Here is a 55,449-nt window from a genome sequence, read left to right as displayed (position 1 = left end):
CTCGTTCCGAGGTAGGCCCGGATCACGTCTTCGTTGTTGCGTACTTCGTCAGGGGTGCCGTCGCCGATTTTTTTGCCGTAGTCGAGCACGACCACGCGGTCGGAGATGTCCATCACCACGCCCATGTCATGCTCGATCAGGACCACGGTGGTGCCGAATTCGTCGTTGACGTCGAGCACAAAGCGGCACATGTCCTGTTTTTCCTCGACGTTCATGCCGGCCATGGGCTCGTCGAGCAACAGCACCTGCGGCTCCATGGCCAGGGCGCGGCCCAGGTCCACGCGTTTTTGCAGGCCGTAGGGCAGCTGGCCGACGGGCGTCTTGCGGTAGGCCTGGATTTCCAGGAAGTCGATGATTTTTTCGACCGCCTCGCGGTGTTTGATTTCTTCTTTTTCGGCCGGGCCTATGCGCAGGGCCTGCAGCAGCAGATTGCTTTTGATCTTGAGGTTGCGGCCCGACATGATGTTGTCGAGCACGCTCATGCCCTTGAACAGCGCCAGGTTCTGGAAGGTGCGCGCCACGCCCATCACGGCCACCTGGTGGCTGTTCATGTGCTTGAAGGTCTGGCCGCGAAAGGTGATGGAGCCCTGCTGCGGCGCATAGACGCCGTTGATGCAGTTGAGCATGGAGCTTTTGCCGGCGCCGTTGGGGCCGATGATGGCGCGTATCTCGTGCTCCTTCACATTGAAGGAGATGTCCGACAGGGCCTTGACCCCGCCGAAGTTCAGGGTGATGTTTTTGACGTCGAGAATGACGTCGCCGATTTTCTTAGCCAAGGCAAGGTCCTTTCACCGCAGAGGCGCGGGGAATTCCGTATTGCTCCTTCCCCCGCTGGGGGAAGGTTGGGATGGGGGCCGGCAGCGATCGATTCCCAGCCTCGTGTTGACTCGAAGGACCGGGGAGCCCCCATCCCTGCCTTCCCCCAGCGGGGGAAGGAGCAAAACCTTGGCGGGCTATGAGTTGGTCGTGCCATCTCTGCCGCCTTAGCACCCTCCCCCGCTGGGGGAGGGTGGGGGTGGGGGCCGGTCGGCCTTCAAATGTGCGCGGCGAAATGTCAGGCGCCGATGACCCCCATCCCCGCCTTCCCCCAGCGGGGGAAGGAGTGAGCACGCCAAAGTGCGAATTCATGCTGCGGCCTTCACAGGTGCAAAGGTCTGGGTGTCACTGATCTTGAGCGTCGCGCTCACGCTGCCGCTGCGGCCGTCTTCAAACTTCACGACGGTCTCAATGAACTGCTCGGCCTTGCCGCCGTAGAGCGCATCGATCAAGGGCTGGTATTTGTCGGCGATAAAACCGCGCCTGACCTTGTTGGTGCGTGTGAGTTCGCCGTCGTCGGCGTCCAGCTCCTTGTGCAGCACCAGGAAGCGGCTGATCTGCGAGCCGGCCAGCAGGGCGTCGACGCTGAGGTCGGCGTTGACTTTCTCGACGCATTCCTTGATGAGCTGGTAGACCTCGGGTTTTTGCGCCAGGTCGGTGTAGCCGGCATAGGGCAGGTTGCGGCGCTCGGCCCAGTTGCCCACGGCGTCGAAGTCGATGTTGATCATCACGCAGACTTTCTCGCGGCCGTCGCCGTAGGCCACGGCTTCCTTGATGTGGGGGAAGAACTTGAGCTTGTTCTCCACATACTTGGGCGCGAACATGGCGCCGTCGTTGGCGCCGCCCTTGATGCGGCCCACGTCTTTCACGCGGTCGATGATCTTGAGGTGGCCGCTGGCGTCGATAAAGCCGGCGTCGCTGGTGTGGTACCAGCCGTCGGCGTTCAGCACCTCGGCGGTGGCGGTGGGGTTTTTGTAGTATTCCTTGAGCAGGCCGGCGGACTTGACCAGGATTTCCCCGTTGTCGGCCACCTTGATCTGCACGCCGCTGATGGGCACGCCTACCGTGTCGGCGCGCGCTTCGTTGTCCGGCTGCAGGCACACAAACACGGCGGTTTCCGTCGAGCCGTACAGCTGCTTGAGGTTGATGCCGATGGAGCGGTAGAAGGTGAAGAGATCGGGGCCTATGGCCTCGCCGGCGGTATAGGCCACGCGCACGCGCGAAAAACCCAGCGTGTTGCGCAGCGGGCCGTAGACCAGCACGCTGCCCAGCGCATACAGCAGCCTGTCCATGCCGCCCACGGGTTTGCCGTCCATCAGCGCCGGGCCGGCGCGTTTGGCCACGCCCATGAAGTAGCGGAACATGCCGCGCTTGATGCGGCCGGCGTCTTCCATGCGGATCATCACGGTGGTCAGCAGGCTTTCGAAGATGCGCGGTGGCGCGAAGTAATAGGTCGGGCCGACTTCTTTCAGGTCGATCGTGACCGTGCTCGCGCTTTCGGGGCAGTTGACCACATAGCCGCAGGCCAGCCACTGTGCGTAGCTGAAGATGTTCTGGCCGACCCAGGCCGGCGGCAGGTAGGCCAGCACTTCCTCGCCGGAGGTGAGTTTGTCGAAATCGGCGCCGGCCTTGGCGCGGTCCAGCAGGGTGTTGTGCGTGTGGACCACGCCTTTGGGGTTGCCCGTGGTGCCCGAGGTGAAGAACATCGCGGCCACGTCGTCGGGGCGTGCTTTTTCGACCTCGGCCTTGAAGAAACCCGGCTGCGCATTGGCCACACCGCGGCCTGTTTCCAGCAGCGCGTCGAGCGACTGCAGGCCGGCTTCGGCATAGTTGCGCAGGCCGCGCGGGTCGTCATAAACAATGTGGGCCAGTTGCGGGCATTGGCCGCGTATCTCGAGCAGCTTGTCGACCTGCTCCTGGTCTTCCACCAGCGCCAGGCGCACGTCGGCGTTGTTGATCGGGAAAATGCATTCGGCGCCCACCGCGTCCTGGTACAGCGGAATGGGGATGGCGCCCAGCGCCTGCGCGGCCAGCATGGTGGCGTACAGGCGCGGCCGGTTGGCGCCGATGATCACCATGTGCTCGCCGCGCTGCAGGCCCAGCTGGTGCAGGCCGCAGGCGATGTGCGCCACCAGCTGCGCCATGCCGGACCAGCTGTGCGCCTGCCAGATGCCGTACTCTTTCTCGCGCATGGCGGCGTCGCCGGGGCGCTCGGCCGCGTGTTTGAGCAGCAATCGTGGGAACGTGGTCTGCATTCGCTTCTTGTCTCCGTTCTGTGCGGTTTTTTCGGGAACACCGCTGGTATGGAACGAATAGTAGGACCGGCTTTGACGCTATGGTGTCATTGCGACGACAATTTCCGGGTAAGTCCTACTGGGGTGTCCCCGGGGGGCGGCCGGTTTATCGGATAAAGCGCCCGTCGCGCGAAACCATGGTCAGTTCGACGAAGCGCGAGGCGTTGCGGGCCGAGTCGCTGAAGCTCACTTCAAAGCCGCCCAGGTCGTAGCGCTTGAGGTTCCAGGTGTTGTCGATGAAGGCGGCGCGCGTCGGGTTCTTGCCGGCGCGGCGCAAGGCTTCGGCAAACACGCGGGCATTGATATAGCCCTCCAGCGCCAGGTGCGAAGGCTCCAGCGTGACGCCGGCCGCCTTCCAGGCCTGCTGGAATTCACGCACCATGGGCACCACGGTATTGCCCGGCAGCGGCACCACCTGCGAGACCGCGATGCCGGTGGCGTCGTCGCCCATGGCCTTGAGCGTGGCGGCCGCGCCCATGATGGACAACGCATACAGCGACAGCCCCTTGCGCTGCGCGCGTATCGCCTTCACGAAGTCGATGGTCGGCTTGCCGGCCAGGCCCACCAGCACGGCCTCGGGGTTGGACGCCGCGATTTTTTCGGCCGCGGGGGCTGCGTCGGCGGCGTTGTTTTCCRCGGTGACCGTCGCGGTCGCCTCCAGCTTGTGCTTGGCCATGGAGCGCTGGGTGGCGTCGAAGACCTCTTTGCCGAAGGAGTTGTTCTGGTAGACGATGGCGATGCGCTTGATGCCGATGGTCGCCAGGTGCTGCACCAGCTGCTCGGCTTCGTCGGCATAGCTGGCGCGTATGTTGAAGACGTTGCGCGCATTGGCCGGCCGCGCCGACAGCGCGCCCGAGAACGGCGCAAAGAAGGGCATGCCCGACTCGATCACCTGCGGCAGCATGGCCTCGATCATGGGCGTGCCCATGCAGTTGAAGAGCGCGAAGTTGCTTTTGTCGTCGATGAAGCCCTTGACGTTGCCCAGCGCGCGCTTGACGTCATAGCCGTCGTCGGCCACCACCAGCTCTATGGGCCGGCCGTTCACGCCGCCTTTGGCGTTGATGCCGGCAAAGCAGGCCTTGGCGCCCTGGTGCATGGCCTGGCCCAGCTCGCCCAGCGGCCCGCTCAGCGCGATGGATTGCGCGATGCGCACCGGGCCGCTGTCTTGCGCATGCGCGGGCCCATACAGGGCGGCGGGCACGGCGGCGAGCGCGCCCAGCATGCGGCGGCGCGTCAGGCCGGCGCGGGCGCCGGTGAGTGATGAATCGGTTTTCGGGAAGCTGGAATCGGTGTTCATGGGGCTTGTCTCCTGGTCGTTATGGGCTTGTTATGTGTTTGCGATGCGCGCGTGACGGCGCTTGCCGGCCTGTCTCCGCGGGGCAGATGCTATGCTTTGGAAGCGCGGCCAACTGTCTGTGCGACGACAATCCAAGGGTTGCGCCCGCCCGGACTTTCCCTGATCCGCCACCCCCGTTTCTTGCTTGAACATTGCGAGCATGGCCACCGAGTCAGCCCTTCACCAGCGCCGCAGGACGCCCACGCCGGACGAACTGCGCGGCATTCCCTGGCTGCCTTTGCTGCTGCCGGAGGAGCGCGCACGCGCGGTGGCGGTGCTGCAGGTCGGTGATGCTTCACCGGGCGACTATGTGTGCCGTGTCGGCAAGCCGGTGACCTACTGGTTCGGCGTGGTGGAGGGCCTGCTCAAGATGAGCAGCGACAACGCCCAGGGCATGACCATGACCTTCGCCGGCCTGCCGCCCGGCGGCTGGTTCGGCGAAGGCACGGCGCTCAAGCGCGAGCCCTACCGCTACAACATCCAGGCGCTGCGCAAGAGCGTGGTGGCGGGCTTGCCGATCGACACCTTTCACTGGCTGCTGGACCACTCCATCGGCTTTAACCGCTTTGTGATGAACCAGCTCAACGAGCGGCTGGGCCAGTTCATCGCGGCGCGCGAGATCGACCGTATGAACAACCCCGACATCCGCGTGGCGCGCAGCCTGGCCGCGCTGTTCAACCCCGTCCTGTATCCGGGCGTGGGCCAGATGCTGCGCATCACGCAGCAGGAGATGGCCTACCTGGTCGGCCTGTCGCGCCAGCGCGTGAACGAGGCGCTCAGCGCCCTGCAGGCGCAAGGCTTTATCCGCATCGAATACGGCGGCCTGCGCGTGCTGGACCTGGAGGCGCTGCGCTCCAGCGTGTTTGCGGGCAAGGACGAGGCCCCCGCCCCGCGCGCGAAGGCCTAGCCGCCAAGACCGGCGATAGCCTGGCGCAGGTTGTCCCGTGCGCGGGCTTCCAGCGCGGCCTGGAAATGCGGCGTGCTGTAGATGGAGGGCCGATCGAGGAAGGCGCGCAGAATCTCGCCGCGCTTCTGGCGAAACTGGGCTTCAGGCACAAAAGCGTATTCCTCGCGTATCTGCTCTTCGTATTCGGCAAAGCGCTGCGGCAAGGCGCCGAGTATGGACAGGTCGATGTCCACCAGCAGCTGGGCATCGGGCGTCACCGGCAGCGCGCTGTGGCAGGTGGCCATGATCAGGTCGTCGACCCGCTGCACGGCGGCCGGTGCCGCGCCATGGCTTTGCAAAATGGTGCGCATCCAGTCGGCGCTCTGGCGCTCGTTGTCATGGCGCTGGGTATCGTAAATCCCGTCATGGAACCAGAGCGCGATTTCAACTTCCCCCCGCTGTTCGGCCAGGTGGCCGCTAGCGTCGAAATGCGCGAGGCATTCCGCAAGGTGCTGCAGCGTGTGGTACTTGCGGTGCGGCTCTGAATAGCGCGCCAGCAGCTGGTCAAACACGGCGCTGGTGATGGTTCGCGGCACGAGCGCGCTGGTGCAGCGCCGCCAGGAGCGGGACAGCAGGGCCAGGGATTCAGGGCTGGGGCTTGTCATCAGTAGAGGGTGGATTTTTGCCGCGCGGGCAGTTCGCGGTCATACTTTTCGCCGTCGATGGCCGCCGCCGTCAGCGCCTGCAGCATGGCGCCGGGTGTGGGCACATCGGGCCGGGCTGGCGGCACGGCCTGCCAGAGTTTGGAGCGCTGCAGGGCCCGTGCGCACTGGAAGAACACCGACTCGACGCTGATCACCAGCACGCAGTGCGGCGGCTTTCCCTCCATGGCAAAGCGCTGCAGCATCTCGGGCGCGACGCTGATGCGGGCGGTGCCGCACACGCGCAATGTCTCGCCGACGCCGGGAACGAAAAAAATCAGCGCCACACGCGGGTCGGTCAACAGGTTACGCAGGCTGTCGATGCGGTTGTTGCCGCGGCGCTCCGGCAGCAGCAGGGTTTTGTCGTCCTGGATGGCCACAAAGCCCGGCGGGTCGCCGCGCGGCGAGGCATCGAGCCCGCCCGGCCCTGATGTTGCCAGCACCGCGAAGGGCGAGGCCTTGATCAGGTCCTGGTAGGCCGGGTGCAGGTAGTCCACCTCCTTTTTGAAGGAGGCTTCACCGACGGTGCCGAACAGCGCTTCGAGCTGCGGCAGGCTGGTGATGGTGTGCGGGTCTATTTCGGCGTTCATGAGCGTGACTGTATTCCATATGGTCGAGCGGATTCAGAACCCCGGATATTTACGCTTTCTTTATACCGGCCCCCTGTCTTTCATCCCCGTTTTTACACGCCGAATCGGACACTTTCTCCATCGTTATTGCTGGAGAAGATCATGGATCTTGCGTTTATGGTTGGCGCCGCCGCCCTGTGGGGTGTGATGGTCCTGCTGGTCTGGGGCTTTGAGAAGCTCGAAAAACCCGAAGGGGGCCGTTCATGATTCCCCTCGAAGTCTTGTACGGCTTTGGYGGCGTCTGCGCCATCGTGCTGCTGACCTACCTCGTGTATGCGCTGATCTGCGCCGAGGAGTTTTGATGAACGCCTCAAGCTGGAGCCTGCTGGCTCTCTTTTTGGCTGTACTGCTGGTCACCGCCTGGCCGCTGGGCTTGTGGCTGGCGCGCATTTATTCTGGCCAGCTTCCCGGCTGGATGCACAAGCTCGAAGCGCCGTTGTACCGGCTGGCCGGCACCTCGGCCGACACGAGCATGAAATGGTCGCAGTACGCGCTGGCCTTGCTGGCCTTTAATGCGCTGGGTGTGGTCGCCGTTTATGCCTTGCAGCGCCTGCAGCTGTGGCTGCCGCTGAACCCGGCCGGCATGGCGGCCATCTCGCCCGATTCGGCGTTTAACACCGCCATCAGCTTTGTCTCCAACACCAACTGGCAGGGCTATGCCGGTGAATCGACCATGAGCTACCTCACGCAGATGCTGGTGCTGGCGGTGCAGAACTTTTTCTCGGCCGCCACCGGCATTGCCGTGGTGTTCGCGCTGTTCCGCGGTTTTGCCGCGCGGGCTACCGGTGCCATCGGCAATTTCTGGGTGGACATCACGCGGGTCACGGCCTGGCTGCTGCTGCCGCTGTCGCTGGTGTTTGCGATTTTCCTGGTGGGCCAGGGCGTGATCCAGAACTTTGACGCTTACAAGGACGTCAGCACGCTCGAAGCCACCAGTTACCAGCAGCCCAAAAACGGCGCTGACGGCCAGGCCCTGAAAGACGACAAGGGCAATGCCGTCATGGAAGACGCCAAGACCGACAAGCAAACCCTGGCCATGGGCCCGGTCGCCTCGCAGGAGGCCATCAAGATGCTGGGCACCAATGGCGGCGGTTTCTTCAATGCCAACTCGGCCCATCCGTATGAGAACCCGACGGCGCTGAGCAACTTCTTCCAGATGCTGTCCATCTTTCTGATTCCCGCGGCGCTGTGCTTTGCCTTTGGCCGCGCGGTGGGCGACACACGCCAGGGCTGGGCCGTGCTGGCCGCGATGACCTTGATCTTTGTGGTGGCCGTGGTGGCCATCACGCCCGCCGAGCAGGCCGGCAACCCGCTGCTGCCGCCCCTGGGCGTGGACCAAACCGCCAGCGCGCTGCAGGCCGGCGGCAATATGGAAGGCAAGGAAACCCGCTTCGGCATCAATGCCTCCAGCCTGTTCGCGGTCATCACCACGGCGGCGTCGTGCGGCGCGGTCAATGCCATGCACGACTCCTTCACGCCGCTGGGCGGCATGGTGCCCATGGTGATGATGCAGCTGGGCGAGGTGGTGTTCGGCGGCGTAGGCACCGGGCTTTACGGCATGCTGATTTTTGCCATCCTCGCGGTGTTTATCGCCGGCCTCATGATTGGCCGCACGCCCGAGTACCTGGGCAAGAAGATCGAGTCGCACGAGATGAAGCTGACTTCCATCGTCATCCTGGTCACGCCCATCCTGGTGCTGGCCGGCACGGCGGTGGCGGTGCTGGCCGGCGCGGGCAAGGCCGGCATTGCCAATCCGGGCGCGCATGGTTTTTCGGAAATCCTTTATGCGCTGACATCAGCAGGCAACAACAACGGCAGCGCCTTCGCGGGCCTGTCGGCCAACACGCCGTTCTACAACACGCTGCTGGGCATTGTCATGTGGCTGGGCCGCTTCGGCGTCATCGTGCCGGTGCTGGCGATTGCCGGTGCGCTGGCCGCCAAGAAACGCCTGCCGGTCACGGCCGGCACCATGCCCACGCACGGCCCGCTGTTTGTGCTGCTGCTGATTGGCACGGTGCTGCTGGTGGGCCTGCTCAATTACGTGCCGGCCCTGGCGCTGGGCCCGGTGGTCGAGCATTTGATGCTCTGGCCCGCCCATTGAACCGCCGCGAAAGAGAAATCGATATGAACACCCAAAAACCTTTTGTGCTGCTGGACCCGGCCTTGCTCAAGCCCGCCATCGCGGCTTCGTTCACCAAGCTGAGCCCGCGCGTGCAATGGCGTAACCCGGTGATGTTAGTTGTCTACATCGGCAGCATCTTCACCACCTTGCTGGGCCTGCAGGCCTTGCAGGGCCAGGGCGAGGCGCCGGCGGGCTTTATCTTTGCCGTGGCGATCTGGCTGTGGTTCACCGTGCTGTTCGCCAACTTCGCGGAAGCATTGGCCGAAGGCCGCAGCAAGGCGCAGGCCGCCTCGCTGCGCAGCCTCAAGAAAAGCACCTGGGCCAAGAAGTTCAAGGAAAGCAACAGCAAGGTCTTCCACGGCACGGCCTGGCTGCCCGAGCAGGCCGAGAACCTGCGCAAGGGCGCGGTGGTGCTGGTCGAAGCCGGCGACATGGTTCCGCTGGACGGTGAAGTCATCGAAGGTGTGGCCTCGGTCGATGAAAGCGCCATCACCGGCGAATCGGCGCCGGTGGTGCGCGAGTCGGGCGGCGACTTCTCGGCCGTGACCGGCGGCACGCGGGTGCTGTCCGACTGGCTGGTGGTGCGCATTGTGGTGAACCCCGGCGAGTCCTTCCTGGACCGCATGATCAGCATGGTCGAGGGTGCCAAACGCCACAAGACGCCCAATGAGATCGCGCTGACGATTCTGCTGGTGGCGCTGACCATTGTTTTCCTGGTGGTCACGGTCACGCTGCTGCCTTACTCGGTGTTCAGTGTGCAGGCCGCGGGCGCGGGCACGGTGGTCAGCATCACGGCGCTGGTGGCCCTGCTGGTCTGTTTGATCCCGACCACGATTGGCGGCCTGCTGTCGGCCGTGGGTGTGGCCGGCATGAGCCGCATGATGCAGGCCAATGTGATTGCCACCTCGGGCCGCGCGGTGGAAGCCGCCGGCGACGTGGACGTGCTGCTGCTGGACAAGACCGGCACCATCACCCACGGCAACCGCCAGGCTTCTTCCTTTCTGCCGGCGCCCGGCATGACCGGCGCAAAACTGGCCACCGCCGCGATGCAGGCCTCCATGGCCGATGAAACGCCCGAGGGCCGCAGCATTGTGGCTTTGGCTCAGCGCATGGGCGCCAGCGAGCCGCTTGTGGGAGAGAGCCACGAGGTTCCCTTCACCGCGCAGACACGTATGAGCGGCATGGACCAGTTGCGCCCCGACGGCAGCACACGCCAGCTGCGCAAGGGCGCGGTCGACGCGATACGCAAACATGTGGAGGCGCTGGGCGGCAGCGTGCCGGCCGAGGTGATGCGCGCGTCGGATGAGGTCTCGCGCCGCGGCAGCACGCCGCTGGCGGTGGCCGACGGTGCCATGGTGCTGGGCATTGTGGAGCTCAAGGACATCGTCAAGGCCGGCATCAAGGAGCGTTTCGGCGAGCTGCGCCGCATGGGCATCAAGACGGTGATGATCACCGGCGACAACAAGCTCACGGCGGCCGCGATTGCCGCCGAGGCGGGTGTCGACGACTTCCTGGCCGAGGCCACGCCCGAAGACAAACTGAAATTGATACGCCAGTACCAGGCCGAGGGCCGCCTGGTGGCGATGACGGGCGACGGCACCAACGATGCGCCGGCCCTGGCCCAGGCCGACGTGGCGGTGGCCATGAACAGCGGCACCCAGGCCGCCAAAGAGGCCGGCAACATGGTGGACCTGGACTCCAACCCCACCAAGCTGCTGGAAATTGTGGAGACCGGCAAGGCCTTGCTGATGACGCGCGGCTCGCTGACGACGTTCTCCATCGCTAACGACGTGGCCAAGTACTTCGCCATCATCCCGGCGATTTTTGTGAGCACCTACCCGCAGCTGGCCGCGCTCAATGTGATGCGCCTGGGCAGCCCCTCGACGGCGATCCTGTCGGCGGTGATCTTCAACGCGCTGGTCATCATGTTTTTGATCCCGCTGGCGCTCAAGGGCGTGAAGTACCGCGCCGTGGGCGCCGCCACGCTGCTGCGCCGCAATCTGCTGATCTATGGCCTGGGCGGCCTGGTCGTGCCTTTTATCGGCATCAAGGCGATTGACCTCGTGTTGGTGGCCCTGAACCTCGCGAACTGATCCCAAGGAAACTCTATGTCAAACATTCTCAGACCCGCACTTGTGATGTTCACCGTGCTGACCCTGGCCACCGGTGTGGCTTATCCCCTGGTGGTGACCGGCGCTGCGCAGTCGCTGTTTCCGTCGCAGGCGGGAGGCAGCCTGGTTGTTCGCGACGGCAAGGCCGTCGGCTCCGCGCTGATCGGGCAAAACTTCAGCGATCCCAAAAACTTCTGGGGCAGGCCTTCGGCCACCGGCCCCATGCCTTACAACGCCGCGGCTTCCAGCGGCTCCAACCAGGGCCCGCTCAATCCCGCGCTGGTCGACGCCGTCAAGGGCCGCATTGAAGCACTCAAAGCGGCAGACCCCGGCAATACCGCACCCGTGCCGGTGGACCTGGTCACGGCCTCGGCCAGCGGGGTGGACCCGCACATCAGCCCGGCTGCGGCGCGCTACCAGACGGCCCGCGTGGCGAAGGCGCGCGGCTTGCCGCTCGAGAAGGTTCAGGCCCTGGTCGTGCAGCACACCGGGCAGCCCTTGCTGAGCTTTCTGGGCGAGGCCCAGGTCAACGTGCTGCAGCTCAATCTCGCTTTGGAGGCTCTTCGCTAAGAGACATCAACATGGCCTATGCCGCTTACTGTGATTCGTTTGGGTTAACGCCGTCCCTGTCCGTGCCGCGTCCGGGCGCGACGAGGTGGGTCGTGATGGATGTCACCGTGCACAGCCGTGATGCCCTGTGGGTGCGGCGCGCGCTGGTGAACTGCGTGGGCGCCGGCATTTTGCGCTGCATTCCCCAACTCGATAAGCACCAGGTGCGGCTGGAAATTCGCTTGCCTGCGCATAGCACGGCCGAGGTGATGGATTGTGTGATGGCCAGCGTGCCCGATGGCGTGATAGGCCCGCTGGTCTCCTGGCGCCGCCACCTGCAGCGGCATGGGCTCGGTCATGGACTCTGATCACCTGCGTGCCCTGTGCGCGCTCGTTGCTGTCATCGCGCCCCTGGCCCTGGCCTGGTGGATCGCCGGCCGCAGCGACAGCCGCAAATCCGGCCCGCCGCAAGAGGACGGTCCGGATGCACGGAAAGAGCGCCCCCGGTGTTACCCTTTGCGCAGAGACCTTTGAGACCCTTGAACACACCCTGACGGCATGGCCAGTTTTCCCGATTCCCGCCCTGACCCCGACGAACTTCTCGACCGCCTGCGTGGCGAGGAGGAAAAAGCGCGGCGCGGTCGTTTGCGTATTTACTTCGGCGCCAGCGCCGGCGTGGGCAAGACCTACGCCATGCTGAGCGCCGCGCAGCGCGAGCGCAAGGCCGGGCGCGACGTGCTGGTCGGCGTGGTGGAAACCCATGGCCGCAGCGAAACCGTGGAGCTGCTGGCCGGGCTGGCGCAACTGCCTTTGCGCGAGGTGGCCTACCGCGGGCGCACGCTGAAGGAATTCGACCTGGACGCGGCGCTGGCGCGCAAGCCGGCGGTGCTGCTGGTGGACGAGCTTGCGCACAGCAATGTGGAGGGCTCGCGCCATGCCAAGCGCTGGCAGGACGTGCACGAGCTGTTGGRGGCCGGCATCGACGTCTGGTCGGCCGTCAATGTGCAGCACCTGGAAAGCCTGAACGGAACGGTGGGCGCCATCACCGGCATACGCGTGCATGAAACCGTGCCGGACACGGTGCTGGACGGCGCCGATGAAATCATCCTCGTTGACGTCACGCCCGACGAGCTGATGGCGCGGCTCAAAGCCGGCAAGGTTTATATGCCGCAGCAGGCCGAGCGCGCGGCGCAGAATTTTTTCCGCAAGGGCAATTTGATCGCGCTGCGCGAGATTGCGCTCAGGCGAACGGCCGAGCATGTGGAAGACGACGTGCGCAGCTACCGCGTCGAGAAATCCATCACCCCGGTCTGGAACACCGAAGGCGCCATCCTCGCCTGCATAGGCCCGCGCGAAGGCGCCGAGCAGACGGTGCGCGCGGCGGCGCGCCTGGCCGGCCAGCTCAATGTGCGCTGGCATGCGGCCTATGTGGAAACGCCGCGCCTGCAGCTGCTGGAGGTCGCCAGCCGCGACCGCATCCTGGCCGTGATCCAGCTGGCCGAAGAGCTGGGCGCGGCCACGGCGGTGCTGACGGGCGGTGATGCCGCCGCCGCGCTGGTGGGCGAGGCGCAGCGGCTCAATTGCGCGACGCTGGTGGTGGGGCGGCCGCAGCTGCCGGGCTGGCGCGCCCTGTGGAGCGGCCCGAGCATGACGCGCCGGCTGGCCGTGCTGGCGCCCACGCTGGACATTGTGGAGGTGGGCCACGCCGACAGCGCGCGGCGGCTGGCGCGCGCGGTGCAGCGCTCGGCCGATGACGACGAGGCCGCGGCCTGGCGCGGCAAGCTGGCCGGTTATGGCTGGGCGGCGGCCGCCAGTGCGGTCATCACCGTTCTGGCCCACCCCTTGCTGAATTTTTTTGACCTGGCCAACATCGTCATGCTCTTCCTGCTGGGCACGGTGCTGGTGGCGCTGAAGTTCGGGCGCGGGCCGGCGGCGCTGGCCGCCTTCCTGAACGTTGCGGCCTTTGATTACTTCTTTGTCGCGCCGCGCCTGTCTTTTGCCGTCAGCGACGTGCAGTACCTGGTGACCTTCGGCGTGATGCTTGTGGTGGGCCTGCTGACCGGCCAGCTCACGGCGGGCCTGCGTTTCCAGGCGCGCATCGCGGCCAGCCGCGAGCGCCGGGCGCAGTCGCTGTTTGAGCTCACGCGCGACCTGTCGGCGGCCTTGCTGAGCGAGCAGGTCGTGGAACTCGGCGAGGCGGCCGCGCGGCGCAACTTCGGCGGGCAGGCGCTGGTGCTGGCGACCGACGGCCACGACCAGCTGCTGCCGCCTGAAACACCACCCGGGGATTTCGACGCCAGCGTGGCCGACTGGGTGTTTCGCAACGAACAGCCGGCCGGGCTGGCCACGGCCACGCTGTCGGCCCAGGCCTGGCACTACCTGCCGCTCAAGGCGCCCATGCGGGTGCGCGGTGTGCTGGCTGTCAAGCCGGCGCAGGCGCGCTGGCTGCTGATTCCCGAACAGGTGCAGCAGCTGGAAACGCTGGCGCGCCAGGTGGCGATCGCTTTGGAGCGTGTGCACTATGTGGACGTGGCCCAGCAGGCGGTGGTGCAGATGGAGTCGGAAAAACTGCGCAACATGCTGCTGGCCGCGATTTCGCACGATGTGCGCACGCCACTGACCGCGCTGACGGGCCTGGCCGATTCACTGCAGCGCATGGCGCCGCCGCTCAGCGATGAGCAGTCGCAGGCGGCGCGCGCCATTGCCGGCGAGGCGCGCCATCTGAGCGCGCTGGTCAACAACCTGCTGGACATGGCGCGGCTGCAAAGCGGCGCGGTCAATTTGCGCAGCGACTGGCAGTCGGTCGAGGAGATCGTCGGCTCGGCAATACGCCAGGCACAGCATGCGTTGGGCGGCCGGGCCGTTGTGACGGCGCTGCCGGCCGACCTGCCGCTGGTGGAGTTTGACGCGGTGCTGATGGAGCGCGTGCTGGTCAACCTGCTGGAGAACGCCGCCAAGTACGGCCAGCCGCCCATAGAGCTCAGCGCGGAGGCGACGGAGCAGGCGTTGCGCATCACGGTGCGGGACCACGGGCCCGGCCTGCCCGCAGCGCTCAAGGGCCGCGAGCATGAGCTGTTCGAAAAGTTCACGCGCGGCGAGGCCGAGTCGGCCACGCCGGGGGTGGGCCTGGGGCTGGCGATTTGCCAGGCGGTGGTGCAGGCGCACCGCGGGCAGATCACAGCAGGCAATGCTGCGGGCGGTGGTGCAGAATTCAGCATCACCCTGCCGCGGCGCCCGCCGCCCCAGGGCCTGCCCGAAACCGCCTGATCCCCTTTTTCTTTAGCCATGTCCCATCCCGCACCCGTCGCCGTCGTCATTGAAGACGAGCCGCAGATACGCCGTTTTGTGCGCGCGGCGCTGGAGGCCGAAGGCTGGCAGGTGTTTGAAGCCGACACCGCCCAGCGCGGGCTGACCGAGGCCGGCACGCGCAAGCCCGATTTGCTGGTGTTGGACCTGGGCCTGCCTGATGGCGACGGGCTGGACGTGATTCGCGACGTGCGCGGCTGGTCCAGCGTGCCCATCGTGGTGCTGTCGGCGCGCGTGGACGAGGCCGACAAGATCGCCGCGCTGGACGCCGGCGCCGACGACTACCTGACCAAGCCCTTTGGCGTGGGCGAGTTGCTGGCCCGGGTGCGCGCCAACCTGCGCCGCCCGCGCGGGGCCGGCGCCGACGGCACGCCCGAGGAGCCGCTGTTCAGCTTCGGCGAGGTGCAGGTGGACCGCCAGGCGCGCCTGGTGCGGCGCGCCGGCGTGGAAGTGCACCTGACGCCCATCGAATACCGCCTGCTCACGGTGCTGGTCGGCCACGCCGGCCGGGTGCTGACGCACCGGCAGCTGTTGCGCGAAGTCTGGGGCCCTTCGCATGCGGGGCAAAACCATTACTTGCGCATCTACATGGGCCATTTGCGCCAGAAGCTCGAGGCCGACCCGGCCCAGCCCAAGCACCTGCTGACGGAAACGGCGGTGGGTTACCGCCTCTGGGTGGGCTGATGGGCTGAGTGGGACAATAAGCGGCGATCCGGCCGCCCAGGCCGCCCCTTAAAGTACACAGCCCATGCAAGACCCCCTCAAACCCGGCGCCGGCCCCAAACCCGTGGGCGCCGCCGTTCGCATCCCCAAAGCCGCGGCGCCGGCCGTCGCGCCGGGCGCACCCGTCGCCACCGTGCGGCTGAACAAGCGCATGGCCGAACTGGGCCTGTGCTCGCGCCGCGAGGCGGACGACTGGATCGCGCGCGGCTGGGTGCGCGTGAACGGCGCGCCGGCCGTGATGGGCCAGCCCGTGGCCGTAGACGCGCGCATCGAGGTCGACCGCCAGGCCGAGCAGCAGCAGCGCCTGCAGGTCACCATCCTGATCAACAAGCCGGTCGGCTATGTCAGCGGCCAGGCCGAGGACGGCCATGAGCCGGCGGTGGTGCTGGTGCAGCCGCAAAACCGCTGGCGCGAATGCAACAGCCATATGCGCTGGGGCCATGAACAGCTGCGCGGCCTGGCGCCGGCCGGGCGGCTGGACATCGACTCCATAGGCCTGCTGGTGCTGACACAGGACGGCCGCGTGGCGCGACAGCTGATTGGCGAGGACTCCGAAATTGAAAAGGAGTACCTGGTGCGTGTCAGCTACAGGACTGAAAGAGGGGACGAGACCACCAATGTGCAGGCCCTGTTCCCGCCCGAAAAGCTGGCCCTGCTGAACCACGGCCTGAGCCTGGACGGCCAGGCGCTGCGCCCTGCCCAGGTTTCCTGGCAAAACCCCGAACAGCTGCGGTTTGTGCTCAAAGAAGGCAAAAAGCGCCAGATTCGCCGCATGTGCGAGCAGGTGGGCCTGTTCGTGACAGGTCTCAAGCGGGTGCGCATAGGCCGGGTCAACCTGGGGCATTTGCCGGTAGGGCAGTGGCGCTACCTGGCGCCCCACGAGCGCTTCTAGGCGCCGCTCACAAAACCCTCCTGGCGTTGTTGCGACGCCTTGCCGTGCCGGTTTCGATTCGACGGTGTGCGGCCCAGGGTAGTGCGCTGTCCTACTTGGACCTGCGCCAACAGACGGCAAGGTTTGCCCGGCAAGGGCCTAAAGTGGGTGACATGGCACTTATTACCTACCTGGTCGAGGACAACGAGATCGTCCTGGAAAACCTGATCGAGGCATTGCGGGAAATCACCTCGGTGGAAGTCACGGGCCACGGGGCCACTCAGGCTGAGGCCAGCCGGTGGCTGAGCACGCATGACGGAGAGTGGAACCTGGCGATCGTCGACCTTTTCCTCAAGGAGGGCAACGGCCTGGGCGTACTGGCGGGCTGCCGCAATCGCCAGCCCTACCAGAAAGTGGTGGTGCTGAGCAATTACGCCACCGCCGACGTACGCCAGCGCGCCGCCGACCTGGGCGCCGACGCGGTGTTCGACAAATCCAGTGAGCTTGAGGACCTGTTCGCCTACTGTAGGGAGCAGACCGACCGCGAGTCGCGGCCGGAAAACCGGCAAGCCCAGCGCGCGGCCGTGCAGCGTTTGCGCGCGGCGATGGACGCCCCGCCACGGCGCTGATCGCCGGGCCTGGCGCAGGGCGGCGCGCAGCAGTTCGTGGCGCGAGGCCAGCGGGCTGACGGCCTGCGCGCCGCGCGCTTTGCCGTCCATGCCCAGCGTGAACTCCACGCGGTCAATCTGCGTGAAACCCTCGGCGACGAGTTCGCCAAAGCGCCCCTGCGACAGGGGGCTTTGATGAATGTTCTGAAATTCGTTTCCCTTGCCGGCGCGTTGATTGCCGGGGCTTTGTTGTCCGGATGCGCGCAAATGGTGGCGCAGGCCCAGGCGCAGCAGCAGGCCATTGACGAGCGCGACTGCAATCCGGGCTCGCAGTGCTACAGCTCACTGACGCCCGAGCAAAAGGTCCGGCTCGTGGCCATCAAGCAGGAGGCCGCGCAGCGCGAGAAGGACAGGCAGCTGCAGCGCGATGCCCTGCAGATGTTGCAGAACCGGGCCCAAAGAAAGTAAGCTCCAGCCACAACAACCATTGGAGGGAAGCCAGATGCGCGCTCATCGTCCTGCAGGGGGAGTTTTCACACATTCGCCGGTACGCGTGGCCGCGCTTTGCTGTCTGGCGCTGGCTGCGGGTGCCGCTCAAGCCCAGGCTGAAGCACCGGGCCAGATCACGCCGGCCGTGGCCGCGCAGATCGATGCGCTGGTCGCCGAATACGTGCCGAGCGCATTGCCCGGCCTGCAGCTCGCGGTCGGCAAGGGCGGCGCGGTGCTTTATACGCGCGGCTATGGCGCGGCCGACCTGCGCGGCGGTGTGCCCATGACGCCCACCACGCCGGTGAAGATTGGCTCTGTCACCAAGCAGCTTACGGCGGCCGCGCTACTCAAGCTGCAGGAGCAGGGCAAGCTCTCGCTGGCGGACCCGCTGTCGCGCTGGATTCCCGAGGTGCGTTACCAACCCGAGCCCAGCATTGCGCAAGTCATGCAGATGGTGTCGGGCATCCCGGGCGCCGAGAAAGACCCCGACGACCTGCTGCTGGACGGCATGCCGGCCGTGCTGCAGGAGCCGCCCATTGCCAGGGCGAAGCTGTTTGCCAACCTGCAGGCGACGGGCCTTTACGCGCCGCCGGGCACGGCTTACGACTATTCGAATGCCGGCTACACCGTGCTGGGCCGCGTGATCGAGCGCGCCAGCGGGCAGCCGCTGGAGGCCGTGTTCACGCAGCTGCTGTTCAAGCCCGCGGGCATGGCGGCCTCATACATGCTGGGTCCGCAGCCGCGGCCGGGGATCGCGGTGGGCCACTACCGTGTGAAGCCCGGTGACGCCTGGCGGGTGTGCCCCGACCTCAATTCGGGCTTTGACGCGGCGGGTGGTGTGGTCTCCACCGCTTCCGACATGGTGCGCTGGAATGGCGCGCTCAAAAGCGGGGCGGTCATCTCGGCGGCCAGCCTGGCGCGCATGCGCACGCCGGCCGCGCTGGCCGGCGGCAAGTTCGCGCCCATCGGCATGGGGCTGGCGGCGCTGGGCGGGCCGGGCAGCTACGGCGCGGCCGGACAGACGGTCAGCTTTGCCGCGGTCAACACGAGCTACGGCAGCGGCTACGACGTGGTTCTGCTGGCCAACGGCAGCAACACCATCGGCGACGCGGCCTACCCGCGCTACGCGCTGGCCGCGCGCATCCACAACGTGCTCAACCCGGGCGCGCCCGAACCTGTGCCGGTGACGTCGCCCAACCCCGATGCCATCGCGGCGGCCCCGCCGACGGAGTTGCTGGGCATGTGCAAATAGGCCCGCCGCAACATTCGCTGGCGCGCGCGGGGGCCTGCCCCCACAATCGGGCATGTCTATACCCCAGCAGCCCGGCGGCGCGCCATCTTCGCCATCTTCTTTCCCCGGCGGGCTGTTGCCTACCTGGCTGCATGTGTCCGACATCCAGGGGCTGGCGCAGCTCGCCACGCAGGCCACGCTGGGCGTCACGGGCCTGGCCGAAAGCGTGCAGGGCAATGTCTACAAGGCCGTCGCCAAACCTTTCGGCCCACTGGGTGCGAAGTTTGTGGACCGCATGCCGGGCGGCAGCGGCGTGCGCGCACGCGGCATCACCGGCCTGGTCTACGGCAGCATCAAAGGCGTGACGCGGCTGGCCGGCGGCGCGGCCAATGCGCTGTTGTCGCGTGCGGCGGTGCAGCCCGGCCAGCGCCCTTCAACGCCGCAGCGCGAGGCCATGCTGTCGGCGCTGAACGGCGTGCTCGGCGACCGGTTGCGCGAGACGGCCAACCCGCTGGCTATTGCCATGCAACTGCGCTCCGGCGGCCAGGCCTTGCTGCTGGAGCCGCAGGCGCTGGCAAAACGATTTCCAGGCGGGCCGGGCGCGACCGGCAAGCTGCTGGTGATGTTGCACGGCCTGTGCATGAACGACCTGCAGTGGAACAGCGACGCGACGGGCGCCGGCCATGGCGAGCAGCTGGCGCGCGAGCTGGGCTGCACGCCGCTCTACCTGCACTACAACACCGGCCTGCATGTCTCGGACAACGGCGAGCAGCTGGCCGGCCTGCTGCAGCGCCTCGTCAAGGCCTGGCCGCAGCCGGTGCAGGAGATCACGCTGCTGGCGCACAGCATGGGCGGCCTGGTCGCGCGCAGCGCCTGCCACCAGGCGGCCGCGGCCGGCTACAGCTGGCCGGCGCAGCTCAAGGCCCTGGTGTTCCTGGGCACGCCGCACCACGGCGCGCCTCTGGAGCGCCTGGGCAGCTGGGTGGACGGCGTGCTGGGCGGCAGCGTCGTGACCAAGCCCTTTGCCCGAATCGGCCAGGTGCGCAGCGCCGGCATCACCGACCTGCGCCACGGCAATGTGCTGCATGCCGACTGGCACGACGCGGGCCGCTTCGAACGCGGGCCCGATAGGCGCCAGCCCGTGCCCTTGCCGGCCGGCGTGGCCTGCTACACCGTGGCGGCCACTACGCTGGCGCCCGGCAAGGGGGCGATGGTGGCGGTGCGCGAGGCACTGGCGCGCAAGATGGTGGGCGACGGCCTGGTGTCGCTGGAAAGCGCGCTGGGCTTGCATGCCGAAGCGGGCCGCTGCCTGGCTTTCCCGGCCGGGAACCAGTGGATCGCGCAGGGGATGAACCACATGGAATTGCTCAGGCGGGCGGAGGTGGCGCGGCAGCTGGTGCGCTGGCTGGGCAAGCGCAGCGCCTGACTGGAACCCGACTAGAACCCGACGGTGATGGTGTGCGTCTGGCTGTTGCTGCAGGTGGCGCCGGCGCAGGTGCCTGATTGACCGGCTGCCGCCGTGCCATTGACGCTGAAGTTCTGCCCGCCGCCCGTTCCGGTGCCCGACGGTGCGCTCATCGCCAGGCTGTAGTTCACTCCCAGCAGGGTGCCGGTGCTGGGCGGGCCTATCGTCAGGGTGTAGGGCGTGTTGTAGGTGCAGCTCAGCTGGAAGTTCGAGGTGCCGGTTGCGGCTGTGCCCGTGAACGAGGTGTAGTTGATGACCAGCGGTGTGGGCGAGGAGCTGAAATAGCAGGAGTGCTGGATGCTGGCGCTCACGCCGAAGCTGGTTGCGGCCAGGATGGCACCGGTAGAACTGCCTGCGTTCGTGCTCTCGCGGACGGTGGCGGTAACGGCCAGGTCGTCGTAGATGCCGGCGGGTTTGCCGGTCTGCGAAGGAATGCGCAGGTAATACGGAAATGAAAAGGACTGGGCTGCAGCGCTGTTGGCCATGCGATACCACACCCCGCCGTTGGTGGAGGTGGTGGCTGTGACGCCCGTGCCTTCGGTCCAGATACCGGTGAAGTTATTCCGGTGGTAAATCTCATAGGTCAGGGTCTGGGTGCCGTTTTGCCGCGTCATGACTCGGCCGGCAGGTGGTTCGCCCTGGTTGACGCCGATATAAATGTAGGGCCGGGCGACGTCGGCGGTTTCACGCTGGCAGCTTCCGCTGATGGTGCCGCCGGTAATTGACACCACCGTATTGTTGACATACAGCGTGGAGAGCGGCACCGACGTGGCGACCACGCTGCAGATGACCGCATGCGCAGACCCACCCGCCACGAGCACGGCCAGAAAAAGGAACTTCAACAGAAGGTGTTTCAACGGCGTACTCCAGAACATTTCAAGGGACCCACGCGCGCAATGTCGTCCTGGGTGGTGGCGGGAGGCAGGGCTACCGCGAAGGTACAGCTTGCGCCCTCCCATTTCAAGCGCAATTGGTTTGTGGGTTRCAATCCCGTGACAAAAGCCTCGCCACGGCGGGCCACGAAGAACTCCTGCTTGTCGCCGACCAGTTCGATCTCGGCCCCGGCGGGCGCCGGCTCGCCGTCGTCAAACACGATCTTGATCAGCGCGCCGCGGCCGCTGCGCACGGGGAACCTGACGATCACGCCGGTGCGGTTGCCCGGCACCACCACCTGTTCGATGCTGTCGAGCTCGGCGCTGATGGGCAGCTCGCTCGGGTCCAGCCGGATGCTGTTGGCCTGGTAGGGCAGGAGGCGCGGCACCAGCGCCTTGCCGTCCTTGTTGGTGCGAGCCAGGATGCTGCCCTGGAAGCCCACGCCCACGTCGGCGTAGCCGGGCACCTCGACCAGCGCGAAGCTGTCCTGGATCTGGCGCGAGGCAAAGACCTGGCCGTCCATGGCCACCAGCCCGCCTTGCGCGCCCAGGCGCACGGTCTGCTGCCCTGACGAGGCGTTGATGTCCGCCGTGACCATGCCCTGGGTCCCCTGGTAGTAGAGCCCGCCCTCGGCGTAGTTTTGCGCGGTGCGCCGGCCCGCCAGCGTGCGCCAGCTCAGGCCGGTGATATCGCTCATGCCCTGGTTGGCGCTGACGTAGCCGTCGGTCTGGCCGTTGCGGTGCGAGGTGCTGGCCGACAGGGTGAACTGTTTTTCAAGCGGCACCAGCAGGCTCACGCCTACCGAGGTGGCGCTGCTCGTGCTGCCGGCCTGGCCGCTGACGCGCACCACGTTGAAGGACAGCGAGCTGCGCTCGCCGACCCGGATCGAATAGTTGGCGCTGTAGGTGTTGAGGGTGCCCTGGTCGTAGCTGCTGACCCGGGCAAAACCCAGGCCCAGGGCACCCAGGTGCTCGGACGAATAGGTGTAACTGCCCGACAGCTGGCGCCGGTACGCCAGGGCGTCCGCCTCCTGGCCTATCTGCCGGTAGCCGCGCGAGGCGCCTTCGCCGCGCAGAGTGAAACCGTGGCGCAGGCTGGAATGCTCCAGGCCAAGCAGCCATTGGCGCCCGCGGCCGAAGGTGTCGTCGCGGCTGGCGGCCACGGCGACCTGTCCCAGCAGGTTGAAGGGCAGCGCCCGTATCAGCCCCACGCCCGCGCCTTGCGTTTCGCGGCCGAACTCGCCGCGGGTCTCCAGCGTCAGGCCTTTGTTGATGCCGTAACGCCAAAGCCCCGAGCCAAAGCCCTGGCCGTAGTCGGCGTTGTTGACGCCCAGGTTCCTGCGCACGGCGCCGGCTTCGACGCTCCAGTCGCTCAGCCCTTCTTCAAGCAGTTCGGCATGGCTGAAAAAATCCTGCACCAGTACGGTCTCGCGCCCCAGCACGTCGCGCACCACGATACGGGCCTGGCCGCTGCCCGTGAGCAGCGGGAAGTTGTCGATGGCAAAGGGTCCGGTCGGCACCTGCGAGGTCTGCCGCAGCGCATCGTTGATATAGAGCTCCACGGTGCTGGGCGCGCTGGACAGGCCGGTCACCACGGGCAGGGGCTGGGCGATGAAACCCGGCGTGAACCCGAAATTGCGGCTGAGCTGCACACCGCCGAAATACACCGAACGTCCCCAACTGCCGCTGCGGGTGCTGCTGTCGCCCAGGCGCAGGGTGAGGTTGTTGTCCGGCAGGTCGCGTGTGAACGTGGTTTCCAGCCGCCGGACGTTGCGGGGCGCAAGCGGGTCGTGGCTGGTCAGGTTGCGTCCCGCGAAGGTGCTGGTCAGCACTCCCAATTGGTTGGAAACGCCGAACTCCAGCAAAGCCCCCAGATCGTGGGTGGACCCTGCGTCGCGCTGCGCGGTTCGGGTGTAGCTGAGGTCGTAATTCGCGAAAAACCCGAGGGCCGGCGTGCTGAGCGGCGGGCGCTCCGATGCGGGCTGCGCCAGGCGCGTGGCGGCAAAGGCCTGCGGCAGGAATTTGAGATCGACCGACTGGTTGGCGAAGTTGAGCTGCGCGTCAAAACCGGGTACAGCCGACAGCGGGTACCACTGCTGGCCCTGGTGTTCGAAGGGCACGGCCGTGGGGCGCCGGTTGACCCGCCACTCCTCGAAGGCATCGGCGGGCGCGTAGAGGGTGCCGCCGCGTTCGAGCAATACCCAGCTGCCCGCCTGCGCGCCGTTGACGCTGACCTCCAGCGGCAGCATGCGTATCGCCGTGGGCGTGCTTTCAATGACGCGCGCGGGTGCGGGGGCATTCGATGAGCCCAGCGAGGGTGATGCGGTCAGCTTGGGCTGGGGCAGGGCGGGGGCCGTGGTTTGAGCTGCCGTCAGGGAGCTTGCTGCAAGCAGGACACAGCCGTGGCCGGCCCGTGCCAGGGCATGGATCAGGGGGCGCAAGAAAAAGGCGGCGGTGATGCGATCTCGCATGGCTCGTGGTCGGGCAGCGGCGGGCGAGCCACCTGGCAAGGTTCGGGCTTCAGGGAAGCGCGACGTCGAAGGTTTGGGATTTGCCGTCGTCAAAACTCACGTTCAGCTGTGCCGCGCCCGGCGCGATGGCTTGCTCCGCCTTGGCGCCCATGACCTGGCGGGCGCCGGGCAGTATGTAGGTTCCGCCTTCAAACTTCGCGAGCACCTGTGCGCCGCGCTTGACCAGGATCTCGCGAACCTGCGCATAGGCCGTGCCGTTGTTGGTGCAACTGACGTTCAAGGCCTGCGCGGCGCCGCGCTCGGCCTGGCAGCTCACGTCGCGTTTGGCCGGCGGCGGGGTGATGAACACCGGCATGGACAGCGCCAGTGCAATCGGCACCTGGATGGTTTTGTCGCGCGACGCCACGGCTTCGGGCACTTCGCGCATGATCATGCGGTAGATCAGCTGGCGGCTGGCGTCAGCGGGCTTGAGCAGGGCCAGGCGCACGACCTGACGCGCGTTCGGCGCCAGCTTGATGATGGGGGGCGAAAGAATCAGGTCTTCGGTGGGCACCTGCTCGTCGGTGCCGTCCGGTTTCTGGCTCCAGGTATTCAGGTCGGCCTGCAACACCACCTCGGAGTCGCCCTCATTGGTGATGGTCACTGCCACTGCCCTGTCGCGCGGCGTCATGTAGATGCGCACCGGCGTCACGGAGAAGACCCCGGCCTGCGCAGGGGCCGCCGGCAGCAGGCTTGATGCTAACAAAATGATAGCGGCGGGCCCGCGCAGAGCGCGGAGCGAGGCGAGGCCGCACATGCCAAAGGAGAGCTTCATGCCCCCGAGCTTACCAGCCGACGCAGCACTTAAAAACTTACCAGCATTTCCAGCGGCCCGTCCGAGCCGTTGGCGTTGTAAATACGCAATGCGGTCACAGTGCCCGCGCCGGTATAAGGCGTGGCGTAGCCGGCCAGCAGGCCTGTAAAACCACCGGCACCCAGGGTATAGCGAAAGGCCCCGCCATGGGTCCCGAGGAAGGGTTTACCCGGAAATGGAGAGATGCTGACAAACTGGCCCGTGCCGCACACGACGCGCACCATGCCGTTGGTCTGTTCGCTCAGCGTTTCGCTGATGCAGACCGAAGGGCGTATGACCGGTACGGGCGATCCGCCGGGCGCCGCCGGTACCACCGCATTGGGGTCGTTCAGCGTGATGCTGACGTTGAGGAAAGCCGAACCCGTTCCCGCTGCCGCCAGGCCCGCCCACAGGCCGGCGGCGAGAGCCAAGCAGGCGCGATGGGTCAGGGTTTTCATACGGGTCACGGGTCGGGCGCGATCAGGTTTCAGTAGACGACGTAGACCGTGCGCGTCTTGTTGGTCGCGGCGCTGTTGGTGCATGCGCCGCCCAGGGTTGCGCAGTTGCCCGATTGGCCCAGTGCCATGGTCCCGGTGACGGAGTAAGCCTGGTCAACGCCGCTGCCGGTGCCGGTCGTGGCGGACAGACCCAGGGTGTAGGCCAGGTTCACGGCATTGTCTGTTACCGCATCGGTCGTGGCCGGCGTGGCGGCGTTGGTGAAACCCACCTTGTAGGGCAGGTTGTTGGTGCACTTCATGTTGAAGGTGCCGCCGGTGGCTGTGGCCGCCGTTGCCTGGAACGAGGTGTAGTTGAATACTACCGGGGCGACCGCACCGAACACGCACTTGGACGTCAGGTTGATGGTGACGGCGACGGTGGCGGAGTCGCTGGCTGCCTGCACTGGAGCGGCGACGATACTCGCCAGCGCCAGCGCGGCTGAAACAACTAGTTTTTTCATGCCGTATCTCTAAATGCGGGGGATCAATAAACGACGTAGACCGTGCGGGTCTTGTTGGTCGCGGCGCTGTTGGTACATGCGCCGCCCAGGGTTGCGCAGTTGCCAGCTTGGCCCAGTGCCATGGTGCCGGTGACGGAGTAAGCCTGGTCAACGCCGGTGCCGGTGCCGGTCGTGGCGGAAAGGCCCAGGGAGTAGGCCAGGTTCACGGCATCATCGGTCACCGCATCGGTCGTGGCCGGCGTAGCGGCGTTTGTGAAACCGACCTTGTAGGGCAGGTTGTTGGTGCACTTCATGTTGAAGGTGCCGCCGGTGGCTGTGGCCGCCGTTGCCTGGAACGAGGTGTAGTTGAACACCACCGGGGCGATTGCGCCGAACACGCACTTGGACGTCAGGTTGATGGTGACGGCAACAGTGGCGGAGTCGCTGGCTGCCTGGGCAGGGCCGGAAAGGATGGCTGCAAGACCGAGGGCGCTTACTAAAATGAGCTTTTTCATGACTGTTCTCCAGTTAAAAAACGAAACAAGGACGAGGCAAATGTGAAGGTGAATGAACTGTAACTAGATATTTCTGCAATCAGTTTATTTGTAACTGCAATAAGGCTGTTTCGTGGGTAATTTGTCACGGGAAATCGTTGAAAAGATTGGAGAAATTTCAATGTGAGCCCAAAAGGACTACACGTAACAAAGGTAAATACGACCTGAATGACGGATCTTTTCTTTAAAAGAACGAACTTGTAACCTCTTTGAAACAACTATGACCCCAACCATGCAAAAACAAACCCTTTCCTTCCAGGCCGAGGTGGCGCAGCTGCTCAAGCTGGTCACGCACTCCCTCTACTCGAACCCGGAAATCTTTTTGCGCGAGTTGATTTCCAATGCGTCGGACGCCTGCGACAAGCTGCGCTTCGAGGCGCTGAACGACGCTTCGCTCTATGAGGGCGACGCCGAACTCAAGGTGAAGGTGAGCTTCGACAAGGCAGCGAGCACGCTGACCATCACCGACAACGGCATAGGCCTGTCGCAGCAGGAGGCGATCGACAACCTGGGCACCATTGCCAAGAGCGGCACGCGCGATTTCATGGCCAAGCTATCGGGCGACCAGAAGAACGACGCGCAGCTGATAGGCCAGTTCGGCGTGGGTTTTTATTCGGGCTTTATCGTGGCCGACCGCATCACGGTGGAAAGCCGCCGCGCGGGCCTGCCGGCGGGCCAGGGCGTGCGCTGGGTCAGCGACGGCACCGGTGAGTTCGAGGTCAGCGAGATCGAGCGCGCGGAGCGCGGCACCAGCATCATCCTGCACCTGAAGGAAGACTCGCTCGACTACCTCAACGCCTGGAAGCTCAAGGGCGTGATCAACAAGTACTCCGACCACATCTCGCTGCCCATCCTGATGCAGAAAGAGGAATGGAAAGAGGGCGAGAACGACCAGCCCGGCGAGATGGTGACAACCGGCGAATGGGAAACCGTGAACCAGGCCGCGGCCCTGTGGACGCGCGCCAAGAAGGACATCACCCAGGACCAGTACGACGAGTTCTACCGCCAGCTCAGCTACGACAGCGAAGCGCCGCTGGCCACCACGCACAACCGGGTGGAAGGCTCCACCGAATACACGCAGCTGCTGTTCATCCCGGCCAAGGCGCCCATGGACATGTTCAACCGCGACAAAGCCGCAGGCGTGAAGCTCTACGTCAAGCGCGTCTTCATCATGGACGACGCCCAGGCGCTGATGCCGACCTACCTGCGCTTCGTCAAGGGCGTGGTAGATTCGTCCGACCTGCCGCTCAACGTCTCGCGCGAATTGCTGCAGGAAAGCCGCGCCGTCAAAGCCATCCGCGAAGGCTGCACCAAGCGCGTGCTGGGCATGATCGAAGACCTGGCCGCCAACGACGCTGAAAAGTTCAAGACCTTTTACGCCGAGTTCGGCGCGGTGCTCAAGGAAGGCCTGGGCGAGGATTTCGCGAATCGCGATCGTCTGGCCAAGCTGCTGCGCTTTGCCTCATCGACCACCGACACGGTGAGCGTGGGTTTTGCCGACTACAAGGCGCGCATGAAGGAGGGCCAGGACGCGATTTACTACATCACCGCCGACACGCTGGCTGCCGCGAAGAACAGCCCGCAGCTCGAAATCTTCCGCAAGAAGGGTATCGAGGTGCTGCTGATGGCCGACCGTGTCGACGAGTGGGCGCTCAACTACCTGCACGAGTTCGACGGCACGCCGCTGCAGTCGGTGGCGAAAGGCGCGGTCGACCTGGGCAAGCTGCAGGACGAGGACGAGAAGAAAGCCGCCGAAGAGGCGCAGACCCAGTTCAAGCCCATCCTCGACAAGCTCAAGGAGGCTCTGAAGGACAAGGCCAAGGACGTGCGCGCCACCACGCGCCTGGTCGACTCGCCCGCCTGCCTGGTGGTACAGGACGGCGACATGTCGACGCAACTGGCCCGCATGCTCAAGCAGGCCGGCCAGGCCGTGCCTGAAGTCAAGCCCATCCTGGAAGTCAATGCCCAGCACCCACTGGTCAAGAAGCTGGAAAGCGGCGAACACTTCGACGACCTCGCGCACATCCTGTTCGACCAGGCCCTGCTGGCCGAAGGCGGCATGCCGGGCGACCCGGCCGCTTATGTGCGGCGGGTCAACGCCTTGCTGGTGTAACAACCGGCTCACCCCAAAAAGCCCGCTGCGTGCGGGCTTTTTTTGCGGCTTGCAGGTTAAACGATGAGCGGCGCTTCCTGCATGGCCTCGGTCTGCTCTTCGAGCATGTCGACCTGCCCCTTCCAGTAGTCGCTGGAGCCGAACCACGGGAAGTTGATGGGAAAGATGGGGTCGTGCCAGCGCTGCGCCAGCCAGGCGCTGTAGTGCACCAGGCGCAGCGTGCGCAGCGCCTCCACCAGCGCCAGTTCGCGCCGGTCGAACTCGCGGAACTCCTCATAGCCGTCCACCAGGGCGCCCAGCTGCCGCGTGCTTTGCGCCCGGTCGCCGGAGACCAGCATCCACAGGTCCTGCACGGCCGGGCCGCTGCGGGCGTCGTCCAGGTCGACAAAATGGGGCCCCGCCAGCGGCAGGCCTTCGGGTGTCCACAAAATATTGCCGGGGTGGCAGTCGCCGTGCAGGCGCAGGGTTTGCACATCGCCCACGCTCTCAAACACGGTTTGCGCGACCAGCATGGCTTCGTCAAAAGCCTTGCGCCAGCGCGACTCCATGTCCAGCGGGATGTAGCCGTGGGCGCCCGGGCCTCCGCCCAGCAGGATGTCGCGCGGGGCAAAACCAAAGGTCTGCAGGTTGAGCGCCGGGCGATGGGCAAACGGCTTTGCACTGCCCACGGTGTGGATGCGCGCGAGGAAACGGCCTATCCATTCGAGCACCTCGAGGTTGTCGAGCTCGGGCCGGCGTCCGCCGCGGCTGGGCGAGACGCTGAAGCTGAAGCCGCCGAAGTGGTGCAACGTGGCGCCTTCCAACACCAGCGGGCCGACGACAGGAATCTCGGCGGCCATCAGCTCGGCTGCGAAGGCGTGCTCTTCGATGATCTGCGCGTCGCTCCACCGATCCGGCCGGTAGAACTTGGCGACCACCACGTCGCCTGCCAGATCGGCTTCGCCGACCGGGCTTTCGAGGTGCACCTGGTAGACCCGGTTTTCATAGCTGGACAGCGCCATCAGGCGGCCGTCGCCCAGCAGGCCCACGCTGGCCAGCGCGTCCAGCACGCGGTCAGGGGTCAGCGTCTCGTACGCATGCAGCACGGCGCTGGCGGGGGCTTGGCTTTTCTCGGTCATGCGTCGATTGTCGGCGCAGTTGCCGGCCCCAGCCAGCGGAGCGTGTAAACGGCTGTTCTCAGGGCCGCAGGATGTGCCCGGTGCGCGGGTCGCCCTTGCCGGCGAGCACCTCGCGGTAGACCGCCTCCAGCGATGCCTGGCCGGTATGGCGCTGGGGATTCAGCCAGGGCGGTTGGGCGCCCCTCACCTGCCGGGTGAAGTCCTGCCAGGCCTGTGCCAGCTTTTGCCCGAAGACCTCCGCACCCCATTCCGCGACACGCTTTTTGACCTGGGCCGGCGCGAAAAACAGCACCGGTTTTGGGCCCGGCAGATCACGGCTGCCACCCTTGGCCGCCAGCTCGTCGACATGGGTGCCGCCTATGGCGCAGTTGTAGCGCAGTTGCCCAAAGCGGCCGTGGATGCGCTGGCGCAGGCTCGCGTTGCCCGTGAGGTCGACATAAATGCAGGGCGTATCGGCGGCGATGCTGTCCAGCTCTTCATAGCCCAGCACGCGGCTGTAGCAGCCCAGGCTTTCACAAAAGGCCTTATTGCCTGGCGATGTCAATCCCACAACCTCCAGGCCTGACCGCCTGGCGAGCTGGAAGGCCGTGCCGTAGGCGGTCTTGCTCGATGCACTGGACAGCAGCAGGGTGGTGCCGCCGCCGAAGAAATCGTTGTCGGCCAGAAAGTCGTCGATCAGGAAAGAGGTGATGAACAGCGGGCGCAGCAGCGACTGCACATCCTCGGTGGCGGCGTCGTAAAACGGGTCCGTGCTGCAGCGCATGTACTGGTTGTAGACCACCGGCAGCGCCTGCCGGTGAGCAGCGCCGTCAAAAAAGCCCGCGGGCGTTACGCGCGCGGGCTGTGCCACCAGCTCATCGCCCATGGGGTAGTAGCCGTAAAACTTCTCGCCGACGGCGACGCCCTCGCATTGCGATTCCGTCACGACAGCGAAACCCCAGACCGGGATGCAGCCCCAGCCTTCTTCGCCGGTCGGGAAGAACTGCCAGTAATTCATGGCCTCGCCAAAGGCCGCATAGGTGATGTTGTTGGAGGTGAGCGCGAAGGATTCGATGGCTAGCCGCACCTGGCCCGGCGCCAGTGGCAGGGGCGCATCGGTTTGCCAGCGGGTTTCGGCGAGGGCGTCCTTGCGGACCTGGAAGGTGGCGATATTCATCACAGCACCGTAAATGAAACGGCCCACCGGTTCAACACCGGCGGGCCGCATTAGTGACACACCCCCGTCCAGGCTCACTGCGTGTAGCCCGTTCCCCCCTCGAGGGGGCGGCGCCTGGGGCCGGCGAAGCCGGACCCTCGGCCCCTGCTGGTGAAGTGCCCTCACTGAGTAAGCGTGGGGACGCTGCTTACTTCAGGGTGATCACAACGTCGATATTGCCGCGGGTTGCGTTGGAGTAAGGGCAAACCTGGTGGGCTGCGTCCACCAGGGCCTGGGCGGCGGCGCGGTCCATGCCGGGCAGGGTCACGTCCAGGCGCACGGCGATGCCGTAGCCGTTGGGGATCTTGCCCAGGTCAACGCTGGAGTCGATGGACACGTCGGCGGGCACGTCGATTTTCTTCATGCCGCCCACGGCCTTCATGGCGCCGATAAAGCAGGCTGCGTAGCCGGCGGCGAACAGCTGCTCGGGGTTGGTGCCGGTGCCCGAGGTGCCGGGCGAACTCAGGGTGACGTCCAGGCGGCCGTCGTCGGTCTTGGACTTGCCGTCACGGCCGCCGGTGGTGTGGGCGTGGGCGGTGTAGAGAACTTTTTCGAGCGTGGTCATAGTGGCTTCCTTTGAAGAATGCCCCGGTCAGGGGCGGGTTAAAAATCAGTGAAAGTGAAAGTGAAAGTGAAAGAGATCAGGCCGTGAGGCGCTTGCGGAAAGACTGCACTTGCTGCGTCAGCGACACGAGTTCAGGAATCGAGCACTGCGTGGCGCTCAGGATGCAGCCCGGGATCTTGGCGGCCTTGTCCTTGAGCTTGCGGCCTTCAGCCGTCAGCGTGATGTGCACGCGGCGCTCGTCCTGCACGGCACGGATGCGCGAGACCAACCCGGCCGATTCCATGCGCTTGAGCAGCGGGGTCAGCGTGCCTGAATCGAGGTACAGCCGCTCGCCGAGTTCGGACACCGTGAGGCCGTCTTGCTCCCACAGCACCAGCATCGCGAGGTACTGCGGGTAGGTCAGGCCCAGGTCTTCAAGCAGGGGCTTGTACAGCTTGGTCATCGCCAGCGAGGTGGAGTACAGCGCGAAACACAGCTGGTTGTCCAGCTGGAGCATGGCGTCTGCGGTGTCGGTTTTGTTTGGCATGGCTGAATTATAGCTCGCAATTAAATTGTGTGCAAGTTAATTTGTCGAAAGTTGTTTCAAGACCCGCTCTTGGTAGGTGCCGCCAAAAGAAAAAGGCTTCAAAACCGAAGTCTTGAAGCCTTTAGTGCTTTGCTCAGCGTGAGGCTGAGTCAGCGGGTTCGCAGGGCTTAGTAGCCGCCGCGGCCGCCGCCGCCACCGCCGTAGCCGCCGCCACCGGAACGGCCACCACCGCCGCCGCCGCCGTAGCCGCCACCGCCGGAGCGATCGCCGCCACCGCCGTAACCGCCGCCACCGCCGCCGAAGCCGCCGGTACGGGGAGGACGTGCCTCCATCGGACGGGCTTCATTCACGGTGATGCTACGGCCGCCCAGGGACTGGCCGTTCATGCCGGCGATTGCGGCTTGTGCTTCGGCATCATTGCCCATTTCGACGAAACCAAAACCTTTGGAGCGACCGGTGTCGCGTTCCATCATGACCTTGGCGCTGGTAATGGAGCCGAAGGCGCCAAAAGATTGCTGCAGGTCTTCGTCACGGACCGAGTAAGGCAGATTGCCGACGTAAAGTTTATTGCCCATGGGGACTCCTCAAAAAACACATAAAAACAAAAAGCGATGGGGTCCCGAAAGCACAACAAACCAAAAAAGTACCGCCGTAGCGCGCGAAACCTGACCGATCACCAACCGTGCGGGTGTTTGCAACCCGTACTGCTCGATTATGCGTCCAGAACGGCCAAACGCCTATTTTCTTCTTGCCCTGCCGGATTCCAGGTCTCTTGCCCCCCGACGGGGCGTCAAACAGGGGGGCGGGCAGCCAAGGGCTTTGGTTCGCCCTGCTCAAGGCGCCGGGCGCTCCCACTAAACTTGGAACCATGCAAACCCCGAGCACCGCGCGCGCCGCAAAACCACCCAAAGGCGCTGCAAAGCCCGCGCCCGCCGCGCAAGTCATTGAAGAATTGCGGCCGGGCCAGTCGATAGAGCTGCTCAAGGAGCTGCACATCCTCACGCGCGAGGGCAAGCTCAACCAGGACACCCGGCGCAAGCTCAAGCAGGTCTACCACCTCTACCAGTTCATAGAACCCCTGCTGAAGGACGTCGCGGCGCAAAAAGCCGGTTTCACGCTGGCCGACCACGGCGCCGGCAAGTCCTACCTGGGTTTTATTCTCTACGACCTGTTTTTCAATGTGGCGCACGCCGGCGAGCTTATGGCCGGCCATGTCTACGGCATAGAAACCCGCGCCGAACTCGTTGACAAATCCCGCAGCCTGGCCGCGCGCCTGGGCTTTGCGCGCATGTCCTTCCTGAATTTGACGGTGCAGGAGGCCACCACCTCGGACCAGTTGCCGCCCACGGTCGACATCGTCACCGCCCTGCATGCCTGCGACACCGCCACCGACGACGCGATTGCCTTCGGCCTGGCCAAGCAGGCGCGCCACATGGTGCTGGTGCCCTGCTGCCAGGCCGAGGTGGCCGGTGTGCTGAAAAAAAGCCGGGCCCTGTCGCTGGCCAAAACCCCGCTGGCCGAACTCTGGCGCCACCCGCTGCACACGCGCGAGTTCGGCAGCCAGATCACCAATGTGCTGCGCTGCCTGCAGCTCGAAGCCAATGGCTACCAGGTCACCGTGACCGAACTCGTGGGCTGGGAGCACTCGATGAAGAACGAACTGATCCTGGCCAGCCGCCCCGCCCAGCCGCAGGCCGGCAAGACCCGCGCGGCGCAAGCGCGTTTGCGCGAGGTGCTCGATGAACTGGGGCTGGGCGAGCTGACGGCGCGCTTCGCAGTGCAGGCTGAAACGGCCTAAACCAGGCTGCGACGTTCCGCCGCCAACTGGCGGATGTTCGCGATCAGCGCCTGCTGCGCGGGCGTGGGCGCCATGTCGGCGCGCAGCGTGAGCCCCACCAGTTCCTCGGTGCCCGCCATGCTCACGGGCAGCTGCAGCAGCACACCGCTGTCCAGCTCGGGCCGCACCGCACCCAGCGGCGAAACCCAGACCGCATCGCTTTGCAGCGTGTAGCCGCGCGCGATGGACACCGACAGCGTTTCAATCGTGCGCGCCGGCAGGGCCAGGCCGCGCGAGAGGAAAAACCCATCCGCCGTGTGGCGAATCGCCGTGCCCTGGGTGGGCAGTAGCACTGTGAAGCCCTGCAGCGCCGCCAGCACGTCGGCTTTGGCGTCATCCTGCGCCAGCAGTGGGTGGCCGGGGCGCACCGCCAGCACCAGCGGGTCGGCATACAGGTGCTCAAAACTCAGGCCCAGCATATGGGCCGGCTCGGCGAAGCGGCCTATGACCAGGTCCAGCTCGCGCTGGCGCAAGCGGGTCAGCAGCTCGGGGTTGGCTCCTGTGTGTATGCGCAGGCTGGTGTGTGCGCCTTCCTCGGCTTCGGCATCCTGGCGCAGCAGCAGTTGCGGCATCAGCCAGGGCGCCACCGTGGGCAGCACGCCTATCGCGACCACGGCATTGCCCTGGCGCCGCGTCTGCGCCACGCTCGCCACGGCCTCGCGCAGCGCGCTCACGCTGGCGCCGGCATGGCGCAAAAAGGCCTCGCCCTCGCGCGTGGGCACCGCGCCGCGGCGCCCGCGCTCAAAGAGGCGCACGGCCAGCAGGTCTTCAAGCTCTTTCAGGGTTTTGGAGACGGCCGGCTGGGTGACGGCCAGCACGTCGGCCGCTTTTTGCAGGCTGCCGTGCTGCGCCACCGCCAGGAAGCACTGCAAATGCCGGTATTTGATGCGTTCGTCGACCATGGCGCGATTTAAGCACTATTGGCCTATATCGGCCAATTTGGTTATGGATAAAGCGAAAAAAACTCAATATACATAACCATTAGGCGCGATTAAAGTCATCCCAGCGCCGGAACTCGCCTCAGAAAGCGTCCAGGCCGCCCATCTGACCCACGGAGACACCCATGAAACCCGATGACCTGAACAATAGCTTTCTCGCCCCGCGCGACTGGACCAGCCACTCGCCCCATATCTATCCTGGCTACAAATCCACCCTGCTGCGCGGCCCCAAGCAGCCGCTGGTGCCCATCAAGCAGGCGCTGGCCCAGCTCAATGCGCCGGTCTACGGTGTCGAGCAGTTCGGCCCGCTGGACAACGACCTCACCAAAAACGCCGTCATGAACGGCGATCCGCTGGGCGAGCGCATCATCGTCACCGGTCGCGTGACCGACGAAGACGGACGGCCCGTGCGCAACACCCTGGTCGAAGTCTGGCAGGCCAACGCCGCCGGCCGTTATGTGCACAAGGTCGACCAGCACGACGCGCCGCTGGACCCCAACTTCCTGGGCGCCGGCCGTTGCATGACCGACAACGAAGGCCGCTACAGCTTCAAGACCATCAAGCCCGGCGCCTACCCCTGGGGCAACCACCCCAATGCGTGGCGCCCGCAGCACATCCACTTCTCGCTGTTCGGCGACTACTTCGCGAGCCGCCTGGTCACGCAGATGTATTTCCCCGGCGACCCGCTGCTCAGCTACGACCCCATGTACATGGGCGCGCCCGACAGCGTGCGCGAGCTGATGGTCTCCAAATTCAGCCTGGACGTGACCCAGCCCGACTACGCGCTTGGTTATGTGTTCGACATCGTGCTGCGCGGCCCGAAGGCCACGCGTTTTGAATAAGCGGCGGAAAGACACCACCATGAGCCAGCTCAAACAAACCCCATCGCAAACCGTCGGCCCTTTCTTCGCCTACGGCCTCACGCCCACGCAATACGGCTACGACCTCAAAAGCCTGTTCACGCCCGTACTGGCCCAGCCCAAGGCCAAGGGCGAACACATACGCATCACCGGCCAGGTCTTTGACGGCGCGGGCAACGCGATCATGGACGCCATGGTCGAGATTGCCCAGCCCGACGGCAGCGGCCAGCCCATCGCCTCGGTGGCCGACGCCGAAGCGCGCGGCTTCACCGGCTTTGGCCGCTGCGGCACCGGCACCCTGCCGCAAAGCCACTACGAGTTCTTCACCGTCAAGCCCGGCGTCGAGGCACCAGGCCAGGCGCCTTTCATCAATGTCTGCGTGACCATGCGCGGCCTGCTGGTGCACACCTTTACGCGCATCTACTTTGAGGATGAAGCGGAGGCGAATGCCAAGGACGCGGTGCTGGCCAGCGTGCCGGCCGCACGGCGCGCCACTTTGGTCGCTAAACGCGAGACGACGGGCGCCGGGCCGCAGTACCGCTTTGACATCCACATGCAGGGTGACAAGGAAACGGTGTTTTTCGACCTGTGAACGCGTGGGGGCTTGTGATGCCCGCGTGTGACGGGCCTGGTTTGAAAGGTCTATAAAAGCGGTTTCCCCAATGGGAGACCTGTATGACCATTGAACTCGACCATTCCATCGTTTCGGCCCGCGACAAGGTGGCCTCGGCCCGGCAGCTTGCGGAGTTGCTGGGCGTACCCTGGGCGCCCACGGCGCTGGGGCCGTTCTCCGCCGTCTATGTCAACGAAGGCCTGACGCTGGACTTTATCGACACCGACGAAGACTTTCCCGTCCAGCACTTCTGCTTTCGTGTGAGCCCGCAGGAGTTCGATGCCATCCTGGCGCGCATCCAGGCGGCCGGCATTCCCTATCGCAGCACGGTGCGCGGCCCGATGGACGGGAAGGTCGACACCCAGTTCGGCGGCAAGGGTGTTTACTGGAACGAACCCGAGGGGCACCAGTGGGAAATGCTGACCGTCAGCTATGCGCGGCAGGTGGCGTGAGCCTGTCGCACCTTTCGGGTTCCCTTCCTGTGGGTAGCTGTACTGCCCCAGGCGATCTCTTGTTCAAGTAGGGGCCGAGGAACCGGCTTTGCCGGGCCTCAGGCGCAGCGCCCCCTCGGGGGGCAGCGCAGTACACGAAGTGACAAGCGTGGGGGCTTAATCCTCGCCGTAATCGTGGTCGGGGTGGTTGACCGTACCGAGCTTCCAGTAACCCCGGCCCACAATGCGGCTGCGCTCCACACCCAGTTCTTCAATCAGTAGCCGGCGCAGGCTGCGCATAGCCGCGGCCTCACAGGCCAGATAGATGCGGGCGTCCGCGGGCAGCGCGCCGGCCTGGCGCAAGGCGGCTTCCAGCGCCTGGCCGGCCTTGTTGTTGTCGGCGCCGCGCGCCACCCAGCGGGCGTTCACCTTCGCGGCGCTTTGCAGCGGGCGTTCTTCGGCTGCGTCCACCACTTCAACCAGCACCTGTGCTTGTGCGCTCGCGGGCAAGGCGGCCAGGATGGTTTCAAACGCGGGCAGGGCGCTGTCGTCGCCTATCAGCAGGTGGACCGGCGCGTCCAGCGCGAGTTTGTAGCCGGGGCCCGGCCCCATCAAGAACAGCACCTGGCCGGTTTGCGCCTGCGCGGCCCAGGTGGATGCGGGGCCGTCGCCGTGCAGCACAAAGTCCACGTCGACCTCGTGCAGATCCGCGCGCACGGCCAGCGGCGTGTAAGTGCGCATGGACTTCGGCCTGGGGCCGTCGGGCAACGGGCGCTCCGGCTCGGTCTGGCCGGGCTCGGGAAATATCAGCTTCATATAGCAGGCCGGGTCGTTGACCTCAAAGCCTTCAAGCTCGGCGCCCTGCAGCGTGATGCGGCGCATCAGCGGGCTCAAGGTCTGCACGCGGGTGACCTGCACGCGGCGCGGCGGACGGCGTTTGCGCGGTGCGGCCTCGGGTGCAGGGGTAGCGGCCGAAGTGGAGGGTGAAGCGGGTGTGGTGGACATGTTGTCTTTCAAGAGGAGGGACCGCGCATTGGCTGCCGTTTGGCCCTCAGGTTTCTTATTGAGAATAATTATCATCTGACGGCAATGTCCGTTGCAGGGCAAGGGCAAAGCAAGCAGCCGTCCTACCCGGCGGCGCCGGACGAGTGCAGTAAAGTAAGCCCAAGCGGTGCCCGGGTGCTTGCCCCTGCGGCCGCCGCTTCCCTCCCCACTTCCCCCTGGCGCTTACCTATACCTATATCTATGACAACTTTCGGAACCCCCTTGTCCCCCCATGCCACCAAAGTCATGCTGCTCGGCTCCGGCGAGCTGGGCAAAGAGGTGTTGATTGCGCTGCAGCGACTGGGCGTGGAGACGATTGCCACCGACCGTTATGAAAACGCGCCGGGCCAGCAGGTGGCCCACCATGCGCGCACCATCACCATGAGCGATCCGGCCCAGCTCAAGGCCCTGATTGAAAAAGAAAAACCCGACCTGGTGGTGCCCGAGATCGAGGCGATCGCCACGGCCATGCTCGAAGAGCTCGAAGCTGCCGGCACGGTGCGTGTGATCCCCACGGCCCGCGCCGCGCGCCTGACCATGGACCGCGAAGGCATACGCCGCCTGGCCGCCGAAACTTTAGGCCTGCCGACCAGCCCCTATGTGTTCTGCGATTCGCTGGAAGAGCTGCAGGCCGCGATCGATTCCACCACCGGCTACCCCTGCATCGTCAAGCCGGTCATGAGCTCCTCGGGCAAGGGCCAGAGCAAGATCTCCGGCCCCGCCGACGTGAAAAAAGCCTGGGACTACGCCATGGCCGGCGGCCGCGTGAGCCACGGCCGCGTGATCGTCGAGGGATTTATCGACTTTGACTACGAAATCACCCAGCTCACCGTGCGTGCTATGGGTGCCGACGGAAAAATTGAAACCCATTTCTGCGAGCCCATAGGCCACGTGCAGGTCAGCGGCGACTATGTGGAAAGCTGGCAACCGCACCCCATGCGGCCGGCCGCGCTGCAAAAATGCCGCGAGATCTGCAAGGCCGTGACCGACAACCTGGGCGGCCAGGGCCTGTTCGGTGTCGAGCTGTTCGTCAAGGGCGAGGACGTCTGGTTCAGCGAAGTGAGCCCGCGCCCGCACGACACCGGCATGGTGACCCTATGCACGCAGTGGCAGAACGAATTCGAGCTGCATGCGCGCGCCATCCTGGGCCTGCCGGTCAACACCGCGCTCAAGAGCCCGGGCGCCAGCGCCGTGATTTACGGCGGCGTCGATGCCCAGGGCATCGTCTTCGACGGCGTGGCCGAGGCGCTGCGCGTGCCCAACTCCGACATCCGCCTCTTCGGCAAGCCTGAGAGTTTTGTGAAACGCCGCATGGGCGTGGCCCTGGCCTTTGATGCCGACGTCGAAACCGCGCGCATCAACGCCAAAACCGCCGCGGCCCTGGTCCGGCCGCGCAAGGCCGGCTGAAAGAAGCTTTCCACGGATGAATATCGGCGATCTTCATCTCCTGGAGGACTCCGCCTGGCGGGTGTTGTTCTCGGCCGTCGTGGCCGTGGTGCTGGCCCTGGTGGTGCACCGCGTCGGCGCCGCGGTGATCTGGCGCCTCACCCGCAACCTGCCCATCTCCAGCGCGGTGGCGCGCCGCAGCTGGCGGCCCTCGCGTTTCGCCTTGCCCTTGATCGCCCTGCAGGCCGTCTGGCAGGCCGCGCCCGATGCACTGCCGCTGATCTACCAGGTGCGTCACGGCAATGCCCTGCTGCTGCTGGCCACCCTGACCTGGCTGGCGCTGCGCGCCATCGGCGGCGTGGCGCAGGGCGTGATCGGCCAACATTCGGTCGAGGTCGAAGACAACCTCAATGCGCGCCGCATCCACACCCAGACGCGGCTGCTGGCGCGCACCGCCGGCTTTATGGTGCTGGTCGCCGGCCTGTCATTGATGCTGATGACCTTCCCGGGCGCGCGCCAGTTGGGCGCCAGCCTGCTGGCCTCGGCCGGCGTGATCGGCATCGTGGCCGGTATCGCGGCGCGGCCGGTGTTCAGCAACCTGATCGCCGGCCTGCAGCTGGCGCTGGCCCAGCCGCTGCGCATCGACGATGTGCTCATCGTGCAAGGCGAGTGGGGTCGCGTCGAGGAAATTACCGGCACCTATGTGGTGCTCAAGATCTGGGATGAGCGGCGCATGATCATCCCGCTGCAGTGGTTCATCGAAAACCCTTTCCAGAACTGGACGCGCAACAGCGCGCAGATCATAGGCACGGTGTTTCTGTGGGTGGACTACCGCATGCCGCTGGAGCCGCTGCGCCAGGCCGCGCGCCGCGCCTGCGAAGCCGCGCCCGAATGGGACAAGCGTTTGTGCCTGTTGCAGGTGGTGGAAGCCGGCGAGCGCAGCATGCAGCTGCGCCTGCTCGTCACCTCGGGCAACTCCGGCCTCAACTGGGATCTGCGCTGCAAGGTGCGCGAGGCGCTGGTGGACTTCATGCAGCGTGAATACCCGCAGTTCCTGCCGACGATGCGGGCCGAAATCATGCAAGCCGGCGAAAGCTCCCAGGGCGAGCAAAGCCCCGGCGAACTACCCGCGAAAGCCTGAGCCCGGGCCTCTTCAGGCCGCGGCGTCCAGGCAGCCGGCAAACACCGCGCTGCTGACCAGCTCGAACTCCTTGGCCTCGGGCAACTGGTAGTGCCACCACTCCATGGGGTGGTGCACAAAGCCGGCCTCCAGCATGATGGTCAGCAGCTTCATCCGGTTGAGCTGCACCGCGGCCGAAAGGTCGGCGTAGAAGTGGTGCGAGGCTGGCGTCATGGTGTCGACCGGCGTGCCCATGTCCAGCTCATGGCCCTGCGCGTCCAGCAGGGTCAGGTCGACCGCCACGCCGCGCGTGTGGTTGGAGCCCTTGGCCGGGTCGGCCACATAACCCGGCACCGGCAGCACCGCCCACAGCGCCTCCTGTGCCTCATGCGGGCGGAAGGCGTCAAAAATCTTGAGCTTGTAGCCGAAGCCGCGCGCGCCCGCCACCGCGCGGCGCAGGCAGGCCTCGGCCTCGGGATGCAGAAAGCAGAGCTTGTGGCCGTAGATCACCTGGCCGGTGAAGTTGTCGGGTCGCGCGTACATCATGTCGATGACGACATCGTGCGTGGCTTCCCGGATCTGGACGAGGGGCGCTGGGGTCATGGCCCGGTTTACTGGAAAGCCACTTCCGAAAAACTGCGCAGCTTGCGGCTGTGCAGCTGCGTGATGCCCTCGGCGCGCAGCAGCTCGATGGCGCGTATGCCGATGCGCAGGTGCTGGTCCACGCGCTCGCGGTAGAAGTGATTGGCCATGCCGGGCAGCTTGATCTCGCCGTGCAGCGGCTTGTCGCTCACGCACAGCAGGGTGCCGTAGGGCACGCGAAAGCGAAAGCCATTGGCGGCAATCGTCGCGCTTTCCATGTCCAGCGCCACCGCGCGGCTCTGGCTGAAGCGCCGCTGCGGCTGGTTGCCCGGCAGCAGCTCCCAGTTGCGGTTGTCGGTGGAGGCCACGGTGCCGGTGCGCATGATGCGCTTGAGGTCGGGCCCGACCGCATGGGTCACGTCGGCCACGGCTTTTTCGAGCGCAACCTGGATTTCGGCCAGCGCCGGAATCGGCACCCACAGCGGCAGTTCCTCGTCCAGCACGTGGTCTTCGCGCACATAACCGTGGGCCAGCACGTAGTCGCCCAGCTGCTGGCTGTTGCGCAGGCCGGCGCAGTGGCCCAGCATGACCCAGGCGTGCGGGCGCAGCACGGCGATGTGATCGGTGATGTTCTTGGCGTTGGCCGGGCCCACGCCGATGTTGACCATGGTGATGCCGCTGTGGTCGGCGCGCAGCAGGTGGTAGCCCGGCATCTGCGGCAGGCGCGGCGGCGGAACGCCGAGGTCGTCGCCCTCGGCGGCGGGCAGGCCGGTGCGCCGGGTCACCACATTGCCGGGTTCGATGAAGGCGATGTATTCGCTGTTGGGGTCTGCCATGGCCTCATGGCCCAGGCGCACGAACTCGTCGATATAAAACTGGTAGTTGGTGAACAGCACGAAGTTCTGGAACCAATGCGGCGAGGTGCCGGTGTAGTGGCGCAGGCGCTGCAGCGAATAGTCGACGCGCGCCGCGGTGAACAGTGCCAGCGGCTGCGGCTCGCCGGGCAGGGGCTCATAGGTGCCGTTGGCGATGCCGTCGTCCATCGCGCTCAGGTCGGGCAGGTCGAACACGTCGCGCATCAGCATGCGGCGCGCCGCCGTCATGCTGCCTTCGATGTGGTCGTTCTCCGCGAACGAAAAGTGAATCGGTATCGGCTGCGCGCTGGTGCCGACTTCGAGCTCCACGTCGTGGTTCTGCATCAGCAGGCGGAACTGCTCGAGGTAGTAGTTGCCAAAAAGGTCGGGCCGCGTCAGCGTGGTCTCAAAGCGGCCGGGCCCGGCCACAAAACCGAAGCTCAGCTGCGCAATGTCGGGCGTCTCCAGGATGGCGCGCGCCACCGTGTCGGTGTGTATGCGCACAAAGGGGTAGCAGGCGCGCACATGGCCTGGCAGGGTCTCCCCGGCCACGTAACGCTGCATCGCGTCGCGCAAATGGGAGATCTGCTGGTCGTAAATCGCGCGGACCTGGGCCAGCGCGGCGGCCGGGTCGCTGTAGCGGGTGGGGGCGATGAAGGGTGGGAGATAGGGCATGCCGCCATTGTGCGGCAACTCTTTGGAGGATGTTCTTCATCGCCAGACCCTAGAATGCATCGATGAACCCATCCAAGCCCATCGGGCAACTCTTTGGGCCGCTGCGTGCGATGCTGGGCGCTCTCTTCGTGGCACTGTGCCTTCAGGCCCACGCCCAGGCCCCGGCGCCGGCTCGCGGCGCCACGCCCGCTGCGCCGGCCCAGATCTCCCGTGACGCCCAGCGCGCCTACGAAACCACACGCGACAAGCTGGTGCAGATACGCACCCTGCTGCGCAACTCCAACACCCAGGCCAGCGTGGGCTCGGGCTTTTTTGTCTCGGCCAACGGGCTCATCATCACCAACTTCCATGTGGCCAGCCAGCTCGCGCTGGAGCCCGAACGCTACCGCGGCGTCTATGTGCCGGTGGACGGCAAGGAGGCCGATGTCGAGCTGCTGGCGTTTGACGTGCGCAACGACCTGGCCCTGCTGCGCGTGAAGACGCCCGCCACGGGCATGCCGCAGCTGTCTTTTCGAGGGGCTGAGCGCCCGCTGGCGCGCGGCGAGCGCATCTATTCGCTGGGCAACCCGCTGGATATCGGCTTTGCCGTGACCGAGGGCACTTACAACGGCCTGGTGCAGCGCAGCTTCTACCCGCGCATCTTCTTCGGCGGCGCGCTCAACCCCGGCATGAGCGGCGGCCCCGCGCTTGACGACGCGGGCCAGGTGGTCGGTGTCAATGTCTCCAAGCGGCTGGACGGCGACTTGCTGAGCTTTTTGATTCCCGCCGAATTCGCCCAGGCCCTGCTGGCCAAGGCCGCCTCGGCCCAGCCCATCACCAAGCCCGCGCATGCCGAGGTTGCGCGCCAGCTCGGCGAGCACCAGGCCCTGCTGACGCAGCGCTTTACCGCCGCGCCGCTGACCGCGCAAAAGCACGGCGGCTACAGCGTGCCGGTGCCTGACGACGCGCTGGCCCGCTGCTGGGGCCGAGGGCGCGAGCCCGACTTCAAGGCCTTCGACCTGGAACGCACCGACTGCCAGATCGACAGCCATGTGTACGCCGGCGATTTCAACACCGGCTACATACGCCTGCGCTACGAGGCCTACAACGCACCCAAGCTCGGGCCGCTGCGCTTTTCCGCGATGTATTCGCAAAGTTTTGGCAATGAATACTTCGCCACACGCGGCTCGCGCAAGGCCACACCCGCCGAGTGTTCCGAGCGCTTTATTGAAACCGGCGGCATGCCCATGCGGGCCGTGGTCTGCATGAGCGCCTACCGCAAGCTGCCGGGGCTTTACGACGTGTCGGTGCTGACCATGTCGGTCAATCAGTCCACACGCGGTGTGCAGGGGCGCATGGACGCGCAGGGCGTGAGTTTCGACAACGGCCTCAAGCTGGTCGCGCATTACCTGGCCGGCTTCAAGTGGGAGGCCGCCAAATGAGCGCCGCTCCCATCCTGGGCCTGCTGCAGGCCACCGACCGAACCGGCGCCATGGTCGGCCGCCTTGAGGTTCGGCACTGGCCCGTCACCGTGGGCCGAGCGCTCACGGCCGACCTGGTGCTGGACGACAGCCATGTGGCCGGTGAACACCTGCGCATCAACCGCACGCCCGAGGACGGCGTCACCGTGCAGGTGCTGGACAGCGTCAACGGCGTGGCGCTGGGCCGCGCCCGGCACGGGCGCGATGCGCAATTCAACTGGCCGGCCGGCGAAGCGCTGGCGCTGGGCCGCCTCAAGCTGGGCCTGCGCCTGGCCGAGGAGCCGGTGGCGGCCGAGGAGCTGCTGCCGCATTTCCCCTGGCGCACCACCGGCTGGACGCTGCTGGCCCTGGCCGGCATGCTCGCCCTGGTGCTGATCCAGTCCTGGCTCACGCTGACCGAGCCTTCGCAGTTCGCGCGGCAGCTGCCCGGCCTGCTGGGCTGGGTGGTGCTGGCGTTCGCTGTCTGGGCGGGGCTGTGGGCCCTGGCCACCAAGCTGTTCACCGGCCACCTGCAGTTCTGGCGCCATGTGCGCATCGCCTGCTTCAGTTCGCTCGCGGTGCAGGCGGTGTCCACCCTGGCCGGCCTGCTGGCTTTTATGTTCTCCCTCGAAAGCCTGTCGCGTTTTGAGGGGCTCATGCTGCTGCTGGGCGTCGCGGCCACCATCTATGTGCACCTCACGGTCATCGCTCCGCAGCGGCGCCGGGGCGTCGCCTTGCTGATGGCTGGCATCGCCGTGCTCGGAACGGTCGCCCTGCTGGGCACCACCTGGCTGCAGAACAAGCGCCTGTCCAACAAGCTGTACATGTCCACCATTTACCCGCCCTCGCTGCGTGTGGCGCCCGCGGTGCCGGTGCCGCAGTTTCTGGATGAGGCGGGGTCGATTCGCAAGCGGCTGGATGAGCGGCTCAAAGATCGTGAGCCGGACTCGGATACGCCGGAGGATCCGGACGCGGACTGATATTGTTTTCGTAACCCAGGCCCTCACACCGTTCGGGCTGAGCTTGTCGAAGCCTCTGCACCATTGGAGCCGGGGCTTTTGGATCCGCTCTGCTTGAGCCGGCCCTTCGACAAGCTCAGGGCGAACGGTCGTTAAGTCTCCAGCGTTATTTGCCGACCGGCTCCCGCATGGTCACAAACTCTTCCGCGACGGTCGGGTGGATCCCAATCGTGCTGTCAAAAATCGCCTTGGTCGCGCCGGCCTTCATGGCCACGGCAAAACCCTGGACAATCTCGCCGGCGTCCGGGCCCACCATGTGCAGGCCCACCACGCGGTCGGTGGCGTCCTCGACCAGCAGCTTCATCAGCGTGCGCTCGGTGCTGCCGCTCAGGGTGTGCTTGAGCGCCTTGAAGTCGGCGCGGAAGACTGTGACCTTGCCGAATTTGGCGCGTGCGTCGGTCTCTGAATAACCGACGGTGCCGATGTTGGGGTGGGTGAAGACGGCGGTCGGCACAAATTCATAACTCATGTTGCGCGGCTTCTTGCCGGCGGCCGGACCGAAGAGCTGGTCCACCACCACCATGGCTTCACCCAGCGCCACCGGCGTCAGCTGCAGGCGCGCCGTCACGTCGCCCAGCGCGTAGATGGAGGGCACCGAGGTCTGGTAGTGCTCGTTGACCTGAATCGCGCCGGCCGCATTCACCGCCACACCCACGGTTTCCAGGCCTATGCCGTTCGCATTCGGTATGCGGCCGGTGGCGTAGAGCACCGCATCCACCTCCAGGCCGGTGCCGCCACCCTTGAATTCAATCTGCAGGCCGGTATCCGTCTTGGTGATGGACGCCACTTCGCTGCCCAGCTTCAGCGTGATGCCGGTCTTGCCCATCTCGGCCGCGATAAAGCGGCGCACGTCCTCGTCAAAACCCGTGAGCAGCATGTCGCGGCGGTGCACCTGCGTCACTTCCGAGCCCAGGCCGTTGAAGATGGAGGCAAACTCGCAGGCGATGTAGCCGCCGCCCACCACCATCAGGCGTTTGGGGAAAGGGCTGAGGTCGAACATGTGGTCTGACGTCAGCACATGCTCGCGGCCCGGCAGCGCCGGCACGGTGGGAGTGCCGCCGGTGGAGACCAGGATGTGTTTGGCCGTGAACTTCTGGTCGTCGACTTCTATGGTGTGCTCGTCAAGCAGCCGGGCCCAGCCCTTGATGATCTTCACGCCCGCGCTTTCGAGCAACTGCGTATAGATGCCATTGAGCCGTGAGATTTCCCGCGCGCGGTTGGCCTTCAGGATGTCCCAGTCGAACTTCGGCGCTTCGCCCACCCAGCCGAAGCCGTGCGATTCTTCAAAACTGTCGCCGTAGTGGGCGGCGTAGCTGTAGAGCTTTTTCGGGATGCAACCCACGTTCACGCAGGTGCCGCCCATGGCCGCGACTTCGGCCAGGCCCACGCGCGCGCCGCGCTGGGCCGACATGCGCGCGGCGCGCACGCCGCCGCTGCCGCCGCCGATCACAAAAAGGTCAAAGTCAAAATTCTGCATACGCTGTATTCCTGGTTTTTCTGTCTGGCTGTTTGACCGCCTCATTGCCTGGTGGTCAGGACTGGAACTCCCTCAGTTCCTGTTTCATCCACTCGATGAACACCCGGGTGCGCGTGGGCAGCAGCCTTGCGTGGGGGTAGACCACGTTGATGGGCCGAGGCGGGGGTTCGAAATCCTCCAGCACGGTGCGCAGCTGTTTGGTCTGCAAGAACGGCGCCACCTGGTAGGAGAAAAACGAACCGAAACCCGCGCCCGACGCGCACGCCGCCACGGCCGGCGCAATCTGGTTGAACTCCAGATTACCACTGACCGCAAGACGCAGCGGCCGGCCCTGGTCATTGAACGGGCCCCATGTGGGGGAATGGTCGGTCACGCGCACGCAGTTGGCCTTGAGCAGCTCTTTCGGGTGTTTGGGCACGCCATGGCGGCGCAGCCAGGCCGGGCTGGCCACCACCAGGCGGCGTATCTGGCCCACCTTCTGCGCCACCAGGCTGGAGTCCTCGGGTTCGCCTATGCGTATGCCCACGTCTATGCCTTCTTCCAGCAGGTTGACCACACGGTCCAGCAGCACCATGGAGCAGCGCATCTTCTCGTGCTGCTGCACAAAACGCGTGACGGCGGGCGCCACATGCATTTGCCCGAACAGCATGGGCGCGGTGATGGTCAGGTGGCCCGCAGGCTCGGCCGCATCGGCGGAAAGCGCCGCCTCGGCATCGGCCAGCGCGGCCAGCAGCTGGCGGCAGCTCTCCAGGTGGCGCCTGCCTTCCTCTGTCAGCGAAATGCGCCGCGTCGTGCGGTTGAAAAGCCGCACGCCCAGCTGCGCTTCGAAGCCGGCCAGCGTGCGCACCATGGCCGGCAGGGATGACTCCATGACTTGGGCCGCGGCCGTGAGGCTGCCTTGTTCGGCAATGTGAATAAAGGCCTGCATGGCTTTGAGTTTGTCCATGGGCGGGATGCTACGCCTGTGGCGGCCATTAATCCAGTTAATGGATTAGTTAAATACGAAAAAGGCCATTTATTCAGGATAACGGTTCAAACAGAATCCATCCCAGAGATTTCTTCTTGCCTGCAACCCACCGAAAGCCCACCATGAGCACACCCTCCGCCAAAGCCCAGCCCGCGCAGCCCATACGCCTGTACCGCGTCGCCATCTCCGGCCACTCGCACCGGGTGGAGCTCTTCCTCTCGCTGCTGGGCCTGCCCTTCGAGCGCATCGAGATCGACCTGGCCGCCAAGGGGCACAAGACGCCGGCCTTTCTGGCCATGAACGCCTTCGGCCAGGTCCCGGTGATCCAGGATGGTGACATCACGCTGGCCGATTCGAATGCCATCCTGGTCTACCTCAATGCGCGTTACGCGCCGGATGCTGAGCAGTGGTTGCCGCGCGACCCCTTGGCCGCGGCGTCGGTGCAGCGCTGGTTGTCGGTGGCAGCGGGGCAACTCGCCTATGGTCCAGCGGCCGCGCGTGTCGTCCAGCTGTTCAAGCGCCCCGAAAACCCCGAAGCCATTGAGCGCGCACACGCGCTGTTCGCGGTGATGGAGCAGCAAGTGGGCCAGTCGGCTTTTCTCGCGGGCAGCACGCCCACGTTGGCCGACATCGCCAACTACAGCTATTCGGCGCATGCGCCCGAGGGCAAGGTCTCGCTGGAAGCCTACCCGCGGATACGCGCCTGGCTGGCTCGCATCGAGGCCTTGCCGCGCTTTGTGCCCATGGTCAGGACACCGATTGGGTTGGCCGCATGAACGCCCCGGCTTTTCATGAAGGCGAACGTGCCGCGCAGGCGCGCGTGGGAGCGGCCGTGCGCGAGCGCATGGCGGAAATCGGCCCGCGCGTGATCCGCGACTTCATGCCCGACCAGCACCGCGAGTTCTTTGAACAACTGCCCTTCGTCATCGCCGGCACGGTGGATGCTGACGGCCAGCCTTGGGCCTCGGTGCTGGCCCAGCCGCCGGGTTTTATCCATTCACCCGATGCGCGCCATTTGACTTTGCATGCACAGCCGCTGGCCGGCGACCCTCTGCAAGGCACGCTGGTTGACGGCGCAGCGATAGGCCTGCTCGGCATAGAGCCGCACACACGCCGGCGCAACCGCATGAACGGCACGGTCCGCGGTGTCAATGCCGAAGGCTTTGCGGTGGAGCTGAGCCAGAGCTTTGGCAACTGCCCCAAATACATCCAGGCGCGCGAGCCGGTCTATGTGGAGCGTCCCGCATCGGAAGCGGGGCCGGTGGTACACGAGTCTGCGCAGCTCGACGACGACGCGCGCCGCATCATCGTGCAGGCAGACACCCTGTTCATCGCCACTGCGTATGCAGGCGACAAGGCCCAGGCCGGCCGCGCCGGCGGTGTGGACGTCTCGCATCGCGGCGGCAAGCCCGGCTTTGTGCGCGTCGAAGCCGACGGCACGCTGACGGTGCCGGACTTTGTCGGCAACTACTTCTTCAACACCCTGGGCAACCTGGTGGTGAACCCGCGCGCCGGCCTGCTGTTCATCGACTTCGACACCGGCGATTTGCTCTACCTGGCAGTCACGGCCGACATCATCTGGGACGGCCCCGAGGTGGATGCTTTTGCCGGCGCGCAGCGCCTGATGCGATTCAAGGTGCAGTCCATGCGCCTCGTCGAATCTTCCTTGCCGCTGCGTTGGGGTGAGGCGGAGTTGTCGCCTGTGCTGGAAGCGACGGGCGCCTGGGTTGATTGATATGTGTATAAGTCGCCAGAAGTCTTACTGCCGTTCGCCCTGAGCTTGTCGAAGGGCTTCGACAAGCTCAGCCCGAACGGTTGCTGTTCTGCATGGCGAAAACTCAACAAGTGTCATATGCAGGCTTCAACCAATCGCTTCGAGCGCCAGTTCGCGCTCCAGCCAGGCGCGGAATTTCTGCACCGCCGGCCGTTCCGCGCTGTGGGCCGAGGTGATGATGCGGTAGCCCAGGCCGTCCACCGTCTGGCCCGGCAAGACCACCGTGAGCTGGCCGCCGCGCAGCAGCGGCAGCACCAGCGGCGTGCGGCCTATGGCGATGCCGCCACCCTGCACGGCCGCGTTCAGCACATGCTCGTACTGCGAAAAATACAGGCAGGGCTGCTGCGCCGATTGTTTTAAACCCAGGCGCTGATACCAGTCCGGCCACGACATCCAGGGGAAACGTGTGGCCGGGTCGTAATACACCAGCAGCGGTGTGCGCGCGATGTCAGCCGCTGAACGGATGCGCTCCGCGACGGCCGGCGCCGCGACCAGCAAGGCCTGCTCCTGCAGCAAGGGCGGCGGGTCTTCGCCACCCGGCACGACGGGATAAAGCCGCACGGCCAGGTCCATGCCCTCACGCTCCAGGTTGACGCGCGCTTCCGAGGCGTCGACACGCACGTCGATGGCCGGCTCCAGTTGCTGGAATTTCGCCAGCTTGGGCGCCAGCCACAGCGCTGCAAAAGAGGGCGTGGTGGTGACCGCCACCGACACCCTGTCCACCGCCAGCAGGCGGTCCACGGCCGAGGCCAACTGCCCCAGTGCCGCGCGCGCCGCCTCATACAGCTCGCGTCCTTGCGGCGTGAGGCTCAAACCTTTTCCGCCGCGCAGGAACAGCGGCGCGCCCAGCGCGTCCTCCAGGCTTTTGACCTGCTTGCTGACCGCCGATTGCGTGATGCACAGCTCCTCGGCCGCCGCGGTAAAGCTCAGGTGGCGCGCCGCGGATTCAAAGCCGCGTATCGCGTCCAGCGACATGGCGCGCAGTGCGTGGGAAGAGGATGGGTTCAGCATGGCATGAACAACATGAGTGAAAGGAATACCCCGGATGACAAACCATCCGGCCGCTGGGGCCGGTTCCAAAGAAGAATCAAACCACACTTTCCAAGGAGTCCGCCATGCATGCCCCCCAAATCCCGCAAACCCCGCTCAAGCTCGGGCCCATCCCGGAGCGCTTTCGACTGCCGCGCGGCCAGGCCCTGGCCTGCACCGCTGGTTGCCTGTGGATCACCAGCGACGCTTTAGCTGGACTTCGCGACAGCGACATCGTGCTGGAAAGCGGCCAGTCTTTTGTCACGCCACAAGCCGCAACTTATTTTGTCGGCGCGCCACGCGGCAGCGGCGTGCTGTCGTTCTTGCCCGCAACCCTGCTGGAGACCGCATGCTGATAGAAACCGGACGCCACGGCCAACACATGGTGCTTACCCTGAACCGGCCCGAAAAACTCAATGCCCTGAGCTATGCCTTGATCGACGAACTCATGGACAGGCTGGATGCGCTGGAACGCGACGACAGCGTGCGCTGCCTGGTGCTGACGGGGCAGGGCAACAAGGCCTTCAGTGCGGGCGCCGACATCGCGGGCTTCGCGCCGGACATTGCCATGTCTCCAGAAGTAGCGCATCGCAACTTTGTGATGCGCGGCCAGGCCATGACGCGCCGCATCGAAAACTACCCCAAGCCCATCATCGCAGCCGTCAACGGCATCGCCTTTGGCGGCGGCTGCGAAACCATGGAGGCCTGCAGCCTTGCAATTGCAGCGGAACACGCCAGCTTCGCCAAGCCCGAAATCCGCCTCGGCTTCCCACCGCCGTTTGGCGGCACACAGCGCCTGCCGCGCCACATAGGCCGCAAGCGCGCCAATGAAATGATCCTCACCGGCGACGCCATCAGCGCGGAGGAAGCGCTGCTGATAGGCCTCATCAACCACGTGGTGCCGGCCCATGAGCTGCTGCCGGCCTGTTTGCGCATGGCCGACCGCATCGCCGAAAACCCCGCCGTGGCGGTGACGGCCTCACTGCGCGCCGTGACGCGCGGCCTGAATGTCTCCATCGACGAAGGCCTGGCGATTGAGGCCGCGCAGTTCATGGTCGCGGCGGCTTCGCGCGATGCGCGCGAGGGAACGGCTGCGTTTGTGGAGAAGCGGCCCGCGGTGTTTGAGCACCGCTGAGCCGACCAAACTCTCAGCCTGCCTCGGCGACCCTCGGTGTGGTGGTATTCAAGTGGCAGGCCGATATCTGCGATGCGGCAACCTCGATCAGGGCCGGCCTGACTTCCCGGCAGACGGGCATGACATGCGGGCACCGGGGATGGAATGCGCAGCCGCTGGGAACGTTCAAGGGGCTGGGCATCTCACCCGCTATGGGCTTGTAGGTCAGCGGCTTCGCGTCCATGCGCGGCGCGTCGGCAATGAGTGCCCGGGTGTAGGGATGGTTAGGCCGACTGAAGAGAACTTCCGTCTTGGCCAGTTCCACAATGCGGCCCAGGTACATGATGGCCACCCGGTCGGCGATGTACTCCACCACGGCCAGGTTGTGGCTGATGAACAGGTAGGCGAGGTTCTGTTCGCGCCTGAGCTTCTGGAAGAGGTTGAGGACCTGCGCCTGGATCGAGACATCGAGCGCCGAAACAGCTTCGTCACAAACGACAAGCGAAGGTTTGAGGGCCAGCGCCCTCGCTATCGCGATGCGCTGCCGCTGCCCGCCCGAAAACTGGTGGGGATATCGTTCCCCGTAACTGGCGTCCAGCCCCACCTGCTGCAGCAGGCCTTTGACGAACGGGTCTTTGTCTTTCGCGGAAACCAGCCCATGGTAGACGGCCGCTTCACTCAGGAGCTGGTCGACGCGCAGCCGGGGATTGAGCGAGCCATAAGGATTCTGGAACACCATCTGCACATTGCGGTGGACATCGGAGAAATACGGTTTGCCCGGGACTTGGTGCACCATGACATTGCCTGCGGAAGGCTCCAGGATTCCCGCGGCAATCCGGCCAAATGTCGACTTGCCGCAGCCCGATTCCCCGACAAGGCCGACCACCTCTCCCGCGTCGACCTGCAGGCTGATCTCGCTCACAGCGGCCACCTGCCTGGGAAGCTTGCGGGAAAGCTTCAGCTTGTGCGCCAGCTTCCCGCTCCAGGTCTGCGGGGCGCCAAACCGTTTCGAGACATTGACTGCTTCAAATATCGTGGTCATAGGGTGTCAGCCGTGAAGAGAGGGTGAAAGCAAAGGAAGGTCCGGTCGTCCGTGCGGATCTGCCCGGGCGTTTTTCCGCAGGCCTCTGTTGCCCGGTTGCATCGGGGAGCGAAGGCGCAGCCCGGCGGCAAATCCAGCAAGGGCGGCGTGCTGCCCCGAATGGGCTTGAGCAGAGAGCCCCGGTCCTGGGACTTCGGCAGGGAGTCGATCAGTCCGCGGGTGTAGGGATGCCTTGGCGAGCGGATCACGTCGGCGACCGCGCCTTTTTCAACGATGCGGCCCGCGTACATCACGCACACCTCGTCCGCGAGGTCCTTCACCACACTCAGGTCATGGGTGATCCATACCAGGCCCGTGCCGCGCTCCTTGGTGAGTTTGCGGATCTGGTAGAGGATCTGCGCCTGGATCGTCACGTCAAGGGCGGTGGTCGGCTCATCGGCAATGATGACCGCCGGCTCGTTGACGATGGCGTTGGCAATGGCGATGCGTTGGCGCATGCCGCCCGACAGCTCATGCGGGTAGGCTCGCATACGTTCAGCCGGCGCCGGAATCCCGACCGCGGCCAGGGCGGCGCAAGCCCGCTCCCTAGCCGCCGAGGCGGAAACCTTGTCATGGATGCGTATGGTTTCGGTGATCTGGTCACCCACCCGGATGACGGGATTGAGCGACATCATGGGGTCCTGGAAGACCATGGCCATCTCTTTGCCGCGGATCCTGTTCCACTCGCCGGCGGAGGCTGCGCGTATGTTTTTTCCGCGAAGAAGGACTTCACCGGCGACCACGCGCCCCGGTGGATCCACCAGGTTCATCAGGGACATGGCCGTGACGGATTTCCCCGAACCCGACTCACCCACCAGCGCGAGTATTTGCCCCTGCTCGACCGAGAAGGAAACATCGTTCACCGCCTTGGCGATGCCGGCCTTGGTCTCGAAATGGGTCGTCAACCCGCTGACCTTCAGTGCTGTTGTGCTCATACCTGGTCCAGCTTGGGGTTAAAAACGACGCGCAGGCGATCCCCGATAAGGTTGATGGCCCCGACCAGCAGCACCAGTGCTATTCCCGGGTACACCGATATCCAGTACTTGTTGGTCAGCATGTATTCAAAACCGTTGGCGATCAGAAGGCCGAGGGAGGGTTCCGTCTGGGGCAGGCCAATTCCCAGGAAACTCATCGTTGCCTCCAGGCTGATCGCGTGCGCCGTTTGAAGCGTTCCGGTCACGATCAGCGTGCCCATGCAATTGGGCAGCACGTGCCGGAACATGATTCGCCCGGCGGGCAGGCCTTGCCCCATCGCCGCTTCCACATACTCTTTTTGCTGTTCCACCAGTGCGGCGCCGCGCACATTCCTCGCGTAGTATGCCCACTGGACGATGATCAGTGCGAGCAGGGTTTTGTCCACGCCCTGGCCCAGCGATGCCAGGAGCACCAGCGCGACCAGGATCGCCGGCAGGCTCAACTGCAGATCCACGATTCGCATCAGGAAAGCGTCAACCCGCCCGCCGAAGAAGGCGGCCACCAGCCCCACGGTGGTTCCTATGCAAAGTGCTGCCATGGCGCTGAGCAGCCCGACGGCCATGCTGATGCGCAACCCGTAGAAGATTGCGCTCAGCAGGTCTCTTCCGGCGCCGTCGGTTCCGAGCACATGCAGCATCCCGGATGCTTCGCTGCGCGCGCCCGGCGGGAGCTCCGCGTCTACGATCGAAACGGAAGCCAGGTCGTAAGGGTTTTGCGGGGAGAGGAGCGGTGCTCCCGATGCCACGACGAATAGCAATGCGAATACCAGGAGCGCGACCGCCGCTATCTTGCTGAGAAGAAATTGCCGCCTGATCCGGCTCCACGGCGTTTGCGGCGGTGGCGGCACGGCCGCGCCCGCCGCTGCTTCCTGGGGGTTCAATGTGTCGGTTTTGATCATGGTTGTCTCTGCGGTTTTGCGTTTTTGAGTTTTGTTTTATTTGCTGCGGCCCCGGAGCCGTGGATCCAGAATCACATACAGCAGATCGACGACAAGGTTGATGGACACCACCAGCAGGACGGTGACCATCAGGTAGGCCACCACCACCGGCCTGTCGAGATGGAGGATCGAATCAATGATGAGTTTGCCCATGCCCGGCCATGCGAACACCGATTCGGTGACCACGGAAAAAGCAATGAGGTGGCCGAACTCCAGCCCGACGGCGGTGACCACGGGGATCATCACGTTCGGTGCGATGTGCCTTGCCAGCAGCCTCAATCCGGAGACGCCTTTGGCGCGCGCGAAGCGCACGTACTCTTGCTGCACCACATCCCTTGCGCCGGTTTCAGTGAGGCGGATCACCATGGAAATCTGGAATATGGCAAGCGTCATCGCCGGCAGGATCATGTGCTTGAGGCCGTCCCATGTCATGAAGCTGAAGGCGATGCCGAACAAGGGCTCCGTATCGCCCCGCCCACCTGAGGGCAGCCATCCGAGGTTCACCGAAAAAATCAGGATGAGGATGAGCCCCTTCCAGAACGTGGGAATGGTGACTCCCGCGATCGAGAACCCCGCAATGAGTTTGTGGGCCCAGGAGTGCGGCATCAAGCCCGCCACCAGTCCCAGGGGAATGCCGATGGCCAGCGCCAGTATCAGCGCGACAAATGCCATCTCAAGCGTTGCCGGCATGCGCTCCAGAACAATGGCCAGCGCCGGCCGGTTGAAAACAAACGATCGGCCCAGGTCCCCTTCGGCCGCATGTTTCACGAACAGCGCGTACTGCTCATAGACCGGACGGTCCAGGCCCAGGCTTCGCGCCGCGGCATCCACTTCTTCCGTGGAGGCATTCGGGCTCACAAGAAGGTGGATGGGATCGCCAATGAGGTGGATGCCGGTGAACGCGATGGCGGACATGAGCGCCACCACGATCAGGCTGTCGCGCATCCGCTGGAGTAAAGGTCCCAACATCAGATTGCATCCTTGTCTCTTGCCGCGAGGCGGGCCGGGTGGCCCGTGCATCGCGCGCCGATTTGCCTGGGTCCGCGATCTCCATCCGGGGAGACCGCAAGAGCCCCTCTATTGCACGTCACTTCCATCAAAAACTCCAGTAAACGGGAGGACTCCCGTTGCTATCCACGCTCGCACAGGGGCTCTCACAAAGCCTCGCAAGTTGGGGGCCACCCCACGTTTTGCGAGCTTTCATCCTGTGCATTCGCAGCAACGCCGCCGCGAAATTTCTTGACAGTCATCACCGCTTCATGGTCTAGTTGTAACGCTGTTTGATACAGTGTATCGCTAGTCAATACAAAAAACAAGCAACTTTTTCAGTAATTCGAAGGTCGGCGAGGAGGGACGTTGGACAGACCAGGGCGAACGTCGCCCGCAAAAAAACATGCGGCGAGAGCTTGTTGCCTCGCCATCCACCAAACTTTTCAGGAGTGAGAAATGAAATTGAAAATGGTCTGCCTGGCTGCTGTGGCCGCCGGCGCAATAACACCCGTGGCCGCACTGGCGCAAAGCACGGTGACGATTTACGGAAGAATGGACACGAGCTTTGAGAACTCCAAGACCGGCTCCCTCTCCCAGACACAGATGACAGGCAATGCCTCGCGGCTCGGCTTCAAGGGGGTCGAAGACCTGGGTGGCAACCTCAAGGTCCTCTTTGGTCTGGAGATGGGAATCTCTTCCGACACGGGGGCGTCGAGCACGCCGATGTACCGCAATTCTTATGTGGGAATCGGCGGCGACTTCGGCGTCGTCAACATCGGCCGCATCGACTCCGCCGCGCCCAGCCGCACGCCGATCTACGCAATCCTGGGCCGCAATGTGGAGTATGTGATCCACGACGCGGGCGCTACCGCGATCGGCACCTCCATCTTCAATGCGCGCACGCGTGTTTCGAACGCCATTGGCTATGCCAGTCCGGTGATCGGCAATTTTGTGTTCCGCGCCGGCCATTACCTCAACGGTGAAGGC

The 55,449-nt window shown here is 65.3% G+C and carries 54 protein-coding genes (1 of these 54 only partly in view); 27 read left to right on the top strand and 27 right to left on the bottom strand.

Features of this window, described 5'->3' with window-relative positions; translation table 11 throughout:
* The 3 genes from AC1DXS_RS18860 to AC1DXS_RS18850 all read right to left on the bottom strand — a co-directional run.
* Positions 1-776: the 5' portion of an ABC transporter ATP-binding protein gene (locus AC1DXS_RS18860; RefSeq protein ID WP_477739005.1), read on the bottom strand. It extends 7 nt beyond the left edge of the window; the window shows 776 of its 783 coding nt (coding positions 1-776); its start codon is at positions 774-776; its stop codon lies off the left edge, out of view.
* 348 nt (positions 777-1,124) lie between these two features.
* Positions 1,125-3,071: an AMP-dependent synthetase/ligase gene (locus AC1DXS_RS18855; RefSeq protein ID WP_477739004.1), complete on the bottom strand. Its 1,947-nt coding sequence runs from the start codon at positions 3,069-3,071 to the stop codon at positions 1,125-1,127.
* A gap of 145 nt (positions 3,072-3,216) precedes the next feature.
* The gene (locus AC1DXS_RS18850; protein WP_477739003.1) at positions 3,217-4,407 is read right to left on the bottom strand and encodes an ABC transporter substrate-binding protein; all 1,191 of its coding nucleotides are present in this window, start codon (positions 4,405-4,407) and stop codon (positions 3,217-3,219) included.
* 199 nt (positions 4,408-4,606) lie between these two features.
* On the opposite strand from AC1DXS_RS18850, the gene AC1DXS_RS18845 reads away from it, so the two are divergent.
* Positions 4,607-5,353 (top strand): Crp/Fnr family transcriptional regulator, encoded by a 747-nt coding sequence (locus AC1DXS_RS18845; protein ID WP_477739002.1) that lies wholly within the window; start codon positions 4,607-4,609, stop codon positions 5,351-5,353.
* Here AC1DXS_RS18845 and AC1DXS_RS18840 read toward each other — a convergent pair.
* Positions 5,350-5,997: an HD domain-containing protein gene (locus AC1DXS_RS18840; RefSeq protein ID WP_477739001.1), complete on the bottom strand. Its 648-nt coding sequence runs from the start codon at positions 5,995-5,997 to the stop codon at positions 5,350-5,352. The two genes, AC1DXS_RS18845 and AC1DXS_RS18840, sit on opposite strands and share 4 nt — an antisense overlap.
* The gene (locus tag AC1DXS_RS18835) at positions 5,997-6,623 is read right to left on the bottom strand and encodes a pyridoxamine 5'-phosphate oxidase family protein (RefSeq protein WP_477739000.1); all 627 of its coding nucleotides are present in this window, start codon (positions 6,621-6,623) and stop codon (positions 5,997-5,999) included. The genes AC1DXS_RS18840 and AC1DXS_RS18835 overlap by 1 nt, the downstream gene beginning before the upstream one ends.
* Before the next feature lie 242 nt (positions 6,624-6,865).
* On the opposite strand from AC1DXS_RS18835, the gene AC1DXS_RS18830 reads away from it, so the two are divergent.
* The 12 genes from AC1DXS_RS18830 (at position 6,866) to AC1DXS_RS18775 (ending at position 20,098) form a co-directional block, all read left to right on the top strand.
* Positions 6,866-6,964: a potassium-transporting ATPase subunit F gene (locus AC1DXS_RS18830; RefSeq protein ID WP_477738999.1), complete on the top strand. Its 99-nt coding sequence runs from the start codon at positions 6,866-6,868 to the stop codon at positions 6,962-6,964.
* Positions 6,964-8,763: a potassium-transporting ATPase subunit KdpA gene (gene kdpA / locus AC1DXS_RS18825; protein WP_477738998.1), complete on the top strand. Its 1,800-nt coding sequence runs from the start codon at positions 6,964-6,966 to the stop codon at positions 8,761-8,763. The genes AC1DXS_RS18830 and kdpA overlap by 1 nt, the downstream gene beginning before the upstream one ends.
* A 23-nt stretch (positions 8,764-8,786) precedes the next feature.
* Positions 8,787-10,877, top strand: coding sequence for a potassium-transporting ATPase subunit KdpB (gene kdpB, locus AC1DXS_RS18820; protein WP_477738997.1), 2,091 nt, complete (start codon positions 8,787-8,789; stop codon positions 10,875-10,877).
* 15 nt (positions 10,878-10,892) lie between these two features.
* Positions 10,893-11,465: a potassium-transporting ATPase subunit KdpC gene (kdpC, locus tag AC1DXS_RS18815; RefSeq protein WP_477738996.1), complete on the top strand. Its 573-nt coding sequence runs from the start codon at positions 10,893-10,895 to the stop codon at positions 11,463-11,465.
* Between the two features lie 95 nt (positions 11,466-11,560).
* Positions 11,561-11,812 (top strand): hypothetical protein, encoded by a 252-nt coding sequence (locus AC1DXS_RS18810; protein ID WP_477738995.1) that lies wholly within the window; start codon positions 11,561-11,563, stop codon positions 11,810-11,812.
* Positions 11,813-12,002: 190 nt separating this feature from the next.
* The gene (locus AC1DXS_RS18805; RefSeq protein WP_477738994.1) at positions 12,003-14,711 is read left to right on the top strand and encodes a DUF4118 domain-containing protein; all 2,709 of its coding nucleotides are present in this window, start codon (positions 12,003-12,005) and stop codon (positions 14,709-14,711) included.
* An 18-nt stretch (positions 14,712-14,729) separates the two neighbouring features.
* Complete coding sequence (gene kdpE / locus AC1DXS_RS18800; RefSeq protein WP_477738993.1) at positions 14,730-15,434, top strand: two-component system response regulator KdpE; 705 nt, start codon at positions 14,730-14,732, stop codon at positions 15,432-15,434.
* 64 nt (positions 15,435-15,498) lie between these two features.
* Positions 15,499-16,365, top strand: a complete 867-nt coding sequence (locus AC1DXS_RS18795) for a pseudouridine synthase (protein WP_477738992.1) — start codon at positions 15,499-15,501, stop codon at positions 16,363-16,365.
* A 152-nt stretch (positions 16,366-16,517) separates the two neighbouring features.
* Positions 16,518-16,973: a response regulator gene (locus tag AC1DXS_RS18790; RefSeq protein WP_477738991.1), complete on the top strand. Its 456-nt coding sequence runs from the start codon at positions 16,518-16,520 to the stop codon at positions 16,971-16,973.
* 36 nt (positions 16,974-17,009) lie between these two features.
* Complete coding sequence (locus AC1DXS_RS18785) at positions 17,010-17,420, top strand: hypothetical protein (protein WP_477738990.1); 411 nt, start codon at positions 17,010-17,012, stop codon at positions 17,418-17,420.
* A gap of 34 nt (positions 17,421-17,454) precedes the next feature.
* Complete coding sequence (locus AC1DXS_RS18780) at positions 17,455-18,693, top strand: serine hydrolase domain-containing protein (RefSeq protein ID WP_477738989.1); 1,239 nt, start codon at positions 17,455-17,457, stop codon at positions 18,691-18,693.
* Positions 18,694-18,745: 52 nt separating this feature from the next.
* Complete coding sequence (locus tag AC1DXS_RS18775) at positions 18,746-20,098, top strand: esterase/lipase family protein (protein ID WP_477738988.1); 1,353 nt, start codon at positions 18,746-18,748, stop codon at positions 20,096-20,098.
* An 11-nt stretch (positions 20,099-20,109) separates the two neighbouring features.
* Here AC1DXS_RS18775 and AC1DXS_RS18770 read toward each other — a convergent pair whose 3' ends face one another.
* From AC1DXS_RS18770 to AC1DXS_RS18745, 6 genes are all read right to left on the bottom strand, one after another.
* Positions 20,110-20,979 (bottom strand): spore coat protein U domain-containing protein, encoded by an 870-nt coding sequence (locus AC1DXS_RS18770; RefSeq protein ID WP_477738987.1) that lies wholly within the window; start codon positions 20,977-20,979, stop codon positions 20,110-20,112.
* A gap of 11 nt (positions 20,980-20,990) precedes the next feature.
* The gene (locus AC1DXS_RS18765; protein WP_477738986.1) at positions 20,991-23,480 is read right to left on the bottom strand and encodes a fimbria/pilus outer membrane usher protein; all 2,490 of its coding nucleotides are present in this window, start codon (positions 23,478-23,480) and stop codon (positions 20,991-20,993) included.
* A 49-nt stretch (positions 23,481-23,529) separates the two neighbouring features.
* Positions 23,530-24,225 (bottom strand): fimbrial biogenesis chaperone, encoded by a 696-nt coding sequence (locus AC1DXS_RS18760; protein ID WP_477738985.1) that lies wholly within the window; start codon positions 24,223-24,225, stop codon positions 23,530-23,532.
* A 98-nt stretch (positions 24,226-24,323) separates the two neighbouring features.
* Positions 24,324-24,770, bottom strand: coding sequence for a hypothetical protein (locus tag AC1DXS_RS18755; RefSeq protein WP_477738984.1), 447 nt, complete (start codon positions 24,768-24,770; stop codon positions 24,324-24,326).
* Between the two features lie 29 nt (positions 24,771-24,799).
* Positions 24,800-25,270 (bottom strand): Csu type fimbrial protein, encoded by a 471-nt coding sequence (locus AC1DXS_RS18750; RefSeq protein WP_477738983.1) that lies wholly within the window; start codon positions 25,268-25,270, stop codon positions 24,800-24,802.
* A 23-nt stretch (positions 25,271-25,293) separates the two neighbouring features.
* Positions 25,294-25,764: a spore coat protein U domain-containing protein gene (locus tag AC1DXS_RS18745; RefSeq protein WP_477738982.1), complete on the bottom strand. Its 471-nt coding sequence runs from the start codon at positions 25,762-25,764 to the stop codon at positions 25,294-25,296.
* 271 nt (positions 25,765-26,035) lie between these two features.
* Between AC1DXS_RS18745 and htpG the strand changes: the two genes are divergently transcribed.
* Positions 26,036-27,916, top strand: coding sequence for a molecular chaperone HtpG (gene htpG, locus AC1DXS_RS18740; protein WP_477738981.1), 1,881 nt, complete (start codon positions 26,036-26,038; stop codon positions 27,914-27,916).
* 56 nt (positions 27,917-27,972) lie between these two features.
* Here the strand turns inward: htpG and AC1DXS_RS18735 are convergent, their stop codons facing one another.
* The 5 genes from AC1DXS_RS18735 to AC1DXS_RS18715 all read right to left on the bottom strand — a co-directional run bounded on the left by AC1DXS_RS18735 (position 27,973) and on the right by AC1DXS_RS18715 (position 31,895).
* Positions 27,973-29,034, bottom strand: coding sequence for a serine/threonine protein kinase (locus tag AC1DXS_RS18735; RefSeq protein ID WP_477738980.1), 1,062 nt, complete (start codon positions 29,032-29,034; stop codon positions 27,973-27,975).
* Between the two features lie 58 nt (positions 29,035-29,092).
* Positions 29,093-30,190, bottom strand: coding sequence for a DUF2855 family protein (locus AC1DXS_RS18730; RefSeq protein ID WP_477738979.1), 1,098 nt, complete (start codon positions 30,188-30,190; stop codon positions 29,093-29,095).
* Positions 30,191-30,377: 187 nt separating this feature from the next.
* A complete protein-coding gene (locus AC1DXS_RS18725; protein ID WP_074579398.1) occupies positions 30,378-30,794 on the bottom strand; it encodes an organic hydroperoxide resistance protein in 417 nt (138 codons plus the stop codon).
* 76 nt (positions 30,795-30,870) lie between these two features.
* Positions 30,871-31,320: a MarR family winged helix-turn-helix transcriptional regulator gene (locus tag AC1DXS_RS18720; protein WP_477738978.1), complete on the bottom strand. Its 450-nt coding sequence runs from the start codon at positions 31,318-31,320 to the stop codon at positions 30,871-30,873.
* A gap of 167 nt (positions 31,321-31,487) precedes the next feature.
* Positions 31,488-31,895, bottom strand: a complete 408-nt coding sequence (locus AC1DXS_RS18715; protein WP_477738977.1) for an RNA recognition motif domain-containing protein — start codon at positions 31,893-31,895, stop codon at positions 31,488-31,490.
* A gap of 293 nt (positions 31,896-32,188) precedes the next feature.
* Here AC1DXS_RS18715 and AC1DXS_RS18710 point away from each other — a divergent pair, with 293 nt between their 5' ends.
* The gene (locus AC1DXS_RS18710; RefSeq protein ID WP_477738976.1) at positions 32,189-33,118 is read left to right on the top strand and encodes a class I SAM-dependent methyltransferase; all 930 of its coding nucleotides are present in this window, start codon (positions 32,189-32,191) and stop codon (positions 33,116-33,118) included.
* Here AC1DXS_RS18710 and pcaQ read toward each other — a convergent pair.
* A complete protein-coding gene (gene pcaQ, locus AC1DXS_RS18705) occupies positions 33,115-34,059 on the bottom strand; it encodes a pca operon transcription factor PcaQ (RefSeq protein WP_477738975.1) in 945 nt (314 codons plus the stop codon). The two genes, AC1DXS_RS18710 and pcaQ, sit on opposite strands and share 4 nt — an antisense overlap.
* Before the next feature lie 161 nt (positions 34,060-34,220).
* On the opposite strand from pcaQ, the gene pcaH reads away from it, so the two are divergent.
* The 3 genes from pcaH to AC1DXS_RS18690 all read left to right on the top strand — a co-directional run bounded on the left by pcaH (position 34,221) and on the right by AC1DXS_RS18690 (position 36,020).
* Complete coding sequence (gene pcaH / locus AC1DXS_RS18700; protein ID WP_477738974.1) at positions 34,221-34,937, top strand: protocatechuate 3,4-dioxygenase subunit beta; 717 nt, start codon at positions 34,221-34,223, stop codon at positions 34,935-34,937.
* A gap of 19 nt (positions 34,938-34,956) precedes the next feature.
* A complete protein-coding gene (gene pcaG / locus AC1DXS_RS18695; protein WP_477738973.1) occupies positions 34,957-35,547 on the top strand; it encodes a protocatechuate 3,4-dioxygenase subunit alpha in 591 nt (196 codons plus the stop codon).
* An 83-nt stretch (positions 35,548-35,630) separates the two neighbouring features.
* Positions 35,631-36,020 carry a VOC family protein gene (locus AC1DXS_RS18690; protein ID WP_477738972.1) on the top strand — a complete coding sequence of 130 codons (390 nt, stop codon included), beginning with the start codon at positions 35,631-35,633 and terminating at the stop codon, positions 36,018-36,020.
* Between the two features lie 156 nt (positions 36,021-36,176).
* Here the strand turns inward: AC1DXS_RS18690 and AC1DXS_RS18685 are convergent, their stop codons facing one another.
* Positions 36,177-37,004 carry a siderophore-interacting protein gene (locus AC1DXS_RS18685; RefSeq protein ID WP_477738971.1) on the bottom strand — a complete coding sequence of 276 codons (828 nt, stop codon included), beginning with the start codon at positions 37,002-37,004 and terminating at the stop codon, positions 36,177-36,179.
* A gap of 240 nt (positions 37,005-37,244) precedes the next feature.
* Here AC1DXS_RS18685 and purT point away from each other — a divergent pair, with 240 nt between their 5' ends.
* Together purT and AC1DXS_RS18675 are read left to right on the top strand one after the other, a co-directional pair.
* Entirely contained in the window at positions 37,245-38,450 is a 1,206-nt protein-coding gene (purT, locus tag AC1DXS_RS18680; RefSeq protein ID WP_477738970.1) for a formate-dependent phosphoribosylglycinamide formyltransferase, read from the top strand.
* Positions 38,451-38,466: 16 nt separating this feature from the next.
* Positions 38,467-39,570 (top strand): mechanosensitive ion channel family protein, encoded by a 1,104-nt coding sequence (locus AC1DXS_RS18675; protein WP_477738969.1) that lies wholly within the window; start codon positions 38,467-38,469, stop codon positions 39,568-39,570.
* A gap of 12 nt (positions 39,571-39,582) precedes the next feature.
* Here the strand turns inward: AC1DXS_RS18675 and ddpX are convergent, their stop codons facing one another.
* Both ddpX and AC1DXS_RS18665 read right to left on the bottom strand, forming a co-directional pair.
* Positions 39,583-40,152, bottom strand: coding sequence for a D-alanyl-D-alanine dipeptidase (gene ddpX, locus AC1DXS_RS18670; protein ID WP_477738968.1), 570 nt, complete (start codon positions 40,150-40,152; stop codon positions 39,583-39,585).
* An 8-nt stretch (positions 40,153-40,160) separates the two neighbouring features.
* Positions 40,161-41,660 carry an AMP nucleosidase gene (locus AC1DXS_RS18665; RefSeq protein ID WP_477738967.1) on the bottom strand — a complete coding sequence of 500 codons (1,500 nt, stop codon included), beginning with the start codon at positions 41,658-41,660 and terminating at the stop codon, positions 40,161-40,163.
* Between the two features lie 62 nt (positions 41,661-41,722).
* Between AC1DXS_RS18665 and AC1DXS_RS18660 the strand changes: the two genes are divergently transcribed.
* Positions 41,723-43,081 (top strand): S1 family peptidase, encoded by a 1,359-nt coding sequence (locus tag AC1DXS_RS18660; RefSeq protein WP_477738966.1) that lies wholly within the window; start codon positions 41,723-41,725, stop codon positions 43,079-43,081.
* Positions 43,078-44,079 carry an FHA domain-containing protein gene (locus AC1DXS_RS18655; RefSeq protein ID WP_477738965.1) on the top strand — a complete coding sequence of 334 codons (1,002 nt, stop codon included), beginning with the start codon at positions 43,078-43,080 and terminating at the stop codon, positions 44,077-44,079. The genes AC1DXS_RS18660 and AC1DXS_RS18655 overlap by 4 nt, the downstream gene beginning before the upstream one ends.
* A 145-nt stretch (positions 44,080-44,224) precedes the next feature.
* On the opposite strand, the gene gorA is transcribed toward AC1DXS_RS18655, so the two are convergent.
* Together gorA and AC1DXS_RS18645 are read right to left on the bottom strand one after the other, a co-directional pair.
* Positions 44,225-45,595, bottom strand: coding sequence for a glutathione-disulfide reductase (gene gorA / locus AC1DXS_RS18650; protein WP_477738964.1), 1,371 nt, complete (start codon positions 45,593-45,595; stop codon positions 44,225-44,227).
* 55 nt (positions 45,596-45,650) lie between these two features.
* Positions 45,651-46,541 (bottom strand): LysR family transcriptional regulator, encoded by an 891-nt coding sequence (locus AC1DXS_RS18645; protein ID WP_477738963.1) that lies wholly within the window; start codon positions 46,539-46,541, stop codon positions 45,651-45,653.
* Between the two features lie 143 nt (positions 46,542-46,684).
* Between AC1DXS_RS18645 and AC1DXS_RS18640 the strand changes: the two genes are divergently transcribed.
* Both AC1DXS_RS18640 and AC1DXS_RS18635 read left to right on the top strand, forming a co-directional pair.
* A complete protein-coding gene (locus tag AC1DXS_RS18640; RefSeq protein ID WP_477738962.1) occupies positions 46,685-47,338 on the top strand; it encodes a glutathione S-transferase family protein in 654 nt (217 codons plus the stop codon).
* Positions 47,335-48,297 carry a pyridoxamine 5'-phosphate oxidase family protein gene (locus tag AC1DXS_RS18635; RefSeq protein ID WP_477738961.1) on the top strand — a complete coding sequence of 321 codons (963 nt, stop codon included), beginning with the start codon at positions 47,335-47,337 and terminating at the stop codon, positions 48,295-48,297. The genes AC1DXS_RS18640 and AC1DXS_RS18635 overlap by 4 nt, the downstream gene beginning before the upstream one ends.
* Before the next feature lie 126 nt (positions 48,298-48,423).
* On the opposite strand, the gene AC1DXS_RS18630 is transcribed toward AC1DXS_RS18635, so the two are convergent.
* Positions 48,424-49,347 (bottom strand): LysR substrate-binding domain-containing protein, encoded by a 924-nt coding sequence (locus tag AC1DXS_RS18630; protein ID WP_477738960.1) that lies wholly within the window; start codon positions 49,345-49,347, stop codon positions 48,424-48,426.
* Positions 49,348-49,451: 104 nt separating this feature from the next.
* Here AC1DXS_RS18630 and AC1DXS_RS18625 point away from each other — a divergent pair, with 104 nt between their 5' ends.
* Together AC1DXS_RS18625 and AC1DXS_RS18620 are read left to right on the top strand one after the other, a co-directional pair.
* On the top strand, positions 49,452-49,721 hold the full coding sequence (locus tag AC1DXS_RS18625) for a DUF2917 domain-containing protein (protein ID WP_477738959.1): 270 nt from the start codon (positions 49,452-49,454) through the stop codon (positions 49,719-49,721).
* Positions 49,715-50,500, top strand: coding sequence for a crotonase/enoyl-CoA hydratase family protein (locus AC1DXS_RS18620; RefSeq protein ID WP_477738958.1), 786 nt, complete (start codon positions 49,715-49,717; stop codon positions 50,498-50,500). The genes AC1DXS_RS18625 and AC1DXS_RS18620 overlap by 7 nt, the downstream gene beginning before the upstream one ends.
* 13 nt (positions 50,501-50,513) lie before the next feature.
* Here the strand turns inward: AC1DXS_RS18620 and AC1DXS_RS18615 are convergent, their stop codons facing one another.
* Genes AC1DXS_RS18615 through AC1DXS_RS18600 form a run of 4 tightly spaced genes read right to left on the bottom strand, consistent with a single transcriptional unit; the run spans position 50,514 to position 54,441 of the window.
* Positions 50,514-51,521, bottom strand: coding sequence for an ABC transporter ATP-binding protein (locus AC1DXS_RS18615; protein ID WP_477738957.1), 1,008 nt, complete (start codon positions 51,519-51,521; stop codon positions 50,514-50,516).
* Positions 51,518-52,495: an ABC transporter ATP-binding protein gene (locus tag AC1DXS_RS18610; protein WP_477738956.1), complete on the bottom strand. Its 978-nt coding sequence runs from the start codon at positions 52,493-52,495 to the stop codon at positions 51,518-51,520. The genes AC1DXS_RS18615 and AC1DXS_RS18610 overlap by 4 nt, the downstream gene beginning before the upstream one ends.
* Positions 52,492-53,433, bottom strand: coding sequence for an ABC transporter permease (locus AC1DXS_RS18605; protein WP_477738955.1), 942 nt, complete (start codon positions 53,431-53,433; stop codon positions 52,492-52,494). Before AC1DXS_RS18605 ends, AC1DXS_RS18610 begins: the two co-directional genes overlap by 4 nt.
* A 36-nt stretch (positions 53,434-53,469) precedes the next feature.
* A complete protein-coding gene (locus AC1DXS_RS18600) occupies positions 53,470-54,441 on the bottom strand; it encodes an ABC transporter permease (protein ID WP_477738954.1) in 972 nt (323 codons plus the stop codon).
* Between the two features lie 477 nt (positions 54,442-54,918).
* Here AC1DXS_RS18600 and AC1DXS_RS18595 point away from each other — a divergent pair.
* Positions 54,919-55,449, top strand: a 531-nt coding sequence (locus AC1DXS_RS18595) for a porin (protein WP_477738953.1), incomplete at its 3' end; no start/stop codon positions are given.

It is taken from the genome of Polaromonas sp. P3_B1, assembly GCF_056402935.1.
The sequence above is the reverse complement of the archived record's forward strand: the minus strand, read 5'-3'. Positions and strand labels throughout refer to the sequence as shown.

Coding starts and splice junctions, on each gene's coding strand:
- pcaH (WP_477738974.1), top strand. CDS start 34,221: ATGAAACCCGATGACCTGAACAATAGCTTTCTCGCCCCGCGCGACTGG.
- kdpB (WP_477738997.1), top strand. CDS start 8,787: ATGAACACCCAAAAACCTTTTGTGCTGCTGGACCCGGCCTTGCTCAAG.
- AC1DXS_RS18685 (WP_477738971.1), bottom strand. CDS start 37,004: ATGTCCACCACACCCGCTTCACCCTCCACTTCGGCCGCTACCCCTGCA.
- gorA (WP_477738964.1), bottom strand. CDS start 45,595: ATGCAGAATTTTGACTTTGACCTTTTTGTGATCGGCGGCGGCAGCGGC.
- htpG (WP_477738981.1), top strand. CDS start 26,036: ATGCAAAAACAAACCCTTTCCTTCCAGGCCGAGGTGGCGCAGCTGCTC.
- AC1DXS_RS18635 (WP_477738961.1), top strand. CDS start 47,335: ATGAACGCCCCGGCTTTTCATGAAGGCGAACGTGCCGCGCAGGCGCGC.
- ddpX (WP_477738968.1), bottom strand. CDS start 40,152: ATGACCCCAGCGCCCCTCGTCCAGATCCGGGAAGCCACGCACGATGTC.
- AC1DXS_RS18840 (WP_477739001.1), bottom strand. CDS start 5,997: ATGACAAGCCCCAGCCCTGAATCCCTGGCCCTGCTGTCCCGCTCCTGG.
- kdpA (WP_477738998.1), top strand. CDS start 6,964: ATGAACGCCTCAAGCTGGAGCCTGCTGGCTCTCTTTTTGGCTGTACTG.
- AC1DXS_RS18790 (WP_477738991.1), top strand. CDS start 16,518: ATGGCACTTATTACCTACCTGGTCGAGGACAACGAGATCGTCCTGGAA.
- AC1DXS_RS18665 (WP_477738967.1), bottom strand. CDS start 41,660: ATGCCCTATCTCCCACCCTTCATCGCCCCCACCCGCTACAGCGACCCG.
- AC1DXS_RS18660 (WP_477738966.1), top strand. CDS start 41,723: ATGAACCCATCCAAGCCCATCGGGCAACTCTTTGGGCCGCTGCGTGCG.
- AC1DXS_RS18810 (WP_477738995.1), top strand. CDS start 11,561: ATGGATGTCACCGTGCACAGCCGTGATGCCCTGTGGGTGCGGCGCGCG.
- kdpC (WP_477738996.1), top strand. CDS start 10,893: ATGTCAAACATTCTCAGACCCGCACTTGTGATGTTCACCGTGCTGACC.
- AC1DXS_RS18775 (WP_477738988.1), top strand. CDS start 18,746: ATGTCTATACCCCAGCAGCCCGGCGGCGCGCCATCTTCGCCATCTTCT.
- AC1DXS_RS18710 (WP_477738976.1), top strand. CDS start 32,189: ATGCAAACCCCGAGCACCGCGCGCGCCGCAAAACCACCCAAAGGCGCT.
- AC1DXS_RS18645 (WP_477738963.1), bottom strand. CDS start 46,541: ATGGACAAACTCAAAGCCATGCAGGCCTTTATTCACATTGCCGAACAA.
- AC1DXS_RS18735 (WP_477738980.1), bottom strand. CDS start 29,034: ATGACCGAGAAAAGCCAAGCCCCCGCCAGCGCCGTGCTGCATGCGTAC.
- AC1DXS_RS18715 (WP_477738977.1), bottom strand. CDS start 31,895: ATGGGCAATAAACTTTACGTCGGCAATCTGCCTTACTCGGTCCGTGAC.
- pcaQ (WP_477738975.1), bottom strand. CDS start 34,059: ATGGTCGACGAACGCATCAAATACCGGCATTTGCAGTGCTTCCTGGCG.
- AC1DXS_RS18610 (WP_477738956.1), bottom strand. CDS start 52,495: ATGAGCACAACAGCACTGAAGGTCAGCGGGTTGACGACCCATTTCGAG.
- AC1DXS_RS18675 (WP_477738969.1), top strand. CDS start 38,467: ATGAATATCGGCGATCTTCATCTCCTGGAGGACTCCGCCTGGCGGGTG.
- AC1DXS_RS18630 (WP_477738960.1), bottom strand. CDS start 49,347: ATGCTGAACCCATCCTCTTCCCACGCACTGCGCGCCATGTCGCTGGAC.
- AC1DXS_RS18620 (WP_477738958.1), top strand. CDS start 49,715: ATGCTGATAGAAACCGGACGCCACGGCCAACACATGGTGCTTACCCTG.
- purT (WP_477738970.1), top strand. CDS start 37,245: ATGACAACTTTCGGAACCCCCTTGTCCCCCCATGCCACCAAAGTCATG.
- AC1DXS_RS18640 (WP_477738962.1), top strand. CDS start 46,685: ATGAGCACACCCTCCGCCAAAGCCCAGCCCGCGCAGCCCATACGCCTG.
- AC1DXS_RS18755 (WP_477738984.1), bottom strand. CDS start 24,770: ATGAAAACCCTGACCCATCGCGCCTGCTTGGCTCTCGCCGCCGGCCTG.
- AC1DXS_RS18745 (WP_477738982.1), bottom strand. CDS start 25,764: ATGAAAAAGCTCATTTTAGTAAGCGCCCTCGGTCTTGCAGCCATCCTT.
- AC1DXS_RS18855 (WP_477739004.1), bottom strand. CDS start 3,071: ATGCAGACCACGTTCCCACGATTGCTGCTCAAACACGCGGCCGAGCGC.
- kdpE (WP_477738993.1), top strand. CDS start 14,730: ATGTCCCATCCCGCACCCGTCGCCGTCGTCATTGAAGACGAGCCGCAG.
- AC1DXS_RS18845 (WP_477739002.1), top strand. CDS start 4,607: ATGGCCACCGAGTCAGCCCTTCACCAGCGCCGCAGGACGCCCACGCCG.
- AC1DXS_RS18625 (WP_477738959.1), top strand. CDS start 49,452: ATGCATGCCCCCCAAATCCCGCAAACCCCGCTCAAGCTCGGGCCCATC.
- AC1DXS_RS18720 (WP_477738978.1), bottom strand. CDS start 31,320: ATGCCAAACAAAACCGACACCGCAGACGCCATGCTCCAGCTGGACAAC.
- AC1DXS_RS18690 (WP_477738972.1), top strand. CDS start 35,631: ATGACCATTGAACTCGACCATTCCATCGTTTCGGCCCGCGACAAGGTG.
- pcaG (WP_477738973.1), top strand. CDS start 34,957: ATGAGCCAGCTCAAACAAACCCCATCGCAAACCGTCGGCCCTTTCTTC.
- AC1DXS_RS18795 (WP_477738992.1), top strand. CDS start 15,499: ATGCAAGACCCCCTCAAACCCGGCGCCGGCCCCAAACCCGTGGGCGCC.
- AC1DXS_RS18780 (WP_477738989.1), top strand. CDS start 17,455: ATGCGCGCTCATCGTCCTGCAGGGGGAGTTTTCACACATTCGCCGGTA.
- AC1DXS_RS18615 (WP_477738957.1), bottom strand. CDS start 51,521: ATGACCACGATATTTGAAGCAGTCAATGTCTCGAAACGGTTTGGCGCC.
- AC1DXS_RS18750 (WP_477738983.1), bottom strand. CDS start 25,270: ATGAAAAAACTAGTTGTTTCAGCCGCGCTGGCGCTGGCGAGTATCGTC.
- AC1DXS_RS18605 (WP_477738955.1), bottom strand. CDS start 53,433: ATGATCAAAACCGACACATTGAACCCCCAGGAAGCAGCGGCGGGCGCG.
- AC1DXS_RS18600 (WP_477738954.1), bottom strand. CDS start 54,441: ATGTTGGGACCTTTACTCCAGCGGATGCGCGACAGCCTGATCGTGGTG.
- AC1DXS_RS18730 (WP_477738979.1), bottom strand. CDS start 30,190: ATGAATATCGCCACCTTCCAGGTCCGCAAGGACGCCCTCGCCGAAACC.
- AC1DXS_RS18725 (WP_074579398.1), bottom strand. CDS start 30,794: ATGACCACGCTCGAAAAAGTTCTCTACACCGCCCACGCCCACACCACC.
- AC1DXS_RS18835 (WP_477739000.1), bottom strand. CDS start 6,623: ATGAACGCCGAAATAGACCCGCACACCATCACCAGCCTGCCGCAGCTC.
- AC1DXS_RS18655 (WP_477738965.1), top strand. CDS start 43,078: ATGAGCGCCGCTCCCATCCTGGGCCTGCTGCAGGCCACCGACCGAACC.